General features: G+C 43.9%; 52 protein-coding genes, 2 tRNA genes, 3 rRNA genes and 1 pseudogene (2 of these 58 cut by a window edge). 29 read left to right on the forward strand and 29 right to left on the reverse strand.

The window, feature by feature from the left end:
* The 4 genes from HYN51_RS01230 to rrf (HYN51_RS01245) form a co-directional block, all read left to right on the forward strand.
* Positions 1 to 1,884 (forward strand): 23S ribosomal RNA (locus HYN51_RS01230) (it extends 1,022 nt beyond the left edge of the window).
* 122 nt (positions 1,885 to 2,006) lie between these two features.
* A 5S ribosomal RNA gene (gene rrf, locus HYN51_RS01235) occupies positions 2,007 to 2,122 on the forward strand.
* Between the two features lie 133 nt (positions 2,123 to 2,255).
* Positions 2,256 to 2,331, forward strand: a tRNA-Thr gene (locus HYN51_RS01240).
* Positions 2,332 to 2,361: 30 nt separating this feature from the next.
* A 5S ribosomal RNA gene (rrf, locus tag HYN51_RS01245) occupies positions 2,362 to 2,477 on the forward strand.
* Positions 2,478 to 3,211: 734 nt separating this feature from the next.
* On the opposite strand, the gene aqpZ is transcribed toward rrf (HYN51_RS01245), so the two are convergent.
* The 4 genes from aqpZ to acs form a co-directional block, all read right to left on the reverse strand.
* Positions 3,212 to 3,913, reverse strand: a complete 702-nt coding sequence (aqpZ, locus tag HYN51_RS01250; RefSeq protein WP_108901185.1) for an aquaporin Z — start codon at positions 3,911 to 3,913, stop codon at positions 3,212 to 3,214.
* Between the two features lie 576 nt (positions 3,914 to 4,489).
* Positions 4,490 to 6,145: a cation acetate symporter gene (locus tag HYN51_RS01255; protein ID WP_108901186.1), complete on the reverse strand. Its 1,656-nt coding sequence runs from the start codon at positions 6,143 to 6,145 to the stop codon at positions 4,490 to 4,492.
* Positions 6,142 to 6,453: a DUF485 domain-containing protein gene (locus HYN51_RS01260; RefSeq protein WP_108901187.1), complete on the reverse strand. Its 312-nt coding sequence runs from the start codon at positions 6,451 to 6,453 to the stop codon at positions 6,142 to 6,144. Before HYN51_RS01260 ends, HYN51_RS01255 begins: the two co-directional genes overlap by 4 nt.
* A 54-nt stretch (positions 6,454 to 6,507) precedes the next feature.
* Positions 6,508 to 8,466, reverse strand: a complete 1,959-nt coding sequence (acs, locus tag HYN51_RS01265; RefSeq protein ID WP_108901188.1) for an acetate--CoA ligase — start codon at positions 8,464 to 8,466, stop codon at positions 6,508 to 6,510.
* An 845-nt stretch (positions 8,467 to 9,311) separates the two neighbouring features.
* Between acs and gltP the strand changes: the two genes are divergently transcribed.
* Complete coding sequence (gene gltP / locus HYN51_RS01270; protein WP_108901189.1) at positions 9,312 to 10,613, forward strand: glutamate/aspartate:proton symporter GltP; 1,302 nt, start codon at positions 9,312 to 9,314, stop codon at positions 10,611 to 10,613.
* 123 nt (positions 10,614 to 10,736) lie between these two features.
* On the opposite strand, the gene HYN51_RS01275 is transcribed toward gltP, so the two are convergent.
* The 3 genes from HYN51_RS01275 to HYN51_RS01285 form a co-directional block, all read right to left on the reverse strand.
* Positions 10,737 to 12,632, reverse strand: coding sequence for a diguanylate cyclase domain-containing protein (locus HYN51_RS01275; RefSeq protein WP_108901190.1), 1,896 nt, complete (start codon positions 12,630 to 12,632; stop codon positions 10,737 to 10,739).
* A 91-nt stretch (positions 12,633 to 12,723) separates the two neighbouring features.
* Positions 12,724 to 13,041 carry an AzlD domain-containing protein gene (locus HYN51_RS01280; protein WP_108901191.1) on the reverse strand — a complete coding sequence of 106 codons (318 nt, stop codon included), beginning with the start codon at positions 13,039 to 13,041 and terminating at the stop codon, positions 12,724 to 12,726.
* Complete coding sequence (locus HYN51_RS01285; RefSeq protein WP_108901192.1) at positions 13,038 to 13,754, reverse strand: AzlC family ABC transporter permease; 717 nt, start codon at positions 13,752 to 13,754, stop codon at positions 13,038 to 13,040. Before HYN51_RS01285 ends, HYN51_RS01280 begins: the two co-directional genes overlap by 4 nt.
* A gap of 261 nt (positions 13,755 to 14,015) precedes the next feature.
* On the opposite strand from HYN51_RS01285, the gene HYN51_RS01290 reads away from it, so the two are divergent.
* From HYN51_RS01290 to HYN51_RS01320, 7 genes are all read left to right on the forward strand, one after another.
* Positions 14,016 to 14,597: an NAD(P)H-dependent oxidoreductase gene (locus HYN51_RS01290; protein WP_108901193.1), complete on the forward strand. Its 582-nt coding sequence runs from the start codon at positions 14,016 to 14,018 to the stop codon at positions 14,595 to 14,597.
* A gap of 245 nt (positions 14,598 to 14,842) precedes the next feature.
* On the forward strand, positions 14,843 to 15,757 hold the full coding sequence (gene rnz / locus HYN51_RS01295; protein WP_108901194.1) for a ribonuclease Z: 915 nt from the start codon (positions 14,843 to 14,845) through the stop codon (positions 15,755 to 15,757).
* 340 nt (positions 15,758 to 16,097) lie between these two features.
* Positions 16,098 to 16,592, forward strand: coding sequence for a GNAT family N-acetyltransferase (locus tag HYN51_RS01300; RefSeq protein ID WP_108901195.1), 495 nt, complete (start codon positions 16,098 to 16,100; stop codon positions 16,590 to 16,592).
* A 317-nt stretch (positions 16,593 to 16,909) separates the two neighbouring features.
* Positions 16,910 to 17,701: a DNA-binding transcriptional regulator KdgR gene (kdgR, locus tag HYN51_RS01305; RefSeq protein ID WP_108901196.1), complete on the forward strand. Its 792-nt coding sequence runs from the start codon at positions 16,910 to 16,912 to the stop codon at positions 17,699 to 17,701.
* A 216-nt stretch (positions 17,702 to 17,917) separates the two neighbouring features.
* Positions 17,918 to 18,877, forward strand: a complete 960-nt coding sequence (locus tag HYN51_RS01310; RefSeq protein WP_108901197.1) for a D-2-hydroxyacid dehydrogenase family protein — start codon at positions 17,918 to 17,920, stop codon at positions 18,875 to 18,877.
* Positions 18,878 to 19,141: 264 nt separating this feature from the next.
* Complete coding sequence (locus HYN51_RS01315) at positions 19,142 to 19,459, forward strand: FaeA/PapI family transcriptional regulator (RefSeq protein ID WP_108901198.1); 318 nt, start codon at positions 19,142 to 19,144, stop codon at positions 19,457 to 19,459.
* A gap of 293 nt (positions 19,460 to 19,752) precedes the next feature.
* Positions 19,753 to 20,754: a ParB-like protein gene (locus HYN51_RS01320; RefSeq protein WP_157952948.1), complete on the forward strand. Its 1,002-nt coding sequence runs from the start codon at positions 19,753 to 19,755 to the stop codon at positions 20,752 to 20,754.
* A 152-nt stretch (positions 20,755 to 20,906) separates the two neighbouring features.
* Here the strand turns inward: HYN51_RS01320 and HYN51_RS01325 are convergent.
* From HYN51_RS01325 to HYN51_RS01345, 5 genes and pseudogenes are all read right to left on the reverse strand, one after another.
* A pseudogene (locus HYN51_RS01325) lies at positions 20,907 to 21,566 on the reverse strand (energy-coupling factor ABC transporter ATP-binding protein); the annotation flags it as partial.
* On the reverse strand, positions 21,553 to 22,392 hold the full coding sequence (locus HYN51_RS01330; RefSeq protein ID WP_230514001.1) for an energy-coupling factor ABC transporter ATP-binding protein: 840 nt from the start codon (positions 22,390 to 22,392) through the stop codon (positions 21,553 to 21,555). The pseudogene HYN51_RS01325 and the gene HYN51_RS01330, both read right to left, overlap by 14 nt.
* Positions 22,380 to 23,090 (reverse strand): energy-coupling factor transporter transmembrane component T, encoded by a 711-nt coding sequence (locus HYN51_RS01335; protein ID WP_108901201.1) that lies wholly within the window; start codon positions 23,088 to 23,090, stop codon positions 22,380 to 22,382. The genes HYN51_RS01330 and HYN51_RS01335 overlap by 13 nt, the downstream gene beginning before the upstream one ends.
* 1 nt (position 23,091) lies before the next feature.
* The gene (locus HYN51_RS01340) at positions 23,092 to 23,670 is read right to left on the reverse strand and encodes an ECF transporter S component (protein WP_108901202.1); all 579 of its coding nucleotides are present in this window, start codon (positions 23,668 to 23,670) and stop codon (positions 23,092 to 23,094) included.
* Positions 23,671 to 23,712: 42 nt separating this feature from the next.
* Positions 23,713 to 24,138 carry a PPC domain-containing DNA-binding protein gene (locus tag HYN51_RS01345; protein ID WP_108901203.1) on the reverse strand — a complete coding sequence of 142 codons (426 nt, stop codon included), beginning with the start codon at positions 24,136 to 24,138 and terminating at the stop codon, positions 23,713 to 23,715.
* A 323-nt stretch (positions 24,139 to 24,461) separates the two neighbouring features.
* On the opposite strand from HYN51_RS01345, the gene tehB reads away from it, so the two are divergent.
* Both tehB and HYN51_RS01355 read left to right on the forward strand, forming a co-directional pair.
* Positions 24,462 to 25,325, forward strand: coding sequence for an SAM-dependent methyltransferase TehB (gene tehB / locus HYN51_RS01350; protein WP_108901204.1), 864 nt, complete (start codon positions 24,462 to 24,464; stop codon positions 25,323 to 25,325).
* Between the two features lie 173 nt (positions 25,326 to 25,498).
* Entirely contained in the window at positions 25,499 to 25,846 is a 348-nt protein-coding gene (locus HYN51_RS01355) for a DUF4156 domain-containing protein (RefSeq protein WP_157952949.1), read from the forward strand.
* 63 nt (positions 25,847 to 25,909) lie between these two features.
* On the opposite strand, the gene HYN51_RS01360 is transcribed toward HYN51_RS01355, so the two are convergent.
* From HYN51_RS01360 to aspA, 9 genes are all read right to left on the reverse strand, one after another.
* On the reverse strand, positions 25,910 to 28,066 hold the full coding sequence (locus HYN51_RS01360; RefSeq protein WP_108901206.1) for a polysaccharide biosynthesis tyrosine autokinase: 2,157 nt from the start codon (positions 28,064 to 28,066) through the stop codon (positions 25,910 to 25,912).
* A gap of 41 nt (positions 28,067 to 28,107) precedes the next feature.
* Positions 28,108 to 28,554 carry an arsenate reductase/protein-tyrosine-phosphatase family protein gene (locus tag HYN51_RS01365; RefSeq protein WP_108901207.1) on the reverse strand — a complete coding sequence of 149 codons (447 nt, stop codon included), beginning with the start codon at positions 28,552 to 28,554 and terminating at the stop codon, positions 28,108 to 28,110.
* The gene (locus HYN51_RS01370; protein ID WP_230514043.1) at positions 28,542 to 29,792 is read right to left on the reverse strand and encodes a polysaccharide export protein; all 1,251 of its coding nucleotides are present in this window, start codon (positions 29,790 to 29,792) and stop codon (positions 28,542 to 28,544) included. The genes HYN51_RS01365 and HYN51_RS01370 overlap by 13 nt, the downstream gene beginning before the upstream one ends.
* A 142-nt stretch (positions 29,793 to 29,934) precedes the next feature.
* On the reverse strand, positions 29,935 to 31,005 hold the full coding sequence (gene wecA / locus HYN51_RS01375; RefSeq protein ID WP_192878431.1) for a UDP-N-acetylglucosamine--undecaprenyl-phosphate N-acetylglucosaminephosphotransferase: 1,071 nt from the start codon (positions 31,003 to 31,005) through the stop codon (positions 29,935 to 29,937).
* 857 nt (positions 31,006 to 31,862) lie between these two features.
* Positions 31,863 to 31,938 (reverse strand) — tRNA-Phe (locus tag HYN51_RS01380).
* Between the two features lie 137 nt (positions 31,939 to 32,075).
* On the reverse strand, positions 32,076 to 33,824 hold the full coding sequence (locus tag HYN51_RS01385) for a protein-disulfide reductase DsbD (RefSeq protein WP_108901208.1): 1,749 nt from the start codon (positions 33,822 to 33,824) through the stop codon (positions 32,076 to 32,078).
* Positions 33,800 to 34,144: a divalent cation tolerance protein CutA gene (cutA, locus tag HYN51_RS01390; protein ID WP_108901209.1), complete on the reverse strand. Its 345-nt coding sequence runs from the start codon at positions 34,142 to 34,144 to the stop codon at positions 33,800 to 33,802. Before cutA ends, HYN51_RS01385 begins: the two co-directional genes overlap by 25 nt.
* 137 nt (positions 34,145 to 34,281) lie before the next feature.
* The gene (locus HYN51_RS01395) at positions 34,282 to 35,583 is read right to left on the reverse strand and encodes an anaerobic C4-dicarboxylate transporter (protein ID WP_108901210.1); all 1,302 of its coding nucleotides are present in this window, start codon (positions 35,581 to 35,583) and stop codon (positions 34,282 to 34,284) included.
* A gap of 148 nt (positions 35,584 to 35,731) precedes the next feature.
* A complete protein-coding gene (gene aspA, locus HYN51_RS01400; RefSeq protein WP_108901211.1) occupies positions 35,732 to 37,156 on the reverse strand; it encodes an aspartate ammonia-lyase in 1,425 nt (474 codons plus the stop codon).
* Positions 37,157 to 37,561: 405 nt separating this feature from the next.
* On the opposite strand from aspA, the gene HYN51_RS01405 reads away from it, so the two are divergent.
* The 3 genes from HYN51_RS01405 to groL all read left to right on the forward strand — a co-directional run bounded on the left by HYN51_RS01405 (position 37,562) and on the right by groL (position 40,208).
* A complete protein-coding gene (locus HYN51_RS01405; RefSeq protein WP_108901212.1) occupies positions 37,562 to 38,041 on the forward strand; it encodes an FxsA family protein in 480 nt (159 codons plus the stop codon).
* Positions 38,042 to 38,216: 175 nt separating this feature from the next.
* Entirely contained in the window at positions 38,217 to 38,510 is a 294-nt protein-coding gene (locus HYN51_RS01410; protein WP_108901213.1) for a co-chaperone GroES, read from the forward strand.
* A gap of 51 nt (positions 38,511 to 38,561) precedes the next feature.
* Positions 38,562 to 40,208: a chaperonin GroEL gene (gene groL / locus HYN51_RS01415; RefSeq protein WP_108901214.1), complete on the forward strand. Its 1,647-nt coding sequence runs from the start codon at positions 38,562 to 38,564 to the stop codon at positions 40,206 to 40,208.
* 93 nt (positions 40,209 to 40,301) lie between these two features.
* Here groL and fliB read toward each other — a convergent pair whose 3' ends face one another.
* Both fliB and epmB read right to left on the reverse strand, forming a co-directional pair.
* Complete coding sequence (gene fliB / locus HYN51_RS01420; RefSeq protein ID WP_108901215.1) at positions 40,302 to 41,519, reverse strand: flagellin lysine-N-methylase; 1,218 nt, start codon at positions 41,517 to 41,519, stop codon at positions 40,302 to 40,304.
* Positions 41,520 to 41,773: 254 nt separating this feature from the next.
* A complete protein-coding gene (epmB, locus tag HYN51_RS01425) occupies positions 41,774 to 42,802 on the reverse strand; it encodes an EF-P beta-lysylation protein EpmB (RefSeq protein ID WP_108901216.1) in 1,029 nt (342 codons plus the stop codon).
* A gap of 41 nt (positions 42,803 to 42,843) precedes the next feature.
* Between epmB and efp the strand changes: the two genes are divergently transcribed.
* The 10 genes from efp (at position 42,844) to rbsR (ending at position 50,759) form a co-directional block, all read left to right on the forward strand.
* On the forward strand, positions 42,844 to 43,410 hold the full coding sequence (efp, locus tag HYN51_RS01430) for an elongation factor P (RefSeq protein ID WP_108901217.1): 567 nt from the start codon (positions 42,844 to 42,846) through the stop codon (positions 43,408 to 43,410).
* Between the two features lie 63 nt (positions 43,411 to 43,473).
* Entirely contained in the window at positions 43,474 to 43,572 is a 99-nt protein-coding gene (locus HYN51_RS01435) for an entericidin A/B family lipoprotein (protein ID WP_108902114.1), read from the forward strand.
* Between the two features lie 42 nt (positions 43,573 to 43,614).
* Positions 43,615 to 43,968: a DMT family protein gene (locus HYN51_RS01440; protein WP_108901218.1), complete on the forward strand. Its 354-nt coding sequence runs from the start codon at positions 43,615 to 43,617 to the stop codon at positions 43,966 to 43,968.
* A 137-nt stretch (positions 43,969 to 44,105) separates the two neighbouring features.
* A complete protein-coding gene (sugE, locus tag HYN51_RS01445) occupies positions 44,106 to 44,420 on the forward strand; it encodes a quaternary ammonium compound efflux SMR transporter SugE (RefSeq protein ID WP_108901219.1) in 315 nt (104 codons plus the stop codon).
* A 496-nt stretch (positions 44,421 to 44,916) separates the two neighbouring features.
* Entirely contained in the window at positions 44,917 to 45,336 is a 420-nt protein-coding gene (gene rbsD, locus HYN51_RS01455) for a D-ribose pyranase (RefSeq protein WP_108901221.1), read from the forward strand.
* A gap of 9 nt (positions 45,337 to 45,345) precedes the next feature.
* Positions 45,346 to 46,851 carry a ribose ABC transporter ATP-binding protein RbsA gene (rbsA, locus tag HYN51_RS01460; RefSeq protein WP_108901222.1) on the forward strand — a complete coding sequence of 502 codons (1,506 nt, stop codon included), beginning with the start codon at positions 45,346 to 45,348 and terminating at the stop codon, positions 46,849 to 46,851.
* A 6-nt stretch (positions 46,852 to 46,857) separates the two neighbouring features.
* Positions 46,858 to 47,826, forward strand: coding sequence for a ribose ABC transporter permease (gene rbsC, locus HYN51_RS01465; protein ID WP_108901223.1), 969 nt, complete (start codon positions 46,858 to 46,860; stop codon positions 47,824 to 47,826).
* Between the two features lie 24 nt (positions 47,827 to 47,850).
* The gene (rbsB, locus tag HYN51_RS01470) at positions 47,851 to 48,738 is read left to right on the forward strand and encodes a ribose ABC transporter substrate-binding protein RbsB (protein WP_108901224.1); all 888 of its coding nucleotides are present in this window, start codon (positions 47,851 to 47,853) and stop codon (positions 48,736 to 48,738) included.
* Positions 48,739 to 48,823: 85 nt separating this feature from the next.
* Positions 48,824 to 49,753, forward strand: coding sequence for a ribokinase (gene rbsK, locus HYN51_RS01475; RefSeq protein WP_108901225.1), 930 nt, complete (start codon positions 48,824 to 48,826; stop codon positions 49,751 to 49,753).
* Between the two features lie 4 nt (positions 49,754 to 49,757).
* Entirely contained in the window at positions 49,758 to 50,759 is a 1,002-nt protein-coding gene (gene rbsR / locus HYN51_RS01480; RefSeq protein WP_230514002.1) for a ribose operon transcriptional repressor RbsR, read from the forward strand.
* A 50-nt stretch (positions 50,760 to 50,809) separates the two neighbouring features.
* On the opposite strand, the gene HYN51_RS01485 is transcribed toward rbsR, so the two are convergent.
* Positions 50,810 to 51,424: a trimeric intracellular cation channel family protein gene (locus HYN51_RS01485; RefSeq protein ID WP_108901227.1), complete on the reverse strand. Its 615-nt coding sequence runs from the start codon at positions 51,422 to 51,424 to the stop codon at positions 50,810 to 50,812.
* A 279-nt stretch (positions 51,425 to 51,703) separates the two neighbouring features.
* On the opposite strand from HYN51_RS01485, the gene HYN51_RS16225 reads away from it, so the two are divergent.
* Positions 51,704 to 51,880, forward strand: a complete 177-nt coding sequence (locus tag HYN51_RS16225) for a hypothetical protein (protein WP_157952950.1) — start codon at positions 51,704 to 51,706, stop codon at positions 51,878 to 51,880.
* Between the two features lie 221 nt (positions 51,881 to 52,101).
* Here the strand turns inward: HYN51_RS16225 and frdD are convergent, their stop codons facing one another.
* From frdD to frdA, 4 genes are read right to left on the reverse strand one after another with little or no spacing between them, the layout of a single operon-like run.
* Positions 52,102 to 52,458 (reverse strand): fumarate reductase subunit FrdD, encoded by a 357-nt coding sequence (gene frdD, locus HYN51_RS01490; protein WP_108901129.1) that lies wholly within the window; start codon positions 52,456 to 52,458, stop codon positions 52,102 to 52,104.
* A gap of 13 nt (positions 52,459 to 52,471) precedes the next feature.
* Positions 52,472 to 52,861: a fumarate reductase subunit FrdC gene (gene frdC, locus HYN51_RS01495; RefSeq protein ID WP_108901130.1), complete on the reverse strand. Its 390-nt coding sequence runs from the start codon at positions 52,859 to 52,861 to the stop codon at positions 52,472 to 52,474.
* Between the two features lie 18 nt (positions 52,862 to 52,879).
* A complete protein-coding gene (locus HYN51_RS01500) occupies positions 52,880 to 53,614 on the reverse strand; it encodes a succinate dehydrogenase/fumarate reductase iron-sulfur subunit (protein ID WP_108901131.1) in 735 nt (244 codons plus the stop codon).
* Complete coding sequence (frdA, locus tag HYN51_RS01505; RefSeq protein ID WP_108901132.1) at positions 53,607 to 55,415, reverse strand: fumarate reductase (quinol) flavoprotein subunit; 1,809 nt, start codon at positions 55,413 to 55,415, stop codon at positions 53,607 to 53,609. The genes HYN51_RS01500 and frdA overlap by 8 nt, the downstream gene beginning before the upstream one ends.
* Positions 55,416 to 55,807: 392 nt before the next feature.
* Here frdA and epmA point away from each other — a divergent pair, with 392 nt between their 5' ends.
* The gene (epmA, locus tag HYN51_RS01510) at positions 55,808 to 56,785 is read left to right on the forward strand and encodes an elongation factor P--(R)-beta-lysine ligase (protein ID WP_108901228.1); all 978 of its coding nucleotides are present in this window, start codon (positions 55,808 to 55,810) and stop codon (positions 56,783 to 56,785) included.
* 334 nt (positions 56,786 to 57,119) lie between these two features.
* Here the strand turns inward: epmA and mscM are convergent, their stop codons facing one another.
* Positions 57,120 to 57,671, reverse strand: partial view of a miniconductance mechanosensitive channel MscM gene (mscM, locus tag HYN51_RS01515; RefSeq protein WP_108901229.1) — the 3' end only. It continues 2,769 nt past the right edge of the window; only the last 552 of its 3,321 coding nucleotides appear in the window; the start codon falls outside the window, past its right edge; it ends in the stop codon at positions 57,120 to 57,122.

A 57,671-nucleotide genomic window follows, 5' to 3' on the forward strand; every position in this document is an offset into this window, starting at 1 on the left:
TGGGAAACGATGTGGGAAGGCATAGACAGCCAGGATGTTGGCTTAGAAGCAGCCATCATTTAAAGAAAGCGTAATAGCTCACTGGTCGAGTCGGCCTGCGCGGAAGATGTAACGGGGCTAAACCATGCACCGAAGCTGCGGCAGCGATATGAAAGTATTGTTGGGTAGGGGAGCGTTCTGTAAGCCTGTGAAGCTGGACTGTGAGGTCTGGTGGAGGTATCAGAAGTGCGAATGCTGACATAAGTAACGATAAAGCGGGTGAAAAGCCCGCTCGCCGGAAGACCAAGGGTTCCTGTCCAACGTTAATCGGGGCAGGGTGAGTCGACCCCTAAGGCGAGGCCGAAAGGCGTAGTCGATGGGAAACAGGTTAATATTCCTGTACTTGGTGTTACTGCGAAGGGGGGACGAAGAAGGCTAGGCTATCCGGGCGACGGTTGTCCCGGTTTAAGCGTGTAGGTGGGTCGATTAGGTAAATCCGGTTGACTATTAACACTGAGGCGTGATGACGAGCCACTACGGTGGTGAAGTAGTTGATGCCCTGCTTCCAGGAAAAGCCTCTAAGCTCCAGGTAACATTAAATCGTACCCCAAACCGACACAGGTGGTCAGGTAGAGAATACTCAGGCGCTTGAGAGAACTCGGGTGAAGGAACTAGGCAAAATGGTGCCGTAACTTCGGGAGAAGGCACGCTGACGTTAGGTGAAGAGACTTGCTCTCGGAGCTGAAGTCAGTCGAAGATACCAGCTGGCTGCAACTGTTTATTAAAAACACAGCACTGTGCAAACACGAAAGTGGACGTATACGGTGTGACGCCTGCCCGGTGCTGGAAGGTTAATTGATGGGGTTAGCGTAAGCGAAGCTCTTGATCGAAGCCCCAGTAAACGGCGGCCGTAACTATAACGGTCCTAAGGTAGCGAAATTCCTTGTCGGGTAAGTTCCGACCTGCACGAATGGCGTAATGATGGCCAGGCTGTCTCCACCCGAGACTCAGTGAAATTGAACTCGCAGTGAAGATGCTGTGTACCCGCGGCAAGACGGAAAGACCCCGTGAACCTTTACTATAGCTTGACACTGAACATTGAGCCTTGATGTGTAGGATAGGTGGGAGGCTTAGAAGCGTGGACGCCAGTCTGCGTGGAGCCAACCTTGAAATACCACCCTTTAATGTTTGATGTTCTAACTTTGACCCGTTATCCGGGTTGAGGACAGTGTCTGGTGGGTAGTTTGACTGGGGCGGTCTCCTCCCAAAGAGTAACGGAGGAGCACGAAGGTTAGCTAATCACGGTCGGACATCGTGAGGTTAGTGCAATGGCATAAGCTAGCTTGACTGCGAGAGTGACGGCTCGAGCAGGTACGAAAGTAGGTCATAGTGATCCGGTGGTTCTGAATGGAAGGGCCATCGCTCAACGGATAAAAGGTACTCCGGGGATAACAGGCTGATACCGCCCAAGAGTTCATATCGACGGCGGTGTTTGGCACCTCGATGTCGGCTCATCACATCCTGGGGCTGAAGTAGGTCCCAAGGGTACGGCTGTTCGCCGTTTAAAGTGGTACGCGAGCTGGGTTTAGAACGTCGTGAGACAGTTCGGTCCCTATCTGCCGTGGGCGTTGGAAGATTGAGAGGGGTTGCTCCTAGTACGAGAGGACCGGAGTGAACGCACCACTGGTGTTCGGGTTGTCATGCCAATGGCATTGCCCGGTAGCTACGTGCGGAAAAGATAACCGCTGAAAGCATCTAAGCGGGAAACTTGCCTCGAGATGAGTCTTCCCTTGGACCTTGAGTCCACTGAAGGAACGTTAAAGACTATGACGTTGATAGGTCGGGTGTGTAAGCGTAGCGATACGTTGAGCTAACCGATACTAATGAACCGTGAGACTTAACCTTACAACACCGAAGGTGTTTTGATGAGAGAGACGAATTTAAATTTCAGCGAATGTTCAGGATTGGAATGGATGGTTGTGCGGGATAGCGATATCGTAGTGCAACGGTTCATGAAACGGAATATGCCTGGCGGCGATAGCGCGGTGGTCCCACCTGACCCCATGCCGAACTCAGAAGTGAAACGCCGTAGCGCCGATGGTAGTGTGGGGCTTCCCCATGCGAGAGTAGGGAACTGCCAGGCTTTAAATTAGAAGTGTACAGTAAGTAGTAAACTACGTAAGAAAATAAATCTTGCGATGGTTAAGTGACAAAGTCATTTTAACTACTAGACTGTAGATTATTATCAGTTTTATATCTGATAAACCAGTTTTGGCGCTGATATGGCTCAGTTGGTAGAGCGCACCCTTGGTAAGGGTGAGGTCCCCAGTTCGACTCTGGGTATCAGCACCACTTAATTATGTTAGACATAGAAAGAATTTGTCTGGCGGCGATAGCGCGGTGGTCCCACCTGACCCCATGCCGAACTCAGAAGTGAAACGCCGTAGCGCCGATGGTAGTGTGGGGCTTCCCCATGCGAGAGTAGGGAACTGCCAGACTTTAATTAAGAGAAACCCTCAGTGAAAGCTGAGGGTTTTTTACTTTGGTGCTGATGCTGTTCGCTACTCAAGAGAGAGTAGGATAAAGCGGCGAAAAGGGTTTGAGCAACGTGCAACGTTGGCCCGAAGGGTGAATGACGGCGTCATTCATAAACTGCCAGATTTAATTAAGAGAAGCCCTTAGCGAAAGCTGAGGGCTTTTTGCTTTGGTGTTGATGCAGTTACTCGAGAGTAGGATAAATCCGCGAAGGTAAATAACTTCGTTATTCATCAAAATCCGGACGTTAAATAAGAAGTGCTGTTCTTCAATTGGGTTCTTCTTGGCTTTGTCGTGTAGAAGTAGTCAGCGTAACGAATGAGCAGCGTGTCATGTTGTTCAGAAGGGTGTGGCACTTAAGTCATCCGTAAACGGGTAAGCGCCAAAGCAAAATTATTAAGCACTTTCCCGCTAATTCATACCACTATCAAATATTGAACCGTAAAGCGAATACAGAGAATATATCAGGCATATTGATATCTGATGAAGATCTAAATAAGCACTGCGCTATGGTCGATTTAGGAGGGATTCAAAGCTAACTGGTATGTGTGGAATGTTTCAGATCTATTGATAAGCGATTTGCTTATCATTGCTGTATCAATAAATTGTCTATGGTGAATAACTCAAAAAAGATGGGGAAAATAATAATAAAAAAACCCGCCATAAATTAGCGGGTTTAGCATTAATCAAGTCGTACTTAGTCTGCTTTTTTACATTCCAGCAGGCCACGGTAGATCAGGCCACCAACAATACCACCAATGATAGGTACCAGCCAGAAAATCCACAGTTGCTCTAATGCCCAGCCGCCTTGGAAAATTGCAACGCCAGTACTACGCGCTGGGTTAACGGAGGTATTAGTTACAGGAATACTGATTAAGTGAATCAGCGTTAAGGCCAGACCAATCGCAATAGGAGCGAATCCCGCAGGAGCGCGTTTATCCGTTGCACCATGGATGATGATCAGGAAGAATGCGGTTAATACGAATTCAGCAGCAATAGCCGCCTGCAGAGAGAAGCCACCAGGAGAATGTTCGCCATAACCGTTAGAAGCGAATCCACCGGCGCTAGCATCGAAGCCTGCTTTACCACTGGCAATCAGGTATAGCACCGCACCAGCAGCAATACCGCCAATAACTTGTGTAATGATGTATGGAACAACGTCTTTAGCAGGAAAACGACCACCTGCAAATAAGCCAAGCGTTACTGCTGGGTTGAAATGCCCACCAGAAATATGGCCGACAGCATAAGCCATGGTTAATACGGTAAGACCGAATGCCAGTGCTACACCCGCAAAGCCAATGCCTAAGCCGGGAAACGCAGCAGCTAAAACAGCACTACCACAACCACCGAAGACTAGCCAAAAAGTACCAAAGAACTCAGCTGAGAGTTTTCTTAACATGATGTAATTTTCCTTAAAAAGATAAATAGGCATACTAACAATTAGTATGGCTACCCTATGAATATAGTCCATTACGACTGACGGGCCAGAGTGTATACCGAGCAGTGCTTTTTATTCAAATGTGCGATATTAGTCACACAAGAAGCGTTGCTCGCAACACCTCAAGATTGCATCAATATAATTTATTGATATTTAATATTTTTTTATACCTCATTGTTATAATGAGACTATGCGTTCATTATCCTTATACATTTTTTTGATTTTATGCGATTGTTTATATCGTTTTAATCTATAATTTAGTATTTATAATTATTATTAGTTTCTATACGGTAGTATTTAGTGCGAATATATTTAATATGAAGTAGTTATTACTTGCCAATGAGTTGTTTTTAAGGGGTAAAACCAAACACAGTATCCTAAATGTAAAGGAAATAAGTAGTAACTGGCGATGCTGGATAATCTAATTCCGTATTAAACCTATAAGAGTTGCTGTGGAGATTGTCTGGAGATCTCTGGTTTGCCATCAGATAACATTAAAGGCGCCATCGGCGCCTTTAAGAGAGCTAACCTTCATCATTAATGGGATACGCTACTCGATGCACCATAACCCGTTTGTGAACGAATAGATTGAGAGTAGAACAATTCTCTTTCTTGAGTCGCATTTTCAGATGTATCAGTGATGGAGAAGAACCAAGTTCCCATGAAAGCAATTATCATGGAGAACAATGCTGGGTATTCATAAGGGTAGATGGCTTTTTCATGCCCCAGAATTTGTACCCAGATAGTAGGGCCGAGGATCATTAGTCCTACCGCGCTGAGCAACCCCAACCAACCTCCAATCATAGCTCCTCGTGTGGTTAGTTTTTTCCAATACATTGACAGAATAATGATAGGGAAGTTACAACTTGCCGCGATAGAGAAAGCTAGACCGACCATGAAAGCGATGTTTTGCTTTTCAAATAGAATGCCCAACCCGATGGCCACAAACCCTAAGACTACAGTGGTTATTTTTGATACTTTCAGCTCATCTCGTTCAGTCGCCTGACCTTGCTTGATAACATTAGCATACAGGTCGTGAGAAACTGCGGAGGCACCAGCCAGAGTTAAACCCGCTACCACAGCAAGAATAGTGGCAAACGCAACGGCAGAGATAAATCCAAGGAAGAAACTGCCTCCAACGGCATTAGCAAGGTGTATTGCAGCCATGTTTGTTCCACCGAGAAGGGCACCCGCCGCATCTTTAAACGCAGGGTTTCCACCTACAAGGAAGATAGCCCCAAACCCGATAATAAAGGTCAGGATATAGAAATAACCAATAAAGCCTGTGGCATAAAATACGCTTTTGCGTGCTTCCTTTGCATCATTCACGGTAAAAAATCGCATGATGATATGTGGTAATCCGGCAGTACCAAACATCAATGCTAAACCTAATGAGAGCGCTGAGATCGGATCGGAAACTAATCCACCCGGACTCATAATAGCAGCGCCTTTCGGGCTGGTTTTAATTGCCTGAACGAAGAGTTCATTAAAATTGAAGTTAACGGATTTCATCACCATGATGGCCATAAAACTGGCACCGGCAAGTAATAATACCGCTTTGATGATTTGTACCCATGTAGTCGCTAACATGCCGCCAAACAACACGTACATCACCATCAGAATCCCTACTAGGACTACTGCAACGTGGTAGTTCAGACCAAACAGTAACTGAATTAGCTTGCCGGCCCCTACCATTTGGGCAATCAGATACAGAGCAACTACTACCAGTGAACCACAGGCCGATAAGGTACGGATCTGTTTTTGTCCCAGACGGTATGATGCGACATCGGCAAATGTATATTTGCCTAGGTTACGCAAGCGTTCGGCTATCAGAAACAGAATAATCGGCCAGCCGATTAAGAACCCGATAGAGTAAATCAGGCCATCGTAACCGGAGGTATAAACTAATGCGGAGATACCAAGGAAAGACGCGGCAGACATAAAGTCACCGGCAATAGCTAAACCATTTTGTAGGCCAGTTATTTTGCCTCCCGCTGTATAGTAGTCGGAGCGGGAGCGTGTCCGTTTGGAGGCCCAGTAAGTAATATATAAGGTTAACCCAACAAACAGGATAAACATGACGATAGCTTCAATATTGAGCGGCTGGCGTTTGACCGCGCCACCAATGGTATCAGCAAAAACCTGCGGGGTGGCTGCCAGTATCGGTAAGGCAGAGAGAAAACGAATTTTCATTGGTGTGCCTCATTCAAAATTTGTGCATTGAGTTCATCAAACTCTCTGTTCGCGCGATAGACATAGATTCCAGTTAAAATAAACGAGGCAAGGATCAGACCAATGCCAATTGGAATGCCGCGGGTAATACTGATACCTTCTGAAACAGGCGTACCCAACCATTGAGGCTCAAAAGCGATCAGTAGAATGAAGCTGACATACATGGCTAATGTAATAAACGAGAGCGTCCAGGCAAATATGTCCCGTTTGCGCACCAGATCTTTGAAGCGTGGGTTATTTTCAATCCGTTGATAAATATGGTCATTCATCAGATCGTCTCCTGTGAGATAAAGATTGAATATTGCCGCGTAAGGCGGTGTAGGTTATGAGGCTGCTTTCATTAACTCTTTTTCCTGCAATAGCTTCTCAACTACACCTGGATCGGCCAGGGTAGAGGTATCTCCCAGATTGCTGGTATCGCCATCAGCGATTTTCCGTAGAATGCGCCGCATAATTTTACCCGAACGCGTTTTAGGAAGGGTTTGGGTCCAGTGTAAGATATCGGGTGTGGCTATTGGTCCAATTTCTTTACGTACCCATTTAATAACATCGTCATAAAGTTCATCGCTGGGCACCTCGCCGTAATTCAGCGTGATATAGGCATAAATAGCCTGTCCTTTAATGTAGTGAGGGATACCGACTACCGCGGCTTCGGCAATTTTAGGGTGAGCAACCAGCGCCGATTCGATTTCCGCCGTTCCCAGACGATGTCCTGATACGTTCAGAACATCATCGACTCGGCCAGTTATCCAGTAATATCCATCTTCATCACGACGAGCACCGTCTCCACTGAAGTAGAAACCTTTGAATGAGGCAAAGTAAGTCTGTTCGAATCGGTCATGGTCACCATAAAGTGTACGGGCTTGGCCGGGCCATGAATCGGTTATCACGAGATTGCCTTCACAGGCATGACTTAACAGGTTCCCATCATTATCGACTAATGCAGGTTTGACGCCGAAGAAAGGCAATGTAGCGGAACCTGCTTTTAGCTCCGTTGCGCCAGGAAGGGGTGTTAACATAAAACCGCCGGTTTCTGTTTGCCACCACGTATCAACAATCGGACATTTTCCGTTACCAATCGTGTAGTAATACCACTCCCAAGCTTCCGGGTTGATGGGTTCACCAACACTGCCCATGATTCTCAGGGAGCGGCGTGTGGTATCCGTAATAGCCAGATTACCTTGTGCCATCAGAGAGCGAATGGCTGTAGGAGCGGTATACAGAATATTGACCTGATATTTATCTATCAGCTGTGACATACGGTTAGGGCCGGGATGGGTTAATAATCCTTCAAAAAAGAGCGTTGTGGCCCCATTACACAGTGGCCCATATAGCGCATAGCTATGGCCTGTGACCCAGCCCATATCGGCTGTACACCAATATATTTCGCCATCATGGTAATCAAATACATATTTGAAGGTTAGGGCTGCATAGACCAAATAACCACCAGTGGTATGTAGCACGCCTTTTGGTTTGCCAGTTGAGCCCGAAGTGTAGAGAATGAATAGTGGACTTTCAGCTGGAAGTTCTACCGGAGCACATTCATCACTTGCTGCATCGACCAGTTCATGCCACCACTGGTCATGATTCGGTTTCCAGTTGATGGTATTACCGGTTCGTCTGAAAACAATGGTGTGTTCAACGCTATTCACGTTAGGATTAGCTAACGCATCATCGATATTCTTTTTCAGCGGGATGGTTTTGCCTGCTCGTAATCCTTCATCAGCGGTAATCACCAGACGAGAACTGGAATCGATAATACGTCCGGCAATGGCTTCAGGAGAAAAACCAGCAAAGATAACGGAATGGATCAGTCCTAGGCGAGCACAGGCCAGCATAGCGATAGCGGTTTCCGGTACCATTGGCATATAAATCGCGACTACGTCACCCTGCTTCATGCCCAGTGATTTAAGTACATTGGCAAATTTGCATACCCGGTGATAGAGCTGACGATAAGTAATTTTTTGCGTTTCACTGCCGTCATCACTTTCCCAGATAATTGCCGTTTGGTCACCACGGGTTTCCAGATGACGATCTAAGCAGTTAGCTGACAGATTTAGCGTTCCGTCTTCAAACCAACGAATATCAATATTGCTAGGGGAAAATGACGTATTTTTAACCTTGGTATAAGGTTTCATCCAATCAATAATTTTCCCCTGTGTACCCCAAAACGTGTCAGGATCTTCTACTGACTGCTGATACATAGCCTGATATTGCTGTTTATTGATCAGCGCGTTTTCTGCTATAGCAGCAGGAACGGGATGTTTATGAACAGTGCTCATTATTGACCCCTTTATTTTTGTTAACATAATGTAATTTAGTTGTTATGCAAACGTTTCGCACATTTTATGTTTGTTTTTTGGGCGGAGGATCACGCTTCATTACAGTGGATAATGATGGGTAGGTATAAAATAGCTTTAAAAGACAAATGAATAGGCTGATATGAATATAATTACAGTTATTTATTCTGATAGGTTAAAATTGAACACTATTTCGATGCGCCAAAAAAAGGAATGGTGGGAGGATAAAAATCAGCCGGAATAGTTTTAGTGTAAAAAGGTGGTTGAATATAAAGTAGCCTGATGACATATCAATTCAGTAAAAAACACACTTTTCTCCCCACTTTTATCTCCATGTTGACCATTAGCTGTAAAAATCGGAACTAATATACCGATAATGCGACTTATTGCGTTTCTACCACGTTCATCTTGTCATACTTATCATGAGTTATTATTCCTTGGTGATTTCTATTATAATATATAAATATCAAATAATTAGATTGGTATTTGTTTAGGAAAAGTATATTAAATACACTTCATAAAACCACGAAAATAGTGGTAAACCGCTCTTCTTTTTTTGCAATTAACAATGCTATCTTGTGGGTTTTATTCCAGTTAATTCATCTGTATTTCAGTGTTTATGTAAAGAAAAATGTAATTTTCCTATATAAGATGCTAAAAAGAGCGTCTGTATTTTTTCCATGGTACTTTCTGACCATAAAACTAAGGGAGTGTTGATATTCTAGCGGGGTATTATCTGTTTGAAGACCCGCATAAAAATAATGAAAAGCCTTACTTAAGGCGAGCCTGTAAGCAGGCATTTAACAAGATTGAAGGATTTTTGATATATGAAAGGTTTTAAAATTACTTTGGCCTGGCAGATTTTGATTGCTCTGGTACTTGGGATCATTGTTGGTTCGCTGATGCATGGCGGGGAATCAACCGATTGGTTAGTTGTGAACATCTTCAAACCGGCTGGCGACATTTTTATTCGTCTGATTAAGATGATAGTGGTACCCATTGTGGTATCAACATTGGTGGTCGGTATTGCCGGTGTCGGCGATGCTAAAAAGTTGGGCCGCATCGGGCTGAAAACCATTATTTATTTTGAGATTATCACCACCGTAGCCATTGTTATTGGTTTGGTGGCGGCTAATGTTTTTCAACCCGGTCACGGTATTGATATGTCCCAACTGCATGCGGTGGATATATCCCAATATAAGGCAACTACGGCAGAAGTGCAGGGCGGGACGCATAGTTTAGTCATCACGATTATGTCGTTAATTCCAACCAATATCTTCAAAGCATTAGCATCAGGCGAGATGCTACCGATCATTTTCTTCTCTGTGCTGTTTGGATTAGGGCTGTCGTCACTGCCTAAAGAGACACGGGCACCTTTACTGAACGTGTTCAGATCGATGTCTGAAACTATGTTCAGAGTGACCCATATGATTATGCGTTATGCACCTGTTGGTGTGTTTGCATTGATCTCAGTGACTGTTGCAACCTTTGGTTTCTCTTCATTAATTCCATTAGTGAAGCTTGTTGCGCTGGTTTATGGCGCGATTATTTTCTTTGCATTAGTCGTTCTGGGTACAGTAGCGCGCATATGTGGTTTACGTATCTGGACTTTAATCCGCATTCTGAAAGATGAGCTAATTTTGGCCTATTCGACCGCCAGCTCAGAAACAGTATTGCCGAGAATTATCGAAAAGATGGAAGCCTATGGGGCACCTAAAGCCATTACCGGCTTTGTCGTTCCTACCGGTTATTCTTTTAATTTGGATGGCTCAACGCTCTATCAAAGTATTGCGGCTATCTTTATCGCGCAACTCTATGGCATTGAGCTGTCGTTGATGCAGGAGGTTACGCTGGTATTAACGCTGATGGTGACCTCTAAAGGCATTGCCGGTGTGCCTGGTGTATCCTTTGTGGTGTTACTGGCAACATTAGGTAGCGTAGGTATCCCTCTGGATGGCCTGATGTTTATCGCGGGAGTGGACCGTATCATGGATATGGCGCGTACTGCACTGAACGTTGTAGGTAATGCGCTGGCTGTGCTGGTTATTGCTAAGTGGGAAAGGCAGTTTGATAAAGATAAAGCGCGGGCTTATGAAGAAGAGATTTTTGGTAAGACAAAAATGGCCTGATAGCTCTTTTTTATAGTGAGACAGCCACCTTAGGGTGGCTGTTTTGTTGATAAAACCGCTCAAGCTAATGAATCAAGCCATTACGGTGTAGTCACTTTCCAGAACGCTTGGCATTTGGTGTGCTCAGGCGTGATATTCAATACAGAATGTACCTTTGCCTAATTGTTTAGCTTGATACATTGCTTGATCAGCTAAAGATAATAATGTTTCCGGTTTAAGCAGATCGTCGTTTAAGGCGATTGCAATACCGATACTGGCACTAAGCCTGACAGGCATCTGATCAATGTGGGTAACTTCAGATAACCCCTGTAGTAGCCGTTGACTAATGGTTGACACAATGTGTTGAGGATTATCTGAATGACTGAACAAAATGGTGAATTCATCACCGGCGAGGCGGGCAGCCATATCGTTCTGTCGTACCGATTTACAGATAATGTCGGCGACAGTTTGTAAAACTTTATCCCCAAATTCATGACCATAACTATCATTGATTTCTTTAAATCCATCTAAATCGAGGAAGAACAGCGCCAGCCATAGATGTTGATCGGGATCGAGCAGCATATTGTTTAATGTATCAATAAACGATCTGCGGTTTGGCAGATTGGTGAGCATATCGTGGGATGCTTCAAATATCAGGGTTTGCTGTAGCTGTTTAAGCTCGGTGATATCAAGAGAAAGGATATAGAACTCGCCTTGTTCACGATCTCTGTTGGGGATCAGGGTAGTTTGAACATATTTCATGCCCTCTTTGGTCGACAATGTATTTTCAAACGAGACTTTTTGGCCTGAAATCACCTTCTCTATATAGCGTTGAGCTGCCCGAAAACTACTTTTACCAATAACGTCAGGCATATACATACCGATAATGTTTTTGGTCTGTAAACCGAACCAGTCTTCATAGGTTTTATTGTTAAACGTGTAATGAAGCTGATGATTAACGCAACTGACTAAGGCAGGGACGTTATCTGTAATCTCTTTCAGACGTTCTTTTTCGATATTCAGTAAATTTTGGGTTTCAATTCGTTGTTCCACTTCCTCATTGACCAGATGCAACATTCTTTCCAGTTGTTCGGTGCGATCTTTTACTCTGGTTTCCAATTCATCTGTCAGTTTCTTGAGTTCATTTTCAATGGATACCTTGTCATTGATGTCCACGATGATGGAAATAAAGTGCTCAGGCATTCCCTGACTGTTTTTCACCATTGAAACGGTTAGTAACACCCAGAAGAGATGTTTTTGTTTAGTGATATAGCGTTTTTCGATGGTGTAAGTTTCTATTTTTCCATCTAACACTTCTTGCAGCAGCTCGAGGTCGGTATTCAGATCGTCAGGGTAAGTAATCTCCTGAAAGGTCTTGTTTAATAGCTCTGGTTCAGGATAACCCAACAGTTCACAAAGTTTTGGGTTTACCCGTAGCCATTGGCCGGTTAGGGAGACATTAGCCATGCCAACCGCAGCCTGATTGAAGGTCTGGGCAAACATAGATTCAGTATTACTCAGACTATCTTCAACTTTACGGGTATAAGTGGTTTCTTCAAGACTGTGGAAATACTGTTCAACAATTTTGGCGAAATCACTCAATTTCCGTTCATCATCTTGATTGAATTTATGTTTTTTTGAATCGCTGATACACAGCGTTCCTAGGGGAATACCCTGACGAGAGTGAATTTGGCAGCCAGCATAAAACACCAGATGAGGCGCTTCAACGACAGGTTGAATATGACTGAAGCGAGGATCTTTACGCAGGTCGGGAACGACAAATACCGATCGTTGCATGATGGCGTGACTGCATACTGAAATATCTCGCGAGGTTTCAGTCAGTGATAAACCGAAACATGATTTGAACCACTGCCTGTCGCTATCAATCAGAGTGACCAGTGCGATAGGCACATTAAAAAAATCCGCCGCTAAACGGGTCACTCGGTCTAACTGCTCTGAAGGCGGAGTATCCAGTATCTGAAGGGACTTTAGTATTTCAATTCGTTGCTTTTCAGTATTGGGTAGCCGGAGAGGAATCATCAGCACGTTCTCATTGTTATATATACCTTTAAAGTATAGACAATAATTTATGATTTACAGTCAAGCGATTGAAATGATTCCTGTATTAATTTTAGGGAAGTATGACCTGTTTCAGCAGCATAAATATTAGCAAGCTGAGAATTACTGAAACCAACGTGTTACGAATAAATAGTGCCAATAAAACAGAGATAACAGCACCAATAAAGTAAGGATTAAGTGGAAGCGCTCGAAATCCATGGTCGTCCAGAAAAATAATCGGTCCGCAAATGGCGGTCAAAATTGCCGGTATCGAAAATCCCAACAGCTTCTTGATGGTTGGACTCAGTTTGATTGGCAAGCCGGGTTCTAAAAATAAGTAGCGATTGATAAATACAACCAATGCCGTAGTGAAAATAACCAACCAGATCATGCTTTATCTCCCATAACTAGCGAAGTGATTAATCCGGCAAGCATAGCCGTTACTCCAGAAATGATTAACGAACTGGGGACATGAAAATAACCCAGTACAATGGATAATATCAGTGCGGTAAATACACAAACGAGCGTTGGAATATTTTTAATTAACGGGGCTACAATCACAATAAAGGTTGCCGCAATGGAGAAATCTAATCCATAGCTGCTTAAGTTTTCTATCTGAGTGGCGGCTAACACGCCAGCCAGTGTGGACAGTAGCCAAAAAATATAGAAAAACAGCCCAACTCCAAGTGCATACCAGCGGTCGAACTCTGCGGTACTGCGTTTTCCAATCAGTGCAAATAGTTCATCGGTTAACAGAAAGCCTAATAGCAGACGCCATCTTAACGGTAATGGTGATATGCGATCTCGTAGGGTCAAACCGTAAAGTAGGTGCTGTGAAGAGATAAAGAAGGCTGAGACCATAATTGCCATGACGCCAGCACCGGCTTTTATCATTCCCATTGCCGCCAGTTGGGTGGCGCCCGCAAAGATGATGGCCGACATGCCAACACCTTCTGTGGGCGTCATGCCGCTCTCAATAGCCATTGAGCCTGCCAGAATCCCCCAAGGTAATACCGCCAGACTTAGTGGTAATATCGCAATACAACCCTTTATAAAGCTGCGCCACCCCGTTTGATGCCTATTTTCTGATATTAACTCGCTCATGATGCTACTGATTACCCGTAAACTTCACTGATTTGTGTGTTGTTTTTATACCACAAACTCGAGATGACAATGATTCTATAAGCTATTTCTGATGGATATATTGGTTTTCTGATTATTACTGTTGACTATAAATCAATTATCTTGTGAATTTATTGCGATTTTTTTGATGAATAAAACAGGTACACTATCCCTATTCAATAGGGTACCCATCAGACCGTTCTCGATAGGTGCAACATCACATTAATTAAGCGAAACGAAATTATGAGTAAGATTCTGATTATCAATGCAATGAAAAAATTCGCACACTCTAACGGTGAGCTGAACTTAACTCTGCATCATGCCGCTGCGGATTTTTTACGCCAGGCCGGACATGAGGTAAAAGAGAGCATTATCGATCACGGCTATGTTGTGGAAGATGAGATCGAGAAATACCTTTGGGCTGATACGGTGATTTACCAGCAGCCAGGCTGGTGGATGGGTACTCCATGGATTCTTAAAAAATACATTGATGACGTGTTTACCGAAGGTCATGGTCGTCTGTATGCCAGTGATGGTCGTTCTCGTTCAGACGCTTCGAAAAAGTATGGTTCAGGCGGTTTGATTCAGGGGAAAACTTATATGCTGTCGGTCACCTGGAATGCGCCACAGGAAGCGTTTGACGACCCGTCACAATTTTTTGAAGGTGCTGGAGTTGATGGTGTCTACCTGCCGTTCCACAAAGCGAACCAGTTTTTAGGCATGAAACCTCTCCCTACATTCTTATGTGTAGATGTGATGAAGCAGCCTGATGTAGAGAACAACCTTACGCGCTTACGTGAACATTTGGCTGCTGTTTTTGCCTAATTTTGCAGGGTTGTCTACAAAACGGTCATCAAAAGTGACCGTTTTTTTATATCGGGGGTAATATGACCACAGGGTAACTAATCATGCGGCGATTCCCTATCTTACTGATGTTGGCCGTGGAGCTCTGATGTTATCTAAATTTCAGTTAGTCAGTTAGTCAGTTAGATAGCTTGAACAGTTACTCGAAAGCCTGACTGAAACGTGAGGGCAGTGGAATTAACCATTTGATTCAGAAATAACTTATTATGGAATTGATTTTTCTAGGTACTGGTGCCGGAACACCAAGTAAAGAACGAAATGTGAGCAGCCTAGTACTGAATCTGCTTAGTGAACGGAATAGCTTTTGGATGTTTGATTGTGGGGAAGGAACTCAGCATCAGGTTTTGCATTCTTCAATAAGACTTGGGCGTCTGGAAAAGATCTTTATCACTCATTTACATGGGGATCATATCTTTGGTCTGCCTGGATTACTCAGTAGTCGCTCAATGGCTGGTTCTCAGGATCCACTGGCGCTGTATGGCCCGCCGGGCATTAAAGCGTTTGTTGAGACTGCACTGAACCTCAGTGGTTCTTATCTGACCTACCCACTGGAGATTATAGAAATTCAACCGGGTAAGGTGGTGGAAGACCAACAGTTTTGCGTCACTGCATTGCCGTTGGTACATGGGATAGAAAGCTTTGGCTATCGAATTGTAGAAACCGATAAACCGGGGACTTTGGATGCTTCTCGTTTATTGGCCGAAGGGATACCTGCGGGCCCAATTTTTCAGCGCTTGAAAGCCGGTGAACTGGTTTCATTGGATGATGGCCGAGTGGTTAACGGTCATGATTATCTTGGCCCAGCTCAGAAAGGGCGATCGTTAGCAATATTTGGCGATACTTCCCCCTCTGAAACATCATTAGTGCTGGCTAAAAATGTTGATGTGATGGTTCATGAAACCACACTGGAAGCATCAATGGCCGAGCAGGCCAATAGCCGGGGGCATTCTACAACTCAACAGACGGCGGAGTTGGCTAAGGCTGCGGGAGCCAAACGTTTAATCATTACTCATTTTAGTGCGCGTTATGATTCAGAAGAGAGTGTTCGCTTGCTGGCCGAGTGTCAGGAAATATTCCCACAAACTGAGATGGCTTGTGATTTAGCTGTATTCACACTTTAGTTAGCTTATTCAGGTATCTGTTATGCAGATACCCTGATGGTGTTCACCCGTAAAATATTCGTTCGCTGTTATTATTTATGACCAGCTAATGTAGATGATAATATTAGTAAGAATTCTTATTCCTCTAGATTAAAGAGTGTTTTTGATTTCTGTAATTAACTGTGATAAATGTAATGTGTCTCCAATTCGTTATTTGTAATTATTATTTAATATACCTGTTTGGTAAAATAATGCTCAGATTAACAATTTTATAAAAATAATGTTTTTTATGGTTTTGGATAGGTGAAAATATTTTATTAGTTGGTAATATTCTGCATTCTAATATAAATCAGAGAATGTTATGTACAGTAAATTGATTGTTTCATTAGCTGAGCACCCTCAGTACTTTGATGATGTAATGGAGTGGTGCTATCGGGAGTTTTGGGAAGGGCCAAAAACCGATAATTTTGAGCTTAAAGAGTTTTTGAGTGAACATCTCAAGAAGAATAGGATTCCCTGTTCTTTAGTTGCCCTGTGTGATGGTAGACCTGTAGGCTCAGTGCACCTGATGGAAAGAGAGCATGATATTAATCCCTTTTTTCCCTGCCTAGGTGGCCTCTATGTTTTACCCGGATACCGAAAGCTTGGTTTTGGTTCTATGCTGATTGAAAATGCGTTAGAGCGAGCACGAATAAATGGTTTTCCGAATGTCTATTTGGCGGCAGACGAGAGTATTACCTATTATGTTTCTCGGGGTTGGACAGTGATTGCACCAGACGAGCAAAGTGAACTTTATATTATCTCAAGGCCAAGTCGGATGTCTTTTTTTTCTGTGAATACCAATATGCTACATTAATATATTTAAGTAGTGATTACATATTAATCTTTTTGCCTCATTCTAACGATATGGCTACTTTATTAGTTACCTTATTTTTTGGATATTCGTGTTGTTAATAATATCAGCGTGGAACTATTTTTCCGATAAAACTCTCTTGATTAAAAAATAGAGGCTATAAGAATTAAGATGACTTCTAATTATATTTAATTAACACCATGCGGGTGTATCACACAGATTGATATCATCATTGATTGCCATTTTTCAGCCTTTAACATTATAATAAAAACACTGTTCCAATTTTTCTGAAACGAATACCAGCATGAGGTGGCAACCAAATGGCCGCGGATGATTTAGATAAACAACCAGATTCAGTCTCATCAGTATTGAAAGTTTTTGGCATATTGAATGCGTTAGGCGAAGAACATGAGATGGGAATCTCCGAGCTGGCTCAACAGGTAATGATGTCGAAAAGTACGGTATATCGTTTCCTGCAAACGATGAAGACATTAGGTTATGTGACGCAAGAAGGGGAATCGGATAAATACTCTCTTACACTGAAGCTATTCGAATTAGGTTCAAAGTCATTACAGCATGTTGATTTAATTCGCTATGCCAATATTCAAATGCGTGAAATATCCAAACAAACTAAAGAGGCTATTCATCTAGGGGCGCTGGATGATGATGCCATTATTTACATTCATAAAATTGATTCGCTGTATAACCTGAGAATGTACTCGCGCATTGGACGCCGTAACCCAATCCATACTACAGCAATTGGTAAAGTCTTGATGGCATGGAGCGATCCACTGGAAGTTCAGGAAACGTTAAGCAAGACTACCTTTACTCGCAGTACAGATAATACCATTCTGTGTTCTGAAGATTTTGTTTCGGTGTTAGAGCAGGCCAAAGAACAAGGCTTTGCGGAAGATATTGAAGAACAAGAAGAAGGACTACGTTGTATCGCGGTACCCGTATTCGATCGTTTCGGTATTGTCACCGTTGGTTTAAGTATTTCATTACCGACTATCCGTTTTTCTGAAGAGAACAAGCCTCAAATTATTAAGATGTTGCATGATGCGGCTCGTAATATCTCTTCGCAGATGGGCTATCACGACTATCCGTTTTAAGTTCTAGCAGCAAGGGGACTGAGTCCCCTTTTGTTGTCATCAACGATGCATGATTCCGTGAAATATTATCCACGTTCAAACGTATTAATTACGTGACGCAACAAAATTCAGACGTCAGACAACGTTTTTTGTCGGATATACGTGTACATTTCAATCAGATTTTTGGCTAAATAGCTTTATATCAATCGAATATTACTCTTTGACAGGATTCGGTTTATGAAATTGAAATGTGCAATTATTGATGATTTTCAGAATGTCGCTTTATCTATGGCTGACTGGTCTCAGTTACGGGATCGGGTAGACGTATTTTCACTCTCTCAACATATTTCCGGTGAGCAGGAACTGGCAGACAGAATTGGTGATTGTGAAATTGTCATCATCATGCGGGAACGCACACCATTTACTGAGTCGTTATTGGCTAAATTGCCTAAACTTAAACTGTTGATTACTTCTGGCATGCGTAATGCTGCTATTGATGTGAAAGCAGCGATGGCTCAGGGAGTCACAGTTTGCGGAACACCAAGCGGTTCAGAACCCCCGATGGAACTAACTTGGGCGCTGATTTTAGGGCTAGCCCGCCATATTGTGCCGGAGAATAATGCATTGCGCCAAAATGGAGTATGGCAGAGTACCGTGGGGGTAACTCTCAGCGGTAAACGCCTTGGGCTGTTGGGATTAGGCAAAATTGGTGGGCGGGTTGCTCAGGTTGCTAAAACATTTGGCATGGAGGTCTCAGCCTGGAGTCCGAATTTGACGGCTGAGCGAGCAAGTGAAGTTGGGGTTGAATTGGCGCCATCAAAAGAGGCTCTGCTAGAGAGTAGCGATTTTGTTTCCATTCATCTGGTTCTGGGTGAACGCTCCCGAGGATTAATCGGTGAAGCTGAGTTGAACAGAATGAAGTCAAAGGCATTTCTAATTAATACCTCTCGGGCTGCAATTGTCGATCAGGCCGCGCTCATTGATGCTTTGAGTCATCAGCGTATTGCTGGCGCTGGACTGGACGTGTTTGAAATAGAACCATTACCAGAAAGTGATATTCTGCGTACTTTACCCAATGTATTAGCAACGCCACATTTAGGATATGTTTCTGACAGCAACTATCAGGGGTATTTTCAGGGGGCAGTTGAAGATATCCTTGCTTATCTTGCAAAAAAACCGATTCGCCAGTTAAGTTGAATTTATTTGATGTTTATTTCTAAAAATATGCCTCACCGTTTATTGTGAGGCATCTATTTAAAATGGTTATATATCCTATTAATTATATTTTGCAACGCGTTAAATTAAGGGTGTGGTTTCAAGTAAAATATCTTACTTTTAAATAGTTAGCCTAAGTCAAAGAAAGGGTAATCTCTATTGCTCGCTGATAGATGAAACATTTGTTACTAGTGTATACTCCAAGTTAATAATTTTCTATTTAGGTTATATAGAGTCGGGGACCAAATGATAAATAATAATAAGACGGGCGAAAAAGTGACAAAGGGTGCAATGATTACTGAGGAAATATTGGACACTTTAATAGAACAATGTGCTGCAAGATATGCGATGGTCAAAGAAAAAGTTTCTCTTAGCGGTGATATTAGCGATGAGACTCTGCGTCTGATTGGGCCAACAACCAATGATATTGCGGAAATTTGCGTGATTAATGTCTATCAGGCTCGTTATTATCTGTTGAAGTTAATGGAAGAAGGGCGAGTATTAAAAACCGGCGTGAAAAAGGGTTACCCATTGCACTGGTGGTTGATTGGTGCTGAAAAATAATTTTTATATTATGTGATGTTATCTTTAAAGAGATTAACATCAGGAATGAGTTAATAACTCGAAGATAGCAGATTAGCGTTTTCTGTTATTAAAAAGTGTATCTTTTAAATACCAATTCATACTTCTCTCATTTTTCTTCTTATCGGTTAGTTATTTTTTTCTTGTATTTCCGTTAACGTTAGCAATGAATCAATTTCACTGTTCTGCATTTTTGTAGTGGTGGAGATAATTCATTTCTATCTGGCTATAATCAGTTATTATCAATAAATATCCGCCAGAAAAGGATGACATTGATGTTCATCAGCCGATTATCTATTTCGACCATGCCCGTTATCGGGGCTCTTTCTTGCATCTTGCTGAGTTCAATCGCTATGGCAACACAGATTTCTGATAACCGGATGTTAGCTAAAACCGGTGATGTTATTCAGGTACGCCTTGATGAGTTGCATCCAACACAGGTCGCCGTGGGTAAGCTGCAAATTGCTGGTGATTTAGATGACTATGCAAGAAAGCCTGAAAAGTTGCTTGCGGATCTCTGTAAGGTTCAAGGGGCCGGTAAACTGGAACAGCAAAATCCATCTTCCTCTCCTAAGGATCCCTCGTCATATCGTTGCACGTTACCAGCAGGAACAGATAAATCAGCAATGAATACGGTTGATATTGGTCCAGGCGGAAAGATTTATCTGACCGATGGGCATCATGCTTTTAATAGCTTTTGGGAAGCCAGCGGTGGTGATGTTCGTTTAAGCGTATTAGTCGGGGAAAATCTGAGTCGTGATGTAAAAGGCAATCCCGTTAGTCAGACTCAATTTGAGCAGAAAATGGCTGAGCTAAAACATTTCTTACCCATTGATGCCAAAGGTAATCGAATTACGTTTGCACAATTACCACCGTCTCTTGGGTTGAAATCATTTCAGGACGATCCTTGGCGTTCAATGCTCTACTATTTAAGGGGCATTTCTTATGATAAGTCAGATAACAATTTGGATCCGAAAACCGGTAAGCCTTATCCTGAAGTGCCTTTTCTGGAGTTTTATTGGGGACAATTGCTGAACAGTAAAATGGATTTAAGTCAGTACTCACTATCAGAGTTAGCCGGATATATCAGCGCGTTGAACGATGCGGCCCAAATAATGACTGAACTATCGCCAGAGCAACACGTGGGAGACTCAGGAAAGAGTGCTGCGGAGTTGGGTAAGCTAGACAAAGTATATAACAAGAAACTGAAGAAATTGTCAGAACCAGACTCTAAACTGGCGAAGGCTCTGGCTTATCAAGCTTCCCATCCGCAATAATTTCTGGTTTATCTCATTCGGTTGAGCCAAGAATGACTCCATTCTTCTGGTGTATCTGGATAGTTAAGGGATAATGCCTGATTGAGGGCGTATAGGGTTGGTGATGGTAGTTCACCGGGCTCTTGCAGCTCTTCAGTGCAAAGAACGCATGACGGGGGGCCATCATTTATAATATTCCCTCCAGACAGGTGTATTACTCGTGAATAGTGGCGGGCAACAAAATCCAAGTCGTGGCTAATGGTTAAAATAGTTGTGCCTGATTGTTGGCAATGGGCCAGCCATTTTTCAAATATCCTAAGCCAGTGAGCGTCAAAATCACGACTTGGTTCGTCTAAGAGCAGTAATGGTGGTGATAAGGCGGCTAGACAGGCAACGGCAACCATTCTTCGCTGACCGGCATGAAGGTCTAATGGATGTTTATCTGCCAGCTCGGTTAGCTCGCACAGTATCAATGCTTGCTCTGTATATTGGTCTATTTGTTCTCGTGTTAGCTTACGTTGCTTTAAGCCAAAGGCGATTTCATCTTTGATGCTGCTATGGAATATCTGCTTTTCTGCTTCCTGAAACAGAATGCCAATACTCATCGCTCTCTGTTGGGCTTTTAGTTGTGAAAGATCCACTCCGTTCAGCGTAATTTGGCCTTCATCTGCTTTCAGTAAACCTGCAGCTAGGCGAAGCAGCGTCGATTTTCCTGCACCATTATCACCTACCAGTGCGACACGCTCTCCTTGATTCAGCGTTAAGTCGAGATTATTCAGGCAATATGTCGAAGCCTTTGGCCAACGAAAGGAGACCTTATTAAAGGTTAGCATGTAGATCCTTAAAAGCGCAGATTAGCTCATTTTCCGAGCGGGGGATCTCTCCCGGCCAAGCATGATGAGTTGAGAGTAAATGAATGACCTGCCAGGCATCGGGAGCATTAATCTGAGTCATAGCCAACGGAAAAATTTGTGAGATAGATCCTTGAATCATCGGCTGGCCTTGTTTAAGGACTAAAGCCTGAGAACAATATTTTGCCGCAGGTAAAAATGCGCGCTCAAACAAAATGACTTTGCAATTGTGACGCACGGCATAATTTCTGAGTTCCGATAAGAGTTGTGCTGTAGCTTTGGGTGTTAATCGACTAAAGGCTTCATCGAGTAGCAGTAATTTAGGACGCATTGCTAATGCACAAGCTAGAACTATTCGTTGTGCTTCTCCGCCAGACAGCGTTGACGGATGCCGTGTACGTAAGTGCTGACTATGGGTACTATCCAAGGCTTCATCAATACGTTTCAGGATCTCATCGGGCGGTAAAGCCAAATTCTCAGGCCCGAAAGCGATCTCTTCTTCAACGCTGAATGTACAGCCCGAAAGCTGGAGTTGTGGTGACTGTTGAATTAATTGTATCTGTGCTGCCTGTGTTGATAGCGGGGCTTGCCCGATGTCTTCGTCAAATATTTGTAGCGTACCGCTCAGAGTACCTGTCAGATGCTCCGGAAACCATCCTGCTAGTAGCTGGGCCAGTATACTTTTCCCACTGCCGTTGCCTCCATAGATAACAAAAAAGGGATCGTCCGGTAACGTAAGATTCAGCGGGCCAAGTAGAGGCTCTTCTTCTCCACGTGATGTAAAGATGACATCTTTTAATGTAACCACCAGAAATACCCCCCGATTTGAACCAAACAAAGCAGAAGTAGAGCGTAACGACCTATCTGCTGTAGCCGGCTGTCTGGGGGTACCCACAGAGTTGTCCGGTGGGCATGAACTCTGAAAGCTTTCATATCCAGTGCTGCGCCCCGAATGGCCAGTTCATTAAGTGCATTACTGGTTAGTGGTAGCAATAGGGCGGGAATAGCGCGCAATCGTTGATGCCAGGAGCCATCTAGAGGAATACCTCGAGCCAACTGTGCATCTTTGATGGTGTGCAACTGTTGTCGTAATTGTTCAACGACCAGCAGCGGCCCTGCCAGAACATAAGCGAAGCTGACGGGCAATCGGCTGGCAAATAGTGCGCGTACAAACTGGCGAGTAGGGACTTTTTGTAGCCAGATCTGGGCACTACTAATGATAACCAATAGTTTCAGCCAGAGCGCTGCAGCCATTGGCATCCTTTGTTGATCTAGTGGTGTTCCATTCAGCCAGTGGGCCAACCAGCCACTGTGGACTACCCATAATCCCAAACCCATTGGAATCATAAACCATACAACAAAGCGCCAGCGGTGGCGGGTGTCTGGCAATAGTAAAAGCAGGGCAAACATACTCGCACTGTAGATTAATAAGGCATATCCCAACGGAAAAAGTAGTGCGGTCAGGGCCAGCCATCCCCATAACATTAATGAGGTAAATGGGTGCATATCAGCTGACCGCTGCCATATTAGGGAAGCTGTTATGTGTTCTCTGTGGCAGACCTCTGACTAACAGCCAGGCGATGATGGCGGTCAGAATCTTATCTATCAGATTTACACCAATAACTGTAATGGCAACTGACTCAACTAAGTTCTGTCCTACGGCATTAATATAGGCGACAAAGAAATCTGCACCGCTACCGGTAGCCCCACCAAACAGGTAAGTACGAATCGGTACTGCGATCAGCGTTAACGCTAGAGTAATCACGATGCCAGAGACGATAACTTTAGGTACGGAGCGAAACCAGCCAATGCGAGCCATAATGCCGCAAACTAGACCAATTATCATTGCAACTGGTGCAAAGGCTGCAGCAATTGGACCGGAGATTAATCCCCAGAGTAAATTAGTTAATAATCCAGTGAACATCGCAGCCCAGGGACCCGCCAATAAAGCGCATAACATAGTGCCAATGGAGTCAAGAAAGATAGGAAGCTTGAGCATGGAAACAATTTGTCCACCAATCATATTAATTGCAATAGACATAACCATAAGAACTAGCGTACGGCTGGAAACGGCATTACTTGCCATAGAAACCTCGATGATGTGTTAAATCGAAAATAATAAGTGTTATTACCGGTTATTAATAACTAATTCTTCATAACCAGAATGTGAGCAAGGCTGTCGACTGAAACGCAATTGTTCCAGCTCGCCTAGAACTAACTCCAGTGTTGTTCTTACTGTGCATCCAGGCATGATGTGACCGCCAGTAACTTTCCCCGTCCCATCGGAAACAGATAAATGCAGGTGTTCCCCTTGCTGTTCAAGAGTGCCGATCAGAGAAACGACCTCAAATTTACCGCTGAATAAGGTGGTATCTGGCTCTCCGGCGAAGCGCAGTGCGACATCCGTCAGGCTACCAACGCACCCAGCAATGAACGCTGCCTGCAAGTTTTGTTCAACAATAAATGTTTTTAGTGAGCTTAATAACTCTTGACCGGGATAGAGGCGTAAAGCCAAAAAACGTGCGTTAGAGTAGGTGCTAATTTTATGATTCATAAAATATTTTCCGGCTATTTTATTTGTGTTAGTGATGGCTCACATACCCCAGCTTTCAGGAAAGCCGATATATCATAACGTTATCTGTAAAAGATAGAAGAGATGAAGATAGAAATCTGACTGATAGGTAGAAGTCCATGATAGAAAAGCTCAACAAGAAAAAAACAGTTCTAAAACTCAATCAGTTATAAGCTGAAATTAATCGAAGTCAATTCAGGCCATTTACTTTAATTCAACTCCTTTGCCTGAATTGCGTTACTATCGATATATAACAAAGAACATCGCTCTTTTTGAGCTAAATCATTCAGTATAAGAGATTCAATATGGAAAACCTTATTTGTTACAAGCAATTACCCTGCTGGAACAGCGTAACGCTGCCTGCCATGTTTGAGGAAAAACAGAATACTCAACAAGGGACTTGGGCAAAATTGACGTTGTTTAAAGGTGAGATGACATTTGCTTTTTTAACCGGAGAGGGTGAAGTTATTCGTATTGAGCAGTTTTCTGTACATCGTCAGCCTGAGCTCATTAAGCCACAGACGTGGCACAAGATCGTTAGCTATTCTCCAGATATTGAATGTCAGCTCGATTTTTATTGTCAGCCGGAGGACTATACCAATAAGAAGTATGGTATGACAAAAACGCATTCTGAAGTGCTTAACGCAACGCGTTACGTTACGCCTTGTAAGGTGCTGGATTTAGGATGTGGTTCAGGCAGAAACTCTCTCTATTTAAATAAGCTTGGCTTTGATGTTAGGGCGCTTGATAAAAATGAGCAGAGTATTCATGCGCTTCGGGAGATTATTGATTCCGGACCGTTAAGTGGCATTCAGGCTGAAGTATTCAATATCAACGAGCAGGAGATTGATGATACCTATGGTTTTATCCTGTCTACCGTCGTATTTATGTTTTTGGATCAAGAAAGAGTGCCTACCATTATTAAAAATATGCAGGATAAGACTGAGAGTAACGGTTACAACCTGATTGTTTCTGCGATGTCGACGGATGACTACCCTTGTTCAGTACCATTTTCATTTACCTTTAGCCAAGGTGAATTGAAAGATTATTATCAAGGTTGGGAGATTATTAAATATAACGAAGATGTAGGGGAGCTACATAAAACAGATAGCGATGGTAATCGTATCAAGTTGCGTTTTGCGACGCTATTGGCAAAGAAAGTTGCCTGATTTTTATCATGCCATCAGTCTTTTACTTCAGCACGGATAAAAAGAATAGGGTACTCTGGTGTTGTAACTCGGTACAGGGTCATGATTCAAGTCAATGTGGCAGGGGATGCTTAAAGCGGCCCGTGGTTTTTTGTTAGAATCAGTAAGATGCTCAATATGATATAGGGGGAAACATGCGGGTTAAATTGTGTTTAAGTCTTGCGGTGGCATTACTGGTGGCGGGTTGTTCCAGCACTAATACGCTAAGTGGTGCCGGTCAGCAAGTCCGGATAGCTGATGAGCAACCGGGTGCGACATGCCAGTTATTAGGTTCAGCAGAAGGAAGCCAAGGTAACTGGTTGTCTGGTGCTAGCAGTGAATATGATTCTGTGACCAGCGCAACAAACGATCTGCGTAATAAAGCGGCAGCCATGGGCGGAAATGTTATTTATGGTGTGAGTGGACAAGGACACAGTTTTTTATCTGAGTTCGTCCCTCTAGACAGTAAAGTCAGCGGGCAGATTTACCGTTGCCCAAATTGATTGGCTGGTAATTTCAGCTCCGGCACTGTACCGGAGCTGAAATTGTTTTGTTTCTACTTTGCGTTATTTTTCTGATTTATAAGTGTAATACTCAAAAATACCATCGCCGTAGTATTTGGATGCTCTTTGTTGGACTGCGTTAAGAACAAGCCCTTTTATCGTCAGGCCATTCTGCTCAAAACGTTTTAGTGACATTTCCACTTCCCTGACAGAACTGTGTTCAAATCGTGCAACCAGCAGATTTGTGCCAGAATATCGACCAATAATCATTGAGTCTGTTGTTGCTAATATTGGTGGGGTATCGAAAATGATCAGATCATAATTTGTACCCGCCCATTCAATGAATGACGAAAAATACTTATTCATTAATAATTCTGATGGGTTAGGAGGAATTGAACCTCTCGGAATAAAATCTAAACCGTTAGTTTTTGTTTTATAAACACATTTTTCGATTTCTTTTTTATTAGAAAGAATATCGGAGAGCCCATTTTCCATCGATATCTTAAATAACTTATGTAACCCTCCTTTTCTCATATCAGCATCAATGAGAAGAACTCTGACCCCTGATTGTGCGACAACAACTGAAAGGTTACTGCTGATAAAGCTTTTCCCTATACCTGATGTCGCACCAGTAATCATGAGTATTCGGTTGCTGGCATCAAGCATCGCGAAATGTAAGCTGGTTCTCAGACTTCGTATTGCCTCAACAGCTAAATCAGTTTCTTGTTCTATTGCCAATAATGTAGTGGAATCTGTTTGCGGCTGTTTTATGAGGCTTCTATTCTTATTCTTTAAATTTTTAGATAATGGAATATTTGCATAAATATTTATACCCGTATTTTCAAGCTGTGATGAGTCATTAATGGTTCTTCTGAAGAGCTCTTGGATGAAGATTATTAGGATCGAGAGAAATATCCCGGCAATAAATGAGATTGCTATGATTAATAATGACTTAGGTTTTATTTTTTCTGGTTGGGTAATCGCCTTGTCTACAATTCTGGCGTTACCAACCGTGCTGGCTTTATTAATGTTTAGCTCTTGCTGTTTATTTAGTAGAAGCATATAGATTTCTTGGCCAGACTGTACGTCTCTGGTCAGTCTTAAAATCTCTTGCTGTGTTTTCGGCATATTAGTAACGCTTTTGTTTAAGCGTTCTTTTTCCTGCAGTAATGTATCCTTCTTCTCTAATAATGAACGATAGGCAGGGTGCTCTTTAGTGTATAATTTAGATATTTCAGCTTCTTTAAATGTGACTTCATTTAACTGAGACGTAATTGAAACCATAGAGTCAAGGATCGATTTTGCCTCTAACGTTAAATCAACAGATTCATTAGTTTGTCTGAATGTATTTAATTTGATTTCAGCTTCTTCAAGTTGTTTTTTTATCAGTGGTAGTTGTTCTTTTAAAAAGCCTAAGCTGTTAGCGGCTTCTTCTGATTTTCTCTCGACATTTTGCTGTAAATAATTATTACTAATACTATCTGCGATTTTCTTTATTTTTTCTTTGTCTTTTCCCGTGACGTAAAGTCTAAGTATTCCACCGTCTTTCGTTGTGTCTTGAATTGATAAATCCAATAACACATTATTAATTGCAGTGAGATAATCTCTTTTCTTTATCTTAAATGTCGTTCCTACGGGAGCAATAATATCACTGATTAAAATAGAAATATTATTACTTTTCTCAAGTGATGCTATTTTACCCGTTATATCAATATCATTTCCTTCCAGAGTATATTGATTGTCGGGTAAGACTGTAAGGATGAATTCATCATTATACATGGCCTCAGGGATATCAAATTTAGAGATCGCCACTTGACCAGGCCTAATTTTTAGCCATTTAGATAATTTTTCTCCAACGATTGGAAAGTACGTTTCTGATACTTCAATATCTAAATTCAGGTCGGAAACGGTTTTTCCTATGACCATCCGTGATTTTATCAGCTCCATCTCTGTTGCTGTTGATGGGATAACATTACTTGATAAAATTTCGGATACGCTATTTAAAAGACTATTGGTAGGGTTCTTTTCTATCTGAATCAGTACATCAGCCCGATAAATAGGAGTGGCGAATAAAGAATAAAAAGCTCCAATTAGAGTCAATAATATTGTAATAGATATGAGTAACCATTTTTTATCTATAATGGTACCTAAAATCTTTCCTAAATTTATTTCATCTTCTTCTTTAGGATTCTTATGTAAGGCACTACGATTTTCTGACATACTTATTCCTGCTTATTCTGATGCTATCTTCATTAATATGTTTAGTGACTAAGCACTTTCGCCCACATATCTGCGGACTCAGATAACTGTTGATAAATTAACTCAAACATTTTTTTGCTCTGCCCGTAAGGATCGACAATATCACGTTGGTTATTCCAGTGGCCAAACAACATTGTTTTACCGCTGGCTTCTGGAGCCAAGTGATTTATTGTTTCCATATGTACTTTTTCCATGACCAAAATTAAGTCATATTGGTGACATAGTTGAGCATTGAACTGTTTAGCTTTGTGATCTGAGACCGATATTCCATGTTGTAGTGCAATTTCTGTCATCGTTTTTTCTACAGGATGATTCACAATAGCGTTCAAACCTGCAGATTCAATAGTCTTATTCGGTAGCTGTATTTGTAAGAGCCGTTCTCCTATAGGTGAACGGCAAATATTGCCTACACAAACAACCAGAATAGAGTCAAACTTTAGTTTGGCCAATTTCTAACCCAACGAGTTGATTCTGTCATGCTGTTAATACTGGTTATTGTTGGAGCTAGTTGACTAATCACGCGATTCCAACGAGCGATAGGGGCGGTAGTGACATAAACAATATCATAAGGTTGCAATTGGAATTCAGTGCCTAATACTAGCGCAGAAGCATCTTTTGCATTTAGCTGATATATATTAGCTAATTTTTTATCAGCGCTGTTGTCCGGTTTAATGTTGCTATTCTCTTCCAGCGGGTTAAATTGCAAGGTCCCGTCTTCAGGACCGTTATTTTGTTCGATAATGGTATTGCTATTTGTTTTATATGTATTTTTTCTGATGGAGCGAATAACAAATATGCCGCTGGCGTCACTCAGCGCTTGATCAATACCGTCGGCATTACCCAGCGCTTCGGTTAATGTCATACCGCTACGATCCATGCGTAATGTGCTTTGCTTTTTGACTTCACCCATAACAAAGACTTTTAAATCATCATTACGTGGAACATATAAAATATCACCATCATGCAACAAACGGTTTTGGGTTAAATCACCATGTTGCATTAATGCATTTAACGATATGGGATATTTCTCTCCATTGCGTGTAAGTATGGCATTGTTCCAGTTAGCATTTTCGGTAAGACCACCCGCTTGATTAAGTGCATCGACTATGGTCAATGGGATATTGGTAATAGGTTGTTGGCCTGACTTGGTGACTTCACCAGTAATATAGGCTTTTTTAGCTCGAAAAGAGGCAATACTGACATCGACTTGGGGAGATTCAATATATTGAGCGAGCTGGTTTGTTATCGTTGCCCGTACTTGGGCCATAGTTTTGTCTTTAACTGAGATCTTACCGATATAGGGGTAAAAAATAGTACCATCAGATTGTACCCAGTTTCCCGTGTCACTGGCGCTACGAAACTGGCCTGCTGGTGTAGTCAACTCAGGATGATCCCATACGGTTACCATCAATACATCACCGATACCGATACGATATTCGTAGTTTTGTAGCTCTTTTTCCAGATCGGGATTAGCCTGAGCAACTGCGGGATGAACTCGATGTTGTTCAACTAATTGTGGCGTAATACTATAGACATTGACCATTGTGTTAATGTCAAAGTTTTCATCTTCCTGTTCCTGAACGGTCTTATTTGAAATCGAAAGGTGACTTCCAGGTTCCAAAGTACAGCCACTTAGAAAGACGATGGTTATTAGTGATGGAATTAATAGAGATATTTTCATTTTCATATACTGCCATAAAGTTGGGGCCAACATCAGGAATACGCGGGTAATCTGATAATTTACTATCGCCCGATTACTGGTAAGAGCATTGCCGCCTGAATGAGATAAACGGCTCATGCTGTCTTTTTAAAATTACTCAATATATCATTTAGTTAGTGTTATTCTTTGGGACCTGTAATTCTTCTATTATATGCTGTTTAGCTGTAGTTGATTGTAATTTTTTCATTAAATAGAAATAGATGAAAAATACGCCTAAAAACAGAAGAAGAGAAATGATCTCTTTGATCTTAAATTGCTCTAATGCAATACCAAAAAAAGCTAAAAGCAGTGCCATCGTCACGATGGTAAGAAGGGTTTGGTGTGAACTTAGCCCTTGGTTCATTAGAATATGATGCAGATGTCTTCTATCAGGTTTGAAAGGACTATTCCCCTGAAGAACGCGGCTGAGTATAACCGTGACCATATCCATTAACGGAATTGCTATTAGCCATAGGCCAGTTACTGCGGCGATGACAGCATTATCGCCTTGGGTTGCTAGTAATAATAGCCAAAGAATAGTAAATCCGATTAGCGTACTACCTGCATCTCCCATAAAGACTTTAAACTTCTTACCGAATGGGATACTTAAGTTGAGTAATAAATAAGGAATAATGATTGCGATGAGCGTAAGACACCAGACGGCTAACTTATTCTGATTTCCTAAATAAAAGCTGATACCCAGTCCCAATAATGAAACACAGGTAAGCCCACCAAGTAACCCGTCAATGCCATCAGTCATATTAAAAGCATTAACTGAAGCCCACATGGCAAATAAAGTGATAATGTATCCAATCCAGCCTAATATCAGTATATTGTTAGGTAATAAGTTGCCTAATGAATAAAGATAAGCCCCATCCATCATTAATAGAATGATAACTAGCGCCTGAATAATGATTCTAGGATAAACGGGTAAATCGAGACGGTCATCTAATATCCCTACGGTAAGCAGAATTGATGCGCCAATCAAGTAGGTTGTGCTATGCGGCAGAGACCCATCTAAAAAGATATACATAACACACATTGATAGATAGATAGCAATGCCACCAACCAATGGAATATGTCCGTGATGCAGTTTACGGACATTTGGTTTATCTACAAGGCCAACTTGAATAGCGAGAATTCGGCTTATCAATAGTATGGTTAGACAACAGGCAGACGCCGAGAATAAAAAGAAAAACACAGAATACCTTTAGCCTTTTGCAAATTTTCAGGGTTTGTAGCAGGCTACCGCCCATGGCTTACAGCTGCCATTTTGCTGAATTAATTTAAGTTGATAATTTATTTGATGCTATTTCATATATAAAAATAAATAATTTCAATTAATTAATAGAAACTACGCATCATATAAAATAGATAGCTAATGAAAGGAATATCCGGTGGGAATAAGCATTAAATGACTTCCTGTCAATTTTCTATCTCTGTTTTTTCATCCATTTTAAACAATTATGAGACAACAAGGACATTCATAATTATTTACTTGCGCTTTACTATATCCGATTCTCATTTCGGTAATACGCAGAATTCGATTTTAAAGGAGTAAATGGATTAAAGCAACGGGCAGTTATTGTTTTCTGGCTTTTAAACCCGTATATAATATCTGTGCTTTAATATTAAAAGGTCTTGATATTAGTAAGTTGCGGTATTAATAAGGAGCCGATAATCAATGTGATTCATTAAATCGGATAATATAATCATAAAGAGTAACTAGCTATAAAGTAATGAGTTTAATTAAAATTTTATGCAGTTCTACGCGCTTTATGAGTGGTTTTTAAGAAGGAGATTATTTTTATAGGTCTTAAAAAATATAGTAACTAGAAAATTAAATGATGAATTGGCGAATAATGTATATTCGCTATTTATAACTTACTAATTAATATGACCAGAATTATCTGCGACGTTGTATTGATATTTTTACTTATAACAGATTTGTAACTTTTATTTAAAAAGATATACATAAAAAATAGTATGTATTCTATATATGAATGTATCAAGCTCCACAAAAGCAAAAACCCGCCAAAAGGCGGGTTCTTTGAATGATGGTGCCCGGACTCGGAATCGAACCAAGGACACGGGGATTTTCAATCCCCTGCTCTACCGACTGAGCTATCCGGGCAACGGGGCGCATTAAACCGGATCTGAGTCTTATCGTCAATGGCTTTCTGTCTTTTAAGTGGTAAATTTCGATCAACCGCTGTTTTTTCACTCGAATTCTATCGTTATGCCTAAATATTCAGCGAAATAGGTGTGGAGTCACTGGCGCTGAGTGGTATACTTTTTGATCTTTTCAATATGCTCAATAAATTGCTCGGCATTCATAAACCCTGACACACGCAGCTCAGTGAGTTCTCTGCCCGTTTTATCGAAAAATAGGATCGTGGGTAAGCCCAGCACCTGAAACTCCTTCAGCAACGCTATATGCTGTTTATTATTCGCTGTTACATCAGCCTGAAGTAAAACGGCATCAGACAGTGCATTTTGTACAGATGGTGCACTAAAGGTATATTTCTCAAATTCCTTACAGGTTACGCACCAGTCAGCATACAGGTCCAGCATAACCGTTTTACCTTTAGCATTAGCTAGGGCTTGGTGTAATTCATCACTATTAGCGACCGGTATAAAGACGCCGTGGGTAGTAGGCTGGGCCGGTGAAGTGATAGGACTAAATGCCCAATCCTGCAATGGACGGGTAACAATCAGTGCTGCGGCCAGTAATAGTAGTTGAAGGAGTCTGCTCCATCCTTGTTGAGAACGTAGGCTGACAATAAAGGCCCAGCCAAAGAAAGCTAATCCTAATGCAGACCACATCCGTAGTTCCCAAACTTCGCCATACAGGCGACCCAGTAAAATTACTGGGAGTGCGAGGATCAGGAATCCAAATCCTTCTTTAACATACTGCATCCACGGGCCGCTGCGTGGTAATACTTTGTTGCCAAACAGTGTAACTAGAATTAAGGGAATTCCCATGCCTAGCGCGTACAGATAGAGCGTTCCACCACCGGCTAGCAAATTGCCGCTTTGGGCAATATAAAGCAGGATTGCTGTTAACGGTGCGGTTGTACATGGAGAACTAATGAGACCTGCTAGCGCGCCCATAATAAAGACACCAAAAGGAGAGCCACCTTTTTGATTATTACTCCAGCCGGTCATTTGGGTTTGTAATGAAGAGGGGAGCTGTAGGGTATAGATCCCAAACATAGAAAGCGCCAATAGAATAAACAGCGCTGACAGGCCAATTAAAACAACCGGATGCTGAAAATAGGCTTGAAATTGCATGCCAGCAGCAGCCACAACAAGACCCAATACGGTATAGGTTAATGCCATCCCCTGAACATAGACAAAGGCCAGAAAAAAAGTGCGCTTCAGGCTATAGTTTTGCTTATTTCCCAGAATAATACTGGAAATCAAAGGGTACATGGGCAGCACACAAGGGGTAGCTGCGGCAATAATGCCAATAACTAAAGCCCACAGAGGGGAGAAAGGAAGTGATTCTTCAGTATTTGCACTGTTACTTTGTGGAAGTGAGACAGTTGTTGATGCAGAATCGCTGGTCGCTGTTATTTCACTTAATGGAACCGTTCGCGTTTCGGGTGGGTAACAAAACCCGGCCTCAGCACAACCCTGATAACTAACCGTAATAACTGAGTTATTTTGAGCTTTTGAAAGAGTCAGAGGTACGGATAACGCATTTTTATAAATTAAGGTATCACCATAAAAGGCATCGTTATGCTTTTCTGCAGTCGGAAATGTATAGGGAGTTAGCGTGCTATTCTGTGCTTCAATTTTTATTTGGTGTTGGTAGAGATAGTAACCTGGAGCAATATCCCACTTGAGAATGACATTCTGATTGTTCTGGCTAAAATCAAAGGCAAAAGCCTGATCGACACTAATAAACTTTCCGGCGGATGGTGCCTTATCAAATAGTGACGCCTGTGCGCTAAACGAAGCGCAGAACAGCGTTAACCAAAAGAGAATAATTAATTTAGTGATGCGTTTAACCATGATAGATATTCTTTGTCGCCTCTGCTGATTGGTAATGCAAGCAGTTCTGGTACTTCATAAGGGTGATGCTGCCTTAGCGCTGCCATCAGAGCATCCTGATGCTGACAATTCGTTTTGAGCAACATCTGAACCTCATACTCCTGCTTCAACTTCCCCTGCCAATAATAGAGGGAGGTGGCACCGGGTAAGATCGTGACACAGGCGGCTAATTTTTTAGCCAATACTAAAGTCGCAATCTCTTGTGCACTCGCCTCATCTGGCGCAGTACAGAGAATAACAATGGCGTTGGTTCCGGTACTGTCAGAAATTGCTGCTGTCATAATGTTTACCTCTGGATGATGGAAAACATGTTGCATTCGACAAAATACTATACTGGTTGAGTGGGTGTTTGTCAGTAACTGGAAGAGAAAGAGAAGAATAGACCTGAAGTGCGGGCACCTCAGGTCTATCGAGGTAATTACAGAACCATATTACCTACAATGAATCCAAACAGAACTGACAGGGTAATCGCAATAACGCCAGGGATCAGGAATGAATGGTTAAACACATACTTACCGATACGGGTTGAACCGGTATCATCCATCTGAACGGCAGCTAGCAGCGTGGGGTAAGTTGGTAAAACGAACAGTGCTGAAACCGCAGCGAATGACGCTACAATACCGACAGGCGTTACGCCAAGAGCCAGTGCTGCAGGTAACAATGCTTTAGCTGTCGCCGCTTGTGAATACAGTAACGTAGCGGCAAAGAATAGAATAATGGCTAACATCCAGGAGTGGTCTTGGAGCAGGCCGCCTGAGAATTCTTTGATTTCGTTGATGTGGGCTTGAACAAATGTATCGCCTAACCATGCAACACCTAGAACACAGACACAAGCACTCATACCTGATTTGAAGGTACTCGCATTCAAGATCTCATTAGTATCAATTTTACAGAAAACACAAATTGCGGTAGCAATCGTCAACATGAAGACAACAATTGCATGGTCACGGCCTAAAATAGGGGTTTCGATCAGACCTACGGATTTACTAATCGCTGTTGCATACAGCATAACGGCAACGATTCCAAGCAGGAATAACAAAACAGAAAGTTTCGCCCCTGGTTTAATCACGATATCCGCAACTTTAGTATTGCTAACTAGACCTTTAGCCAGACGCTCTTTATAGATAGGATCGTCTTTTAACTCACAGCCGAGGAAGTTGCTGATCACCGCCGTCAACATAACGGCAACGAAAGTAGTTGGGATACAAATACCCAACAGCGTTAAATAGCTCACACCAACAGGTTCTAGAATACCGGCCGTGAATACAACCGCAGCTGAAATTGGTGATGCTGTGATGGCGATCTGTGATGCTACAACCGCAATAGACAGTGGACGGGAAGGACGGATGCCCTGACCTTTTGCCACTTCAGCGATAACAGGCATAGTGGAGAACGCAGTATGGCCCGTACCTGCAAAGATTGTCATGATGTAGGTAACGATGGGTGCAAGAAACGTAATGTACTTAGGATGTTTACGTAGCAGTCTGGCAGCTAAGCTCACCAGATAGTCCATACCACCAGCTACTTGCATTGCAGCGATGGCTGCGATAACGGACATAATGATTTGAATAACGTCGAATGGGATATTACCCGGGTTTATTCGACAAACTGTAGTCAGTATCAGTACGCCAAGTCCACCAGCAAAACCGATGGCGATACCACCTAGTCGAGCACCAACATAGATGGCCAGCAGGACAATCACAAATTGTACAGCTAACATATAATATTTCCTTGATTTTATAAGTGTTATTAAAAATAGATAACACAAGGTTAACGACTGCAATTTCCTACGGGTACTAAAAAGGCATGCTATTTTTTCAATGACATGCCTTTTATTTTGTTATAGCTGAGTCTTTGCCCGCCAGCAACTAGTCGTCGTAACGTTTTGCTTTATATTCTGGGTGCATCAGGTTCTTGATGGAGAAGATATCATCAAGTTCTGCTTCGGTCAGAAGACCGCGCTCCAGAACAACTTCGCGTACGGTTTTGCCAGTTTCAGCACAAATCTTACCAACAATGTCACCATTGTGGTGGCCAATGAATGGGTTCAGATAAGTGACGATACCGATTGATCCGAACACATAGGCCTCACACACTTCTTTATTGGCAGTGATGCCATCAACACATTTTTCAACTAAGTTGTGACAAGCATTAGACAGAATGTGGATTGACTCAAACATAGCCTGACCGATAACAGGTTCCATGACGTTCAACTGTAATTGACCGGCTTCAGCGGCCATAGTTATGCAAATGTCGTTACCGATAACTTTAAAGCAAACCTGGTTTACAACTTCAGGAATAACCGGGTTAACTTTAGCTGGCATGATAGAAGAACCCGCTTGCAACTCAGGTAAGTTGATTTCGTTTAAACCTGCTCGTGGACCAGAGGAGAGTAAACGAAGGTCATTACAAATTTTAGACATTTTTACTGCAAGACGTTTTAATGCGCCATGAACCATAACGTAAGCGCCACAATCAGACGTTGCTTCGATCAAGTCTTCTGCAACTACGCATGGGAAGCCGCTAACTTCAGCCAGCTTCTGTACTGCCAGAGGAGAATACTCTTTTGGTGTATTCAGACCGGTACCGATAGCGGTTGCACCAAGGTTAACTTCGAGCAGTAATTCAGCCGTGCGGGTAATGTTTTTGACTTCTTCTTTCAGTAACACACTAAAAGCATGGAACTCTTGGCCCAAGGTCATTGGTACAGCGTCTTGTAACTGAGTACGACCCATTTTAAGGACTTCTTTAAACTCAACGGCTTTACGATCAAAGCCAGCACGTAGTACTTCAATAGACTCAACCAATTTCATTAGTGAAGCGTAAACTGCGATACGGAATCCTGTAGGATAAGCATCGTTGGTAGACTGGCATTTATTGACGTGGTCGTTAGGGTTTAGATACTGATATTCCCCTTTTTGATGACCCATCATCTCCAAACCAATGTTGGCGATAACCTCGTTAGTATTCATATTGACAGAGGTACCCGCACCACCCTGATACACATCAACAGGGAATTGATCCATGCACTTACCATTTTTCAATACTTCATCACAAGCCTGAATGATGGTATCAGCAATAGAACGAGGAATGGTTTTCAGTTCCTTGTTAGCCATAGCTGCTGCTTTTTTTACCATTACCATGCCGCGAACAAACTCTGGAATATCACTGATTTTGCTATTACTGATGTAAAAGTTTTCAATGGCACGTAGAGTATGAACACCATAGTAAGCTTCAGCAGGTACTTCACGTGTCCCTAACAGGTCTTCTTCGATTCGGATGTTATTTGACATGTAAACCTTCTTTAATATACCAAGATGAATAAATAGTGAAAAACGGTGCTGCTAAGTGATGACGACATTATAAAAGCGTTGTAGCTCTTGGTGCCGAGATAATAAGCTCATTTTGATTAAAAGTATGAATCTAGATCAGATTATTGACATCACAAAAAATATTAATGACATAAACGTGATTCAAATCACACCAAATGGGTAGTTGTTGTTTTTGTCGTTATAGTTGATTTTTTAAGATGTCGACACTATATCAAGGCTATATATATAGTATATTAAACTGCTTTTGCTAATTTTAATGATAGGTTATCGAAACATCACTTTGATGTTAACTATGCTTGTTTTTGATATAGCTTCAGTATGTTATTATATAAAAATCATTTAATTTCTGAATGTTAAGGATCTTCTGTGCGCTGGCTACCGTTAATTCTATTATTTCTGCTAATTTACATCGAGATCACGATTTTTATTAAAGTCGCCGCTGTTTTTGGCGTGGCGCTCACATTAATTCTGGTCATTCTGACATCGTGTTTAGGGGTGTCACTGGTCCGTCATCAAGGGCTAAGAACATTAATACAAATGCAGGAGAAGATGGCAAGTGGTGAGAACCCAGCCGGTGAAATGGTAAAAAGCGTTTCGTTGCTGTTGGCGGGTTTCTTATTGTTAATCCCCGGCTTTTTCACCGATTTTTTAGGATTGTTGCTGTTGCTTCCACCTGTTCAGAAGCTTTTGACTTTAAGGATGATGCCATTCATTAATGTATTTCGTTCCGCTTCGGGGAGTTCATCGACGACACGTCAGGGAGGATATACTGTGGAAGGTGAGTTTCAACGTAAAGACGATGATACAAAAAAACATATTGGCGACAGGAAAGATCCTGACGTTTAAGTAAGCATCCCGATCCTTGTTTAATATTTATGCAATCTAACTGATGTAAATTTTTTTTCACCTTCCCCCTTGAAGGGAGGGTGAATGCCCCCAATATCTCTTTCACAAGGCTGGTAATTATAAATGTACCTGCTCAATCTAACCTGGTAAGGACCTTCTCAAAGGAGAGCTATCAATGAAAATTCGTCCATTACACGACCGCGTTATTGTCAAACGCAAAGAAGTTGAAACTAAGTCAGCTGGCGGTATTGTACTGACTGGTTCTGCCGCAGCAAAATCCACCCGTGGTGAAGTATTGGCTGTTGGTAAAGGTCGTATTCTTGAAAACGGCGAAGTGAAAGCACTGGATGTAAAAGTTGGTGATGTCGTTATTTTTAACGATGGCTACGGCGTGAAAGTAGAAAAAATCGATAACGATGAAGTCCTGATTATGTCCGAAAGCGATATTCTGGCAATTGTTGAAGCGTAATTTAGAGCGCTCTTTTTTGAACTGAATTGAAAAGTTAAGGGAAACCTGAAAATGGCAGCTAAAGACGTTAAGTTTGGTAATGATGCTCGCGTAAAAATGTTACGTGGTGTAAATGTTCTGGCCGATGCAGTAAAAGTGACTCTGGGACCTAAAGGTCGTAACGTAGTTCTAGATAAGTCATTTGGCGCACCAACAATCACTAAAGACGGTGTATCCGTAGCGCGTGAAATCGAGCTGGAAGACAAATTTGAAAATATGGGCGCACAAATGGTTAAGGAAGTTGCTTCCAAAGCCAATGATGCTGCAGGTGACGGTACCACTACTGCAACTGTACTGGCCCAGGCGATTGTGACTGAAGGTCTGAAAGCCGTTGCTGCGGGTATGAACCCAATGGATCTGAAGCGCGGTATCGACAAAGCGGTTATTTCAGCGGTAGCAGAGTTGAAAAAACTGTCTGTACCTTGCTCTGACTCTAAAGCGATTGCGCAGGTTGGTACTATTTCTGCTAACTCCGATTCAAGCGTTGGTTTACTGATTGCTGAAGCGATGGAAAAAGTAGGTAAAGAAGGCGTTATCACCGTCGAAGAAGGCACCGGCCTAGAGGACGAGTTAGACGTTGTTGAAGGTATGCAGTTTGATCGCGGTTACCTCTCACCTTATTTTATCAACAAACCAGAAACGGGTGCTATTGAACTGGAAAGTCCTTTCATTCTGTTAGTGGATAAGAAGATCTCTAACATCCGTGAAATGCTGCCAGTATTAGAAGCTGTTGCTAAAGCGGGTAAACCACTGGTTATCGTCGCCGAAGATGTGGAAGGTGAAGCATTGGCTACGCTGGTAGTTAACACCATGCGCGGTATCGTAAAAGTGGCTGCTGTCAAAGCACCTGGTTTTGGCGATCGTCGTAAAGCCATGTTGCAAGACATTGCGACTTTGACTGGCGGTACGGTTATTTCTGAAGAAATCGGTTTAGAGCTGGAAAAAGCGACTCTAGAGGATTTAGGTCAGGCAAAACGCGTTGTTATCAACAAAGATACTACCATCATCATTGATGGCGTTGGTGACGAAGCCGCTATTAAAGGCCGCGTAACGCAAATTCGTCAGCAAATTGAAGAAGCAACTTCTGACTACGACCGTGAAAAACTGCAAGAACGCGTAGCTAAATTAGCTGGCGGTGTTGCTGTGCTGAAAGTGGGCGCTGCAACTGAAATTGAAATGAAAGAGAAAAAAGCGCGTGTAGAAGATGCTCTGCAAGCGACTCGCGCAGCGGTAGAAGAAGGTGTGGTTGCTGGTGGTGGTGTAGCATTAATTCGCGTTGCTGCGAAAATTGCCGATCTGCAGGGTGATAATGAAGATCAAACCGTTGGTGTCCGTGTTGCGTTACGCGCAATGGAAGCACCATTACGTCAGATCGTGGCTAACGCCGGTGAAGAACCTTCTGTTGTGGCAAATAACGTGAAAGCCGGTGACGGTAGCTACGGTTATAACGCAGCCACTGAAGAGTATGGCGATATGATCGATATGGGTATTTTGGATCCAACCAAAGTAACCCGTTCTGCTCTGCAATACGCTGCTTCAATCGCCGGTCTGATGATCACGACTGAATGTATGGTGACTGATTTACCGAAAGATGAAAAATTAGACATGGGTGCTGCTGGTGGTATGGGCGGCATGGGTGGTATGGGCGGAATGATGTAATTCCCCTATACATTCAGCCAGTCTGAATAGTAGAAACCTCGGTTTTTTATGCCGGGGTTTTTTTATGCTCTAAAAATGAATGATAAGAAACGGTTAAGATATGGGATTCCATAGGAGTTGGAGAATATTTTCCGGATGATAAAGACCTGCTTCTTTCAGGCTGTCGGCCGACAGCTTAAATGATTCTGGATATTGGCGGCGCCAGCGGTGATAAATATTCACAATATCGATCATTTTTGATTTTCTGAGTTGAGAATATTTCAGAGCCCAATAGCCAATCAGATTGCGCAATATAAAGCAGTCAGCGATCAGTTGATAATAGGTTTCTTCCTCTGACATCTTTGCATGATAGGGGAAGCTATCGTGGTAAAGGCGATAAAATAGATAGTTGGTTACCACATGAGGGAATTCGTTAAATACCGGAGTGACAGTTTGTATCCAAGCATTTTCAAGTGCAGCAATTTTCTGAGCACCACTCTCTGTCGACTGCTGGAGAATATCATGGTGCACCTCATTCCAGAAGGTCGCCATGTTGGGCAAAGTTTCAACGTTGGCTAATTCTGTTACCTGAGACCCAATTTGAGCAAATAACTGCCAGCGGGCCACATTATTGCGGGGGATCATACTCATGCGGGATTTAATATAATCATGAGCCAATAACTCGGCCCGCAGATTCAATTCTTTGATGGTCTGCTGTTTCTGTTTTTTATTGGTGTAATCATCTCGGCTTATCGGCAATACTAATTCGCCGATTGCCATTAATCGTTCTGAAAGCGACAGTTCTGGACGCAGTGCAATAGCAATACACTTGGAGTTAACCTTGTGATAGATATCGTTGAGGGGTGATTGGCTCCGGGATGAAATTAATTTTTTTGATTCCAACCAGATGGAGGTTTGGCTCATTAGAATTTGGCCACAAGCTTCAGGGCACTCAATCGCCAAACTTTTGCGTAGCTCGTTTTGCCAACGAATATTGACATAAGGGTAATCTAAGCAGAATTTAGGACGAGTGTGGAGATCGTCTCTGCGGCCAATAAGACAGTAAGTACAGGAGCGACCTTTATCAAAAAACGGGCAGTAGTTGTCCTTGGTCAGATGAATGGTGCCCCAGTTTTCCAGATCGGTTTTTGCCAGTTGGATGCTTTGTTGAGCCACGGTGCGGATATTTTCATCAGAGCTTTTCAGATAAGCCTGCGTGCTAATTTTATCCAGAGGGATCTCTTTACCAATACAGCAGGTACATAAGCATCCACCGCCATTACATTGAAATCGACGTACATATTCAGGTTCATAAATATTGATGATATTCATCTAAGCCGATCCAATATGTATTTATTCCATCAATGGATATAATACGGTTTTATTCCCAACCGGTAAATAAGTAAAGGCAATATAAAGAATAGAGAATTGTGTTGGTTTGAAAAAATATTTCATAGCAATTGTAATTTATTGGTTAAAATATATTAATTCAAATTATTTTGAATATTAATTAATATTTTTCATAAGAGAACCATCAGCGGTTTAGTACTTCCTTGATGTGCTCTCCTATGATTTTTTTAATTGAATTATAAATCAGTTATATTCAAATCCAATGGTGTCTTACTGGGTTGGCCTCCAATCTCACGAGTCAACTTAGGAACTAAATAGCCCGATGTTGTTTCCAACATTTTTCTCATGATATGGCGAGCTTCATTGTCATCTACCATAAAATGAGCTGCGCCCTGTACCTTGTCTAGAACATGGAGATAATAAGGTAATATTCCTGCATTAAATAATGCATTGCTTAGGTTAGTTAATGTGTTGTAATTGTCGTTAATTCCTTTTAATAATACACTTTGATTTAGTAAGGTTATTCCAATATTTTTTAATTTCTGCATGCTGTTTTTTACATCAGCATCAATCTCATTTTCATGATTAATATGGGTCACTAAAACGATCTGCAAGCGCGAACGGGCCAAGCGTTGACATAGCTCATCCGTTATTCTGTCGGGGATAACTACAGGTAAACGAGAATGAATACGTAAGCGTTGTAGATGAGGGATCTTTTCTACCTCTGTTATTAGCCAGTCCAGCTCATGATCTTTTGCCATCAACGGATCGCCGCCGGAAAAGATAAGTTCGTCCAGCTCCGTATGTTGGCTGAGATAATTTAGCGCGTTTTTCCACCCCTCTTTATTGCCAGGATTATCATGATAGGGAAAATGGCGGCGGAAGCAGTACCGACAGTTAACGGCACATCCTCCCTTAACCAGCAGTAAGGCCCGGTTATGATATTTATGCAATAGACCAGGGACGGCTGAAGTTTGCTCTTCTAAAGGATCGGTACTGTAACCTGGCGCTTCAAAAAACTCATCTTGTAGCGTAATGACTTGTCGCAACAAAGGGTCATTGGCATCACCTTTTTTCATTTTTGCTGCAAATGCCCGAGGGACACGTACGGCAAACAGACGACGAGCCGCTAAGCCAGCACGTAGTTCAGGGTGATTCTCAAGAGATAAAAAGCGTAATAATTCTTCAGGATCGGTAATAACATCCGATAACTGTTGCAACCATCCTTCTCTAGTTGCGGTGTTATAGGTTACAATGTGCGCCATTTTTAGCTGAGCTACCTAATTAATCAAGAAAGAGGACCATCATGGCGACTTATTCTAGCAACGATTTCCGTCCGGGTCTTAAAATCATGCTAGACGGCGAACCTTGTGCCGTTATTGAAAGTGAATTTGTGAAACCAGGTAAAGGCCAAGCCTTTGCTCGCGTTCGTCTGCGTAAACTGATTTCTGGTAAGTTATTAGAGAAAACCTTCAAATCTACCGATAGTGCTGAAGGTGCTGACGTTATGGATATGAACCTGACTTATCTATATAACGACGGTGATTTTTGGCACTTCATGAACAATGAAAGTTTTGATCAATTAGCTGCTGATGCAAAATCCGTTGGCGATAGTGCTAAATGGTTGGTTGAGCAGGCTGAGTGTATTCTGACCCTGTGGAATGGTGCGCCAATCGCTGTAACCCCACCTAACTTTGTTGAGTTGGAAATTATTGAGACCGATCCTGGTCTGAAAGGTGATACTGCGGGTTCCGGTGGTAAACCAGCAACCTTATCTACCGGTGCGGTAGTAAAAGTTCCACTATTTGTTCAGGTAGGCGAAGTGATTAAAGTAGACACTCGCTCTGGCGAATACGTATCTCGCGTTAAGTAATTTTCTTAATCGCCAGCATAAGGCCGTTTACGGCCTTATCTGTTTTGTCTTGCCTAAGTTTTTATCGTTGTAGTTTCAGCGCTCAGTGGTTGTAACACCGTTCGTGGTTTCGGAGAAGATATTCGCCATGTTGGTAGTGTAATTGAACGAGGGGCCAGTTGAAGCTAATTTTTCAGGTTATTCTGTTATCAGGGTATAGCCGCCATGTCATCATTGATTATCACGGTTTGCATGTTGACGCTAAGCAACGTGTTCATGACTTTTGCCTGGTATGGGCATTTGAAATATTTTCACAGTAAAACCTGGGTGATTGCTGCATTAGTCAGTTGGGGTATTGCCCTGTTTGAATATCTATTGCAGGTACCGGCTAACCGCATCGGCTATGAAGTAGCTAGCGCAGGCCAGCTAAAGATTATTCAGGAAGTGATTAGTCTGACGGTGTTTATTCCTTTTTCCATGTACATTCTTAAAGAACCTTTTCGCACCGACTATATTTGGGCTGGCTTGTGCTTGCTGGGGGCGGTGTTTTTTATGTTCAGAAATAAAATCATGGTATAGTCGAGAAGCTGTGTTGTTGTATTTTTTGGCTTTCTAGAAATAAAATTGGCAGCACCTGTTTATTGGCTGGTTGGGACGACCTAACCACGCGTCATCATTTTAGGGGACGACCCCAAAGTATCAGGGGAGTACCTATTATGGCCTGGATTATTCTGTTTATTGCCGGTTTGTTGGAAGTGGTATGGGCAATTGGTTTGAAATATAGTCAAGGATTTACTCGTTTAACCCCCAGTATTATTACCGCCGTGGCAATGGCCGCCAGCGTTTTTCTGTTGGCAAATGCCATGAAAACACTCCCCGTGGGAACGGCGTATGCTGTCTGGACTGGCATTGGTGCCGTTGGAGCTGCAATTACGGGGATCGTCTTGCTGGGGGAGTCGGCCAGCATGATGAGAATAATCAGTTTGTGTCTGATTATCGTCGGTATCATTGGCCTGAAGTTTAGCTCGTAATCGATATTAGCTCACTGGGTATTCGATACGCATGGGGCAAGTTTACGATATCGGTCTGCCGACGGGGTGTATTTCGCTTCAACAATGGCAAAAACGGATTGTAGATGAGTCGCTTCAATAGATGGCAGTGGGAGAACCCCCCACTGCTTGATTATCTTATTTGTACTCTCCAACAAGAATTCGCTTCTAGCGTTATTGAACCGTACCTTTTTCCTCATCTTCCGTGTGATAAATTCAGCCACTCTTTTTTGGGTTCTGAACATCAATTATCCAACTATACTTCTGGTGATCCTGACTTGAGGTGGCACTTACCCATTCTGACTTAACCGTTTCAGCTGAAGTGGGCATTGGCTATAAATCGAAACGTTTCGATAAATATCACAATTTTTCCAAAATACTTTTGCTTTCCACGACGATTTTTCTAATACTCCTGACCATAACGAAACGTTTCGATGACGGTAAAACCGCCAAATCAGTTCAATAGAAGGTGGGATAAATGAAAAAAGGTAAGCTGCTTAACTCTATGCTCTCTTCCGTGATTTCGCAGTTAGGGCACACCGATACACTGACTATCGGCGATGCAGGTTTACCCATTCCTGCATCTGTTGAGCGCATTGATTTAGCACTGACGCTCGGCGTGCCTTCATTCTTACAGGTATTTGATACCGTGACGGATGAAATGCAGGTTGAAAAAGCGATTATTGCCAGTGAAATCAAAGAAAAGAACCAGCAGATTCATCAAGAGTTGCTGACCCGTCTTAAACAACTGGAACAGCGCCAAGGCAATGTTATTGCACTGGAGTATGTCACCCATGAACAGTTTAAGGCTTTATCCCATAGCAGCCGAGCCATAGTACGTACGGGTGAATGTTCTCCTTACGCCAATATTATTTTGTGCTCCGGCGTTGTGTTTTGAGGTACTCCTATGCAACCTCTGCTTAAACTTAACGGTATCGATAAATCCTTCCCTGGCGTGAAGGCGCTATCCGGTGCCAGTCTTAGCGTCTATCCCGGTAAAGTGATGGCATTGCTGGGAGAGAACGGTGCCGGTAAATCGACGCTGATGAAGGTACTGACCGGCATTTACACCAAAGATGCCGGAACTCTCGAATACCTTGGTAAAGAAATCGCATTCAGCGGGCCTAAAGCTTCTCAGGAGGCGGGGATCGGTATTATCCATCAGGAGCTAAACCTGATTCCACAACTGAGCATTGCTGAAAATATCTTTCTTGGCCGGGAATTTGTTAATGCCATTGGTCGTATTGACTGGAAGAAAACCTATGCGGAAGCCGATCGTCTACTGCGTCGCTTAAATGTGCACTACAGCAGTCGCCGTTTGGTCAGTGAGCTGTCTATTGGCGATCAGCAAATGGTAGAAATTGCCAAAGTGCTGAGTTTTGAATCCAAAGTCATCATCATGGATGAACCGACGGATGCGCTAACGGATACCGAAACCGCCTCGCTGTTTAACGTCATCAATGAGCTGCGTGCCCAAGGCTGCGGTATCGTCTATATATCTCATCGTCTGAAAGAGATCTTTGAAATTTGTGATGATGTGACGGTGCTGCGCGATGGCGCTTTCATTGGCGAACGTCCGGTAGCCGATTTAGATGAAGACAGACTGATTGAAATGATGGTAGGGCGTCGTCTTGAAGATCTCTACCCTCGACTGGATCAGCCTCGCGGTAATTTGCGCTTACAGGTAAAAAATCTTTCCGGTAAAGGCGTTCACAATGTTAGTTTCGACCTTTACCGTAGTGAGATTTTGGGTGTTTCCGGTCTGATGGGGGCCGGGCGTACTGAATTAATGAAAATGATTTACGGCGCGCTGCCCCATACCTTTGGCAGCGTGGTTCTTGAGGGACATGATATAAAAATTCATAGCCCGCAGGATGGTCTGAAAAATGGCATCGTCTATATTTCAGAAGACCGCAAAGGTGACGGTCTGGTACTGGGCATGTCGGTTAAAGAAAACATGTCGCTTACTGCATTACGCTATTTCAGCAAACAGTGGGGCTCACTAAAGCATGCTGAAGAGCAGCAGGCTGTCAGTGATTTCATTAAATTATTTAATATCAAAACGCCATCGATGATGCAGGCCATTGGCCTGTTGTCCGGTGGTAATCAACAAAAAATTGCTATTGCCCGCGGTCTGATGACGCGTCCAAACGTTCTGATTCTGGATGAGCCAACGCGCGGTGTGGATGTTGGTGCTAAGAAAGAGATCTATCAACTTATTAACCAGTTCAAACGTGAAGGATTAAGCATCATCTTAATCTCATCTGAAATGCCGGAAGTCATTGGCATGAGCGATCGTATTCTGGTTATGCATGAAGGCCGTATCAGCGGCGAATTCCCTATTGAACAGGCAACACAAGAAGTACTGATGGCGGCAGCGGTCGGCAAACAGTACGGTGTTACGCAGGAGTAAGACACAGTGAATACCTCAAAAACACCTTCAACCAGTCGCTTCAATAAGGAGTGGTTGCTTGAACAGAAATCGCTGATTGCTTTGATCGTTTTGATCATTGTGGTTTCATTTCTTAGCCCTAACTTCTTTACTATCGATAACTTGTTCAATATTTTGCAACAGACTTCGGTAAACGCCATTATTGCTGTGGGTATGACGCTGGTGATCTTAACCTCAGGGATTGACCTGTCGGTGGGGTCAATACTGGCGTTAACTGGCGCTGTTGCGGCATCGCTGGTTGGTCTTGAGCTAAACGTTTTTGTTGCTTTGGCGGGAGCCTTGGTGTTGGGTGCGGGTATTGGTACCATCACCGGTGTAATTGTCGCCAAAGGTAAAGTGCAGGCGTTTATTGCCACGCTAGTAATGATGTTAATGCTGCGCGGAGCAACGCTGGTCTTCTCGGAAGGTAGCCCGATAAATCTAGGCTTTACCGACTCGGCGGAAGCTTTCGAGTGGTTTGGGGTGGGGCGTCCGTTGGGTATCCCTGCACCAATCTGGATTATGGTTATCGTATTTGTTGGCGCATGGTACTTACTGAATCACACCCGTCTGGGGCGTTATATTTACGCATTGGGCGGTAATGAATCGGCAACACGTTTGTCCGGTATCAGCGTCGATCGGGTTAAAATTATAGTGTACGCGCTGTGCGGTATGTTAACCGCGCTGGCAGGCATTATTGAAGTTGGACGTTTATCCTCAGCTCAACCAACAGCAGGTATTGGCTATGAGTTAGATGCCATTGCGGCGGTCGTGTTGGGGGGAACCAGTCTGGCTGGAGGAAAAGGGCGGATCACCGGTACATTGATTGGTGCTCTGATTCTGGGATTCCTGAGCAATGCGCTCAACTTGTTAGGCGTATCTGCTTACTTCCAAATGATAGTGAAAGGCGCCGTCATTTTACTGGCGGTATTAGTAGAAAACAGAAGCAGTAAATAACCTTTTTATACAGGAATGATGAAGATGAATATGAAAAAGCTGGCTATGTTAGTTTCTGCTACCGCGTTAACCCTTTCTGTCAGTGCTGGAGCGATGGCGAAGGATAACATTGCGCTGGTAGTTTCCACACTTAATAACCCATTCTTCGTATCCATGAAGGATGGTGCTCAGAAAAAAGCCGACGAATTGGGTTACAACCTGATCGTTCTGGATTCGCAGAATAACCCGGCTAAAGAGTTAGGTAACGTGCAGGATCTGACCGTACGCGGCACCAAGCTGTTGCTGATCAACCCAACAGATTCTGATGCTGTGGGTAACGCAGTACTTATGGCTAACAAAGCCAAGATCCCTGTGGTTACTCTGGATCGCGCAGCGAACAAAGGTGAAGTTGCCAGCCATGTGGCGTCTGATAACGTAGCTGGTGGTAAAATGGCCGGTGAATTTATTGCCAAGAAACTGGGTAATGATGCCAAAGTGATTCAGTTAGAAGGGATTACCGGAACGTCTGCCGCTCGTGAGCGTGGTGAAGGCTTTAAGCAATCTATGACTGACCATCCATTCAAACTGTTAGCCAGTCAGCCGGCAGACTTCGACCGCACTAAGGGTCTGAATGTTATGCAAAACCTGCTGACAGCACATGCTGATGTTCAGGCCGTGTTTGCTCAAAACGACGAAATGGCGCTAGGTGCAATGCGTGCACTGCAAACCGCCGGTAAGAAAGATGTGCTGATTGTTGGCTTCGATGGTACTAACGACGGTATTAAAGCCGTGAAAAGTGGCCGTATGGGCGCGACCATTGCTCAACAGCCTGAACTGATCGGTAGTATGGGTGTTGAAGTTGCCGACAAGATCCTGAAAGGCGAGAAAGTTGAAGCAAGCAATCCGGTAGCATTAAAGCTGATCACCGAATAAGTCTGCAAACAGACAGAACGTTATCAGCATGTAGCACACGCGGTAAAATCGCATTTACCGCGTGATCTTTCCTAAGGGGGCGATGATGTCAGCGAATAAATTGGTGGTGCTGGGAAGTATTAATGCAGACCACATTCTTAATGTGAATGAATTCCCTCGCCCGGGTGAAACGATTACCGGCAAAGACTACCGAATTTCGTTTGGCGGTAAAGGCGCTAATCAGGCTGTGGCCGCAGGCCGTAGCGGTGCCAATATTACCTTTATTGCCTGTGTTGGTGATGATGATATCGGCAAGCAAGTGTGCCGGCAGTTAGAACTGGATAATATTGATATCCAACCTATTGAGAGCATCAGTGGTATGAATACCGGTGTTGCCATGATTTTTGTTAATGGCAAAGGCGAAAACGTCATTGCTATTGATGCAGGTGCCAACGCAGCGGTTACCCCTGATTATCTGAATAAATATCGTCAGCAGGTTATTGATGCTGACGTGCTGCTAATGCAGTTGGAAACACCGCTAGAAACCATTCTGGCAGCCGCCAAATTGGCGAAACAGAGCGACACACTCGTTGCCCTTAATCCGGCGCCAGCACGTGAACTATCGGACGAATTGCTGGCTAACATCGATATTATTACCCCTAATGAAACGGAAGCAGAGCAGTTAACGGGTATAACCATTGTTAACAGCGACGACGCCAACAAAGCCGCCGGATTATTGCATGCGAAAGGTATTCGCACGGTGATTATTACCTTGGGTAGCCGTGGTGCTTGGGTAAGTATTGATGGTATCGGTAGCTTGATTGAAGGCTATAAAGTTGAACCTGTTGATACGATTGCTGCGGGTGATACTTTTAACGGTGCTTTGATCACGGCGATGCTTGAAGGTCAGGAAATGTATCAGGCGGTTAAGTTTGGTCATGCGGCAGCAGCAATAGCGGTAACTCGTCGGGGAGCCCAGCCTTCTGTACCGTGGCGTAAAGAGATCGATGCTTTTTTAGCAACCAGACAGGAGTAGTGTTTTGGCAACGATGAAAGATGTAGCCCGCTTGGCGGGAGTCTCTACGTCAACGGTGTCTCACGTTATTAATAATAACCGTTTTGTGAGCCAACCCGTCAGGGATAAGATTCTTTCTGCTGTTGCTGAACTCAATTACTCTCCTTCGGCGGTGGCCCGTAGCCTGAAAGCGAAAGAGACTCGTACTATCGGCATGCTCCTGACCTCCAGCAATAACCCGTTTTATGCGGAGGTGGTCAGGGGAGTGGAAGAGAGCTGCTATGAGCGCGGCTACAGCCTAATTCTGTGTAACACCGAAGGTAATACTGAACGAATGGGAAGCAGTCTGGAAACCCTGTTACAGCGCCGGGTTGATGGCCTGATTTTGATGTGTAATGATCGTAACCCCATTTCTGAAGTACTCTTTCGTCATTATCCTCATTTGCCCGTAGTGATGATGGACTGGGCACCGTTTAACGGGGTCTGCGATACCATTCAGGATAACTCGTTTATCGGTGGCAAACTGGCGACTCAGTATCTTATCTCCCGAGGCTATCATCGAATAGCCTGCATTACCGGACCGCAGGATAACACTCAAGCTCGTCGCCGTTTACACGGTTACCAGCAGGCAATGGAAAGTGCCGGATTGATTGCGCCAGAGGCCTATCAAATTTTTAGCAATTTTGAGTTCTCAGGCGGTCTTGAGGCCATGCAGCGGTTACTAAAGTTACCGGAGCTACCGGAGGCTATTTTCACTTGCAATGATGCTATGGCTGTTGGTGTTTATCTGGCAATAAACCAGGCCGGGTTAAAGGTAGGGAAGGATATTGCGGTTATTGGCTACGATGATATTGAACTGGCAAAATTCATGTCGCCGCCGCTGACGACCATTCATCAGCCAACGGATGCGCTAGGGAAATTGGCGATAGACACGTTACTTCAACGTTTAGAAAAGCAAATCATCGAACCACGCACTCTTGAACTGACGCCTGAATTAGTGGAACGCGACTCTGTTGGCATGTGCTAAGCCAATCAATACCGTTTCGCATAAAAAACGGTATTGAACGAGTATAATCATTAGTCATTAATCTGATAGTTGAAAACCGGTAAACCGATCTTGAACCAGATGGCTAGCATTCTGAAGATAAAACCAAAAATCAGCGTAGCGATGATCGCAATATCCGCCATAATATTCAGATGAATCAGGCCGATATACAGCATGGCTGAAGCAAAAGAGACGCTGGCATACAGCTCTTTTTGAAATACCAATGGGATACGATTACAGAAGATATCTCGCAGCACTCCGCCAAACACCCCGGTAATTAATCCTGCAATTCCCGCTATCAGAATAGGCAGATTCATGCTCATCGCAACTTGCGCGCCGATGATAGAGAACACCACTAAACCTACGGCATCCAACACCAGAAAGAACTTCCTCAAATAGATCATGATGCGTGATGTAGCAACAGTCATCACCGATGCTGCAGTAACAATCAGCACATACTCAGGATGGGCTACCCAGCCTAAAGGATAGTGCCCTAAAATGATATCCCGCACGGTTCCACCACCAATGGCGGTGACGGCTGAGATGATAATAACGCCAAAAATATCCATTTTGTTTCTACCAGCAGCGAGCGCTCCTGTCATTGATTCTGCGGTGATACCGATGATGTATAGATAGAAAAGCATGATATTTCTTGTTTCTATTTTAATATGGATTGGTATGCTGATTATTTCAGTTTTTAATGGGCTTTTCAGCTGCTTTTTTGATTTTATTTTGGGGTAAAATGCCGGTTTTTTGTGTTATGAGTACAGGCGGTTTTCCGGTCGGGCACAAAGGTAATATGTGCAACATTGCTTTTACGGCCGGAATACCCACTGTTGCTGATTTAAAGAAACTATTCCCCCGGTATTCAAAAAGCGCCCCGTCGGGGCGCTTCTTTACTTCTTAACATCAGATGTCACCATCTGATGCAATCACCTCGTCAGGGCATGTTAGCCGTTAGCCTTGGTTTTTCAACAAAGCCAATCGTTGGGAGAGACGGGCGAGGGGGGCGACTTGGCGTCAGCCAACGACAAACAGGCAAAGCCTGTTTGAACAGCGCTAGCGCTGGCCCGCAGGGTGAAACACCGCAAGGTGTTTCATAACTGCCCGTAGCCCGGCTAGGCCTGACGCACTCCGAAGCTGATTACCACTCAAAACTCACGGCCCTCCCGGCCGTGCACAAAGGTAATATGTGCAACATTGCTTTTACGGCCGGAATACCCACTGCCGCTGATTTAAAGAAACCATTCCCCCTGTATGCAAAAAGCGCCCCAAAGGGGCGCTTCTTAACAACCAGTATCATGACAGTCAAAGGGCATACTGCTTACAGCATCACCACCCCAATCACCGCAATCACACTCAGCGCCGTCGCCAGACCGTAAAATACGAGCTTGCCCGCCGGCACGTGCCACTTCAGGTCATGGGTCATATGGTGCATACGGTGTAATCCACACCATATCGGCAGGATTATCATCAGCAGCAGGAATACCCGGCCAATAAATCCCTGACAGAACCCCAGAATACGCTCATAACTCAGCGCCTCCGGTGCCCAGCCCATCGGCAGAATGATGGCCACCAGTAAAATAATGACCGGCGCAATAATCGCTCCCCACATTCCGCCCGCACCAAACAGGCCCCAGAATACCGGCTCGTCAGAGCGCTTCGGATTTTGTTCAATCATGTCAGTCGACTCCTTAAATCAGTGCCACGGCCAGAATTATCAGGCTCGCCACAATCGTTACGCCCCAGAAGAACATCACAATCGGCTTCGCGCTCAGCTTCTCCTGTCCCACCACAATGTTCGCCGCCTTAGGGGCCAGGTCAAACCACGTCTTGGTATGCACCAGTGCCATAATCAGCGTAATGAGGTTAATCACCATCACCACCGGGTTACTTAAAAAGCCCACAAAGCCAGACCAGCTCTCCGAACTTCTTAGTGCAAACACACCGAAAATCAGCACCAGACTGAACCACACCGCAGGGATTGCCGTGCTCTCACGGAACATGTAAAACTTATAAAATCCGAGTCTCTTCCACCAGTCAGCGTTCACCTCGCGGACATAGGGCTTACGTTTGGTCATCATAATAGTATCCCTCTCCCTTTATTGAGGTTTCAGCATGGCAATCATAAAGTCTTTCGAACTCTCCACCTTGCCCTGCTGAATAGCAGAGGCCGGGTCAACGTGTTTAGGACAGACTTCAGAACAGTAACCGACGAAGGTACAGCTCCATACGCCATTCTTGCCGTTAAGCTGTGGCATACGGGCCGCTTTACCCTTATCACGCGTATCCAGATTGTAACGGTGTCCCAAGGTAATGGCCGCCGGACCAATAAACTCCGGGTTCAGACCAAACTGAGGACAGGCGGCATAACACAGGCCGCAGTTGATACAACCGGAAAACTGATGGTATTTCTCCATCTGGGCTGGCGTCTGAAGGGTCGGGCCGTTCTCCGGCTTCAGGCTGTCATTAATGATGTAAGGCTTAATGGCTTCCAGGCTCTCAATAAAGTGAGTCATGTCCACCACCAGGTCACGCTCAATCGGGAAGTTACCCAGCGCTTCTACCTTCAGGCCACCGGTGTACTCCCGCAGGAAGGTCTTACAGGCCAGCTTCGGCACCTTATTGACCATCATGCCGCACGAACCACAAATCGCCATCCGGCAGGACCAGCGGTAAGACAAGTCCGGTGCCAGATTGTCCTTAATATAGCCCAGCGCATCCAGCAGTGAGGTGGATGCATCATAAGGCACATCATACGCCTCGAAGTGGGGTTCACTGTCGCGCTCGGGGTTGTAGCGCATGACTTCAACTTTGAGGGTTTTCATCTCAGACATTCGCCTGCTCCTTCTTTAATGCCTCTTCTTTAGCCTGGGCTTCCGCTTCGGCACCGTATACACGTTTAGCCGGTGCGAGGGTGGTAATTTTCACGTCACTGTACTCAATGCGCGGGGTGGTGCTGTTCGGGCTGTAGAAGGCCAGTGAGTGTTTCAGGAAGTTCACGTCATCACGTTCGGTACAGCCGTCATCCAGACGCTGGTGTGCGCCACGGGATTCACGACGTAACAGCGCCGAGTGGGCCATACAGTCAGCCACATCCAGACCGTGACCCAACTCAATGGTATACAGCAGGTCCGTGTTGAACACGCTGGAGCGGTCAGTAATGCTGACGCGCTTGAAGCGGTCTTTCAGTTCAGCAATTTTGTCGACGGTCTTTTGCATCAGCTCTTCGGTACGGTAGATACCGCACCCTTCTTCCATGCTCAGGCCCATCTCATCACGGATTTTCGACCAGTTCTCGGTGCCTTCTTGCTTAAGCAGGGCATGCAGACGGCCTTCGATATCCGCCACCTGTGCATCCAGTGCGCTGCTGTTAGCCGGTGCGGCCGATTTGGCACGTGCAATAGCATGTTCACCGGCCACGCGACCAAACACCACCAGCTCCGCCAAGGAGTTAGAACCCAGACGGTTAGCGCCGTGCATCCCCACAGACGAACATTCGCCCACGGCAAACAGACCGGTCAGACGGGTTTCACACTGTTGGTTGGTTTCAATCCCGCCCATGGTGTAGTGCGCGGTAGGACGAACCGGAATAGGCTCTTTCACCGGGTCAACGCCGACATAGGCTTTGGAGAGTTCGCAGATAAACGGCAGACGTTCAAGCAGCTTCTTCTCACCCAGATGACGCAAGTCCAGATAGACCACATCGCCGCGCGGAGAAGGAATGGTGCGACCGGCGCGCCATTCGTGCCAGAAGGCTTGGGAGACTTTGTCGCGGGGACCCAGCTCCATGTATTTGTTTTCCGGTTTGCCCAGCGGGGTCTCAGGACCCATGCCGTAATCTTGCAGGTAACGGTAGCCGTCTTTGTTGACCAGAATACCGCCTTCACCACGACAACCTTCGGTCATCAGGATACCGGAGCCGGGCAGGCCGGTTGGGTGATACTGAACGAACTCCATATCACGCAATGGCACGCCGTGACGGAATGCCATCCCCATACCGTCACCGGTGACGATACCGCCGTTGGTGTTGTAACGGTAAACGCGGCCTGCCCCACCGGTGGCCATCACCACGGCATTGGCCCGGATTTGAATCAGGGTCCCTTCCATCATGTTCATGGCGACTAAACCACGGACATGACCTTCGTCAGAGAGCAGGTCGAGAACGAAATGCTCATCAAAGCGCTTGATGTTAGGGTACTTAAGGGAGGTCTGGAAAAGGGTGTGAAGCATGTGGAAGCCGGTTTTATCGGCGGCAAACCAAGTCCGTTCAACTTTCATGCCGCCGAAGCGACGGACGTTGATGGAGCCATCGTCTTTACGGCTCCAAGGGCAGCCCCACTGTTCCATCTGGACCATTTCGCGCGGGCTGTTTTCCACGAAGTACTGGACGACGTCTTGCTCACAAAGCCAGTCACCACCGGCGACGGTGTCATGGAAGTGAGATTCGAAGCTGTCTTCGGGCTTGATAACGGCAGCGGAGCCGCCTTCAGCGGCGACGGTGTGGCTGCGCATGGGGTAGACTTTAGAAATCAGCGCAATGGTGCTGTTGGGGTTGGCTTCGGCAGCGGCAATAGCAGCACGAAGACCGCCGCCCCCTGCTCCGATGATAGCAATGTCTGCGTTAAAGGTTTGCACTGCATTCCTCCAAATGTTCCAGTTTAAGAAAAAGTAAGTCTTATACCAGCCAGTCAAATCTATGGCGTTAGGAAAATCTGATGTTAACCTTTAGAACCACCGAAAATATTGGTGAATCCAGTATAGGACGTCTATTCTACCTAATATTGTGTAGATGAATATTGACGAGATCGATTTTTTTTATAGTTAGTCAGCATAATCCATTCATTTTTTTTGAAAATGGTTATATTAATGAAATGTGATCAATATATTAAATAAATGTATTTTCATATTATTCCATTCTGGAATAACCGAGTATTGTTACGGTTGAAATCAGAAAACTGTGGGTAAATTTGTCTGTCGGAAGAGATAAGGGTAGACTGCCGGACTAAATAAATTTTGGAGTAGAAAAAATGAGCGACCTGGCCAGTTGGCAGCCCAGCGCTTCTATCGCTAAATTATTAAAGCGTGCGAAAATTGTCGGTGAAATCAGACGTTTTTTCTTAGAGCGCGGCGTGTTGGAAGTGGAAACTCCGGCAATGAGTCAGGCAACGGTTACGGATATTCATCTGTTCCCTTTTCAGACTCGTTTTGTTGGGCCCGGTGCTGCGGATGGTATGACGCTGTTTTTAATGACCAGCCCTGAGTTTCATATGAAGCGTCTGCTGGCTGCGGGTAGCGGCCCTATCTATCAGATGGGTAAAAGCTTCCGTAATGAAGAGGCGGGTCGTTATCACAACCCTGAATTTACCATGTTGGAGTGGTATCGCCCACACTTTGATATGTACCGTCTGATGAACGAGGTGGATGATTTACTCCAACAGATTCTGGATTGTGAAGCCAGTGAAGTGGTTTCCTATCAACAGATCTTTATTCGTCATCTGGATATTGATCCACTTTCAGCGGATAAGTCTCAGTTAAGGGCTGTTGCGGCTAAATTAGATATGGAAGAACTGGCTAGCCGGGAAGAGGATCGCGACACGTTGTTGCAGATGCTGTTTGCGTTTGGCGTTGAGCCGCATATCGGTCAAGAAAAACCCACTTTTGTTTATCACTTTCCGGCATCACAAGCGGCGTTGGCTGAAATTAGTTCCGAGGATCATCGCGTGGCGGAACGCTTCGAGGTCTATTATAAGGGTGTTGAGTTGGCAAACGGCTTTCGTGAGTTGACCGATGCTGGTGAGCAGCGCCAACGTTTTGAGCAGGAAAATCGCAAGCGTGAAGCTCGTGGGCTGCCGGTTCATCCCATTGATGAGAACTTTTTGGCTGCTTTGGCCTACGGTATGCCGGAGTGTGCTGGTGTGGCATTGGGTGTCGATCGTTTGATTATGATTGCGCTTTCGGCTCGGTCGATTAGTGAGGTTATGGCGTTTCCGGTGGATAGAGCATAGGTTGAGGTTTTTGAGAAGTTATTAAATTAGCTTCGGAGGATATTCCGGTCGTAATGGCTGAGTGCCTATATCAACTGGGTGTTCGGCCGGAAGGGCATCAGTACTTGGGGTCTGAGCGCATCGGGCTTAGTCCGCCTAGGGACAATTATGAAATACCTTGCGGTGTTTCACCCTTCGGGTCAGCGCTTGTGCTGTTCAAACAGGCTTTGCCTGTTTGTCGTTGGCTTACGCCAAGTCGACCCCAACGGCGGCCTCTCCCGATGATTGACATTTGCTTGAATAGAAAAAGGCGCTTTAGGCGCCTTTTTGCTGTCTGGATCAAACCTGTACGAGGCTAGATTTCTCCGGTTTTAAACCGAGGTCTTAGGCCGGCGCGGGAGAGGGCGTCGGCGCGCATTTGGAGTGGTGGGAATGGCAGCGTTAGGTCGTGATCCGCATAGGCCTGAAGTATTAGCGAGTGCATTTCATGACGCAGCGGCATTCGCATGCCCATCTCGGCAGCAAATACCCGCAGTTCAAAGATTTGGATACCCTGTTGAATATCCACTAGGAAGGCATCTGGTGCGGGTGTTTCCAGTACGAACTGGCATTTATGTGCCGCGTTTTCCAGTAACTGTTTCACTAGGTTTGGATCGGTATCCGCCGTTGCTGGGATGGTTAGCACAATACGGGTAACGGAATCAGATAGCGACCAGTTTACAAACTGCTCGGTAATAAATGCCTGATTTGGAACAATTATCTCTTTCCTGTCCCAGTCAACAATGGTGGTTGCCCGTGTGTTGATTTTGGTAATCGAACCGGTTAATTCACGTATCGTCACCGTGTCGCCAATGCGAATAGGTTTTTCAAACAGGATGATCAGGCCGGAGACAAAGTTAGCGAAGAT

The sequence above is a fragment of the Limnobaculum parvum genome, from assembly GCF_003096015.2.
GTDB classification, from domain to species: domain Bacteria; phylum Pseudomonadota; class Gammaproteobacteria; order Enterobacterales; family Enterobacteriaceae; genus Limnobaculum; species Limnobaculum parvum.

Excerpts from the sequence above, each read along its gene's own strand:
- kdgR (WP_108901196.1), top strand. The coding sequence starts at position 16,910 with ATGGCCGCGGATGATTTAGATAAACAACCAGATTCAGTCTCATCAGTA.
- frdD (WP_108901129.1), bottom strand. The coding sequence starts at position 52,458 with ATGATTGAACAAAATCCGAAGCGCTCTGACGAGCCGGTATTCTGGGGC.
- rbsB (WP_108901224.1), top strand. The coding sequence starts at position 47,851 with ATGAATATGAAAAAGCTGGCTATGTTAGTTTCTGCTACCGCGTTAACC.
- cutA (WP_108901209.1), bottom strand. The coding sequence starts at position 34,144 with ATGACAGCAGCAATTTCTGACAGTACCGGAACCAACGCCATTGTTATT.
- HYN51_RS16225 (WP_157952950.1), top strand. The coding sequence starts at position 51,704 with ATGCAATCACCTCGTCAGGGCATGTTAGCCGTTAGCCTTGGTTTTTCA.
- groL (WP_108901214.1), top strand. The coding sequence starts at position 38,562 with ATGGCAGCTAAAGACGTTAAGTTTGGTAATGATGCTCGCGTAAAAATG.
- HYN51_RS01500 (WP_108901131.1), bottom strand. The coding sequence starts at position 53,614 with ATGTCTGAGATGAAAACCCTCAAAGTTGAAGTCATGCGCTACAACCCC.
- HYN51_RS01315 (WP_108901198.1), top strand. The coding sequence starts at position 19,142 with ATGATAAATAATAATAAGACGGGCGAAAAAGTGACAAAGGGTGCAATG.
- rbsK (WP_108901225.1), top strand. The coding sequence starts at position 48,824 with ATGTCAGCGAATAAATTGGTGGTGCTGGGAAGTATTAATGCAGACCAC.
- sugE (WP_108901219.1), top strand. The coding sequence starts at position 44,106 with ATGGCCTGGATTATTCTGTTTATTGCCGGTTTGTTGGAAGTGGTATGG.
- HYN51_RS01285 (WP_108901192.1), bottom strand. The coding sequence starts at position 13,754 with ATGAGCGAGTTAATATCAGAAAATAGGCATCAAACGGGGTGGCGCAGC.
- HYN51_RS01310 (WP_108901197.1), top strand. The coding sequence starts at position 17,918 with ATGAAATTGAAATGTGCAATTATTGATGATTTTCAGAATGTCGCTTTA.
- HYN51_RS01335 (WP_108901201.1), bottom strand. The coding sequence starts at position 23,090 with ATGCACCCATTTACCTCATTAATGTTATGGGGATGGCTGGCCCTGACC.
- HYN51_RS01340 (WP_108901202.1), bottom strand. The coding sequence starts at position 23,670 with ATGGCAAGTAATGCCGTTTCCAGCCGTACGCTAGTTCTTATGGTTATG.
- acs (WP_108901188.1), bottom strand. The coding sequence starts at position 8,466 with ATGAGCACTGTTCATAAACATCCCGTTCCTGCTGCTATAGCAGAAAAC.
- HYN51_RS01255 (WP_108901186.1), bottom strand. The coding sequence starts at position 6,145 with ATGAAAATTCGTTTTCTCTCTGCCTTACCGATACTGGCAGCCACCCCG.
- HYN51_RS01360 (WP_108901206.1), bottom strand. The coding sequence starts at position 28,066 with ATGTCAGAAAATCGTAGTGCCTTACATAAGAATCCTAAAGAAGAAGAT.
- HYN51_RS01370 (WP_230514043.1), bottom strand. The coding sequence starts at position 29,792 with ATGAAAATGAAAATATCTCTATTAATTCCATCACTAATAACCATCGTC.
- HYN51_RS01300 (WP_108901195.1), top strand. The coding sequence starts at position 16,098 with ATGTACAGTAAATTGATTGTTTCATTAGCTGAGCACCCTCAGTACTTT.
- efp (WP_108901217.1), top strand. The coding sequence starts at position 42,844 with ATGGCGACTTATTCTAGCAACGATTTCCGTCCGGGTCTTAAAATCATG.
- HYN51_RS01395 (WP_108901210.1), bottom strand. The coding sequence starts at position 35,583 with ATGTTAGCTGTACAATTTGTGATTGTCCTGCTGGCCATCTATGTTGGT.
- HYN51_RS01355 (WP_157952949.1), top strand. The coding sequence starts at position 25,499 with ATGCGGGTTAAATTGTGTTTAAGTCTTGCGGTGGCATTACTGGTGGCG.
- rbsA (WP_108901222.1), top strand. The coding sequence starts at position 45,346 with ATGCAACCTCTGCTTAAACTTAACGGTATCGATAAATCCTTCCCTGGC.
- aqpZ (WP_108901185.1), bottom strand. The coding sequence starts at position 3,913 with ATGTTAAGAAAACTCTCAGCTGAGTTCTTTGGTACTTTTTGGCTAGTC.
- HYN51_RS01290 (WP_108901193.1), top strand. The coding sequence starts at position 14,016 with ATGAGTAAGATTCTGATTATCAATGCAATGAAAAAATTCGCACACTCT.
- HYN51_RS01385 (WP_108901208.1), bottom strand. The coding sequence starts at position 33,824 with ATGGTTAAACGCATCACTAAATTAATTATTCTCTTTTGGTTAACGCTG.
- epmB (WP_108901216.1), bottom strand. The coding sequence starts at position 42,802 with ATGGCGCACATTGTAACCTATAACACCGCAACTAGAGAAGGATGGTTG.
- fliB (WP_108901215.1), bottom strand. The coding sequence starts at position 41,519 with ATGAATATCATCAATATTTATGAACCTGAATATGTACGTCGATTTCAA.
- HYN51_RS01260 (WP_108901187.1), bottom strand. The coding sequence starts at position 6,453 with ATGAATGACCATATTTATCAACGGATTGAAAATAACCCACGCTTCAAA.
- HYN51_RS01410 (WP_108901213.1), top strand. The coding sequence starts at position 38,217 with ATGAAAATTCGTCCATTACACGACCGCGTTATTGTCAAACGCAAAGAA.
- rbsD (WP_108901221.1), top strand. The coding sequence starts at position 44,917 with ATGAAAAAAGGTAAGCTGCTTAACTCTATGCTCTCTTCCGTGATTTCG.
- HYN51_RS01440 (WP_108901218.1), top strand. The coding sequence starts at position 43,615 with ATGTCATCATTGATTATCACGGTTTGCATGTTGACGCTAAGCAACGTG.
- frdC (WP_108901130.1), bottom strand. The coding sequence starts at position 52,861 with ATGATGACCAAACGTAAGCCCTATGTCCGCGAGGTGAACGCTGACTGG.
- tehB (WP_108901204.1), top strand. The coding sequence starts at position 24,462 with ATGGAAAACCTTATTTGTTACAAGCAATTACCCTGCTGGAACAGCGTA.
- HYN51_RS01320 (WP_157952948.1), top strand. The coding sequence starts at position 19,753 with ATGTTCATCAGCCGATTATCTATTTCGACCATGCCCGTTATCGGGGCT.
- gltP (WP_108901189.1), top strand. The coding sequence starts at position 9,312 with ATGAAAGGTTTTAAAATTACTTTGGCCTGGCAGATTTTGATTGCTCTG.
- HYN51_RS01280 (WP_108901191.1), bottom strand. The coding sequence starts at position 13,041 with ATGATCTGGTTGGTTATTTTCACTACGGCATTGGTTGTATTTATCAAT.
- HYN51_RS01275 (WP_108901190.1), bottom strand. The coding sequence starts at position 12,632 with ATGATTCCTCTCCGGCTACCCAATACTGAAAAGCAACGAATTGAAATA.
- rnz (WP_108901194.1), top strand. The coding sequence starts at position 14,843 with ATGGAATTGATTTTTCTAGGTACTGGTGCCGGAACACCAAGTAAAGAA.
- HYN51_RS01345 (WP_108901203.1), bottom strand. The coding sequence starts at position 24,138 with ATGAATCATAAAATTAGCACCTACTCTAACGCACGTTTTTTGGCTTTA.
- aspA (WP_108901211.1), bottom strand. The coding sequence starts at position 37,156 with ATGTCAAATAACATCCGAATCGAAGAAGACCTGTTAGGGACACGTGAA.
- epmA (WP_108901228.1), top strand. The coding sequence starts at position 55,808 with ATGAGCGACCTGGCCAGTTGGCAGCCCAGCGCTTCTATCGCTAAATTA.